This window comes from Pseudomonas sp. P1_F7 (assembly GCF_056405655.1).
This window is the reverse complement of record NZ_JBFUBR010000001.1, coordinates 345,102-400,296: the sequence shown is the minus strand read 5'-3', so window position 1 is coordinate 400,296 and position 55,195 is coordinate 345,102. Positions and strand designations below refer to the sequence as shown.

At 58.7% G+C, this 55,195-nt stretch carries 49 protein-coding genes, 1 tRNA gene, 1 rRNA gene and 3 pseudogenes (1 of these 54 running past the window's edge); 35 read left to right on the top strand and 19 right to left on the bottom strand.

Annotated elements, in window-relative coordinates; translation table 11 throughout:
* Positions 1–9 precede the first annotated feature (9 nt).
* Positions 10–125: ribosomal RNA gene (gene rrf, locus AC1D1M_RS01680) — 5S ribosomal RNA — on the top strand.
* 335 nt (positions 126–460) lie between these two features.
* On the opposite strand, the gene mhpT is transcribed toward rrf, so the two are convergent.
* The gene (gene mhpT, locus AC1D1M_RS01675) at positions 461–1,678 is read right to left on the bottom strand and encodes a 3-(3-hydroxy-phenyl)propionate transporter MhpT (protein WP_477774226.1); all 1,218 of its coding nucleotides are present in this window, start codon (positions 1,676–1,678) and stop codon (positions 461–463) included.
* 344 nt (positions 1,679–2,022) lie between these two features.
* Between mhpT and AC1D1M_RS01670 the strand changes: the two genes are divergently transcribed.
* The gene (locus AC1D1M_RS01670; RefSeq protein WP_477774229.1) at positions 2,023–3,330 is read left to right on the top strand and encodes an OprD family porin; all 1,308 of its coding nucleotides are present in this window, start codon (positions 2,023–2,025) and stop codon (positions 3,328–3,330) included.
* 61 nt (positions 3,331–3,391) lie between these two features.
* On the opposite strand, the gene AC1D1M_RS01665 is transcribed toward AC1D1M_RS01670, so the two are convergent.
* Positions 3,392–3,880, bottom strand: a complete 489-nt coding sequence (locus AC1D1M_RS01665; RefSeq protein WP_477774225.1) for a MarR family winged helix-turn-helix transcriptional regulator — start codon at positions 3,878–3,880, stop codon at positions 3,392–3,394.
* Positions 3,881–4,094: 214 nt separating this feature from the next.
* Here AC1D1M_RS01665 and AC1D1M_RS01660 point away from each other — a divergent pair, with 214 nt between their 5' ends.
* The 4 genes from AC1D1M_RS01660 (at position 4,095) to AC1D1M_RS01645 (ending at position 9,668) form a co-directional block, all read left to right on the top strand.
* The gene (locus AC1D1M_RS01660; RefSeq protein ID WP_046038330.1) at positions 4,095–4,925 is read left to right on the top strand and encodes a p-hydroxycinnamoyl CoA hydratase/lyase; all 831 of its coding nucleotides are present in this window, start codon (positions 4,095–4,097) and stop codon (positions 4,923–4,925) included.
* 83 nt (positions 4,926–5,008) lie between these two features.
* A complete protein-coding gene (locus AC1D1M_RS01655; RefSeq protein ID WP_477774224.1) occupies positions 5,009–6,457 on the top strand; it encodes an aldehyde dehydrogenase in 1,449 nt (482 codons plus the stop codon).
* A gap of 89 nt (positions 6,458–6,546) precedes the next feature.
* The gene (locus AC1D1M_RS01650; protein WP_477774223.1) at positions 6,547–8,430 is read left to right on the top strand and encodes a feruloyl-CoA synthase; all 1,884 of its coding nucleotides are present in this window, start codon (positions 6,547–6,549) and stop codon (positions 8,428–8,430) included.
* Positions 8,427–9,668 (top strand): thiolase family protein, encoded by a 1,242-nt coding sequence (locus AC1D1M_RS01645; protein WP_477774222.1) that lies wholly within the window; start codon positions 8,427–8,429, stop codon positions 9,666–9,668. Before AC1D1M_RS01650 ends, AC1D1M_RS01645 begins: the two co-directional genes overlap by 4 nt.
* A 160-nt stretch (positions 9,669–9,828) precedes the next feature.
* On the opposite strand, the gene AC1D1M_RS01640 is transcribed toward AC1D1M_RS01645, so the two are convergent.
* Positions 9,829–10,752: a LysR family transcriptional regulator gene (locus AC1D1M_RS01640; protein ID WP_477774221.1), complete on the bottom strand. Its 924-nt coding sequence runs from the start codon at positions 10,750–10,752 to the stop codon at positions 9,829–9,831.
* 136 nt (positions 10,753–10,888) lie between these two features.
* Between AC1D1M_RS01640 and AC1D1M_RS01635 the strand changes: the two genes are divergently transcribed.
* The 7 genes and pseudogenes from AC1D1M_RS01635 to AC1D1M_RS01605 all read left to right on the top strand — a co-directional run bounded on the left by AC1D1M_RS01635 (position 10,889) and on the right by AC1D1M_RS01605 (position 19,128).
* A complete protein-coding gene (locus tag AC1D1M_RS01635; RefSeq protein ID WP_477774220.1) occupies positions 10,889–11,944 on the top strand; it encodes a tartrate dehydrogenase in 1,056 nt (351 codons plus the stop codon).
* 107 nt (positions 11,945–12,051) lie between these two features.
* The gene (locus AC1D1M_RS01630) at positions 12,052–13,407 is read left to right on the top strand and encodes a dicarboxylate/amino acid:cation symporter (RefSeq protein WP_477774219.1); all 1,356 of its coding nucleotides are present in this window, start codon (positions 12,052–12,054) and stop codon (positions 13,405–13,407) included.
* Between the two features lie 130 nt (positions 13,408–13,537).
* Positions 13,538–13,915: pseudogene (locus AC1D1M_RS01625) on the top strand (TonB-dependent receptor domain-containing protein); the annotation flags it as partial.
* A gap of 1,009 nt (positions 13,916–14,924) precedes the next feature.
* Positions 14,925–16,352: an APC family permease gene (locus AC1D1M_RS01620; RefSeq protein ID WP_477774218.1), complete on the top strand. Its 1,428-nt coding sequence runs from the start codon at positions 14,925–14,927 to the stop codon at positions 16,350–16,352.
* Positions 16,353–16,439: 87 nt separating this feature from the next.
* Positions 16,440–17,174, top strand: coding sequence for an SDR family NAD(P)-dependent oxidoreductase (locus AC1D1M_RS01615; RefSeq protein WP_477774217.1), 735 nt, complete (start codon positions 16,440–16,442; stop codon positions 17,172–17,174).
* 90 nt (positions 17,175–17,264) lie between these two features.
* Positions 17,265–18,173, top strand: a complete 909-nt coding sequence (locus tag AC1D1M_RS01610) for an NAD-dependent epimerase/dehydratase family protein (protein WP_477774216.1) — start codon at positions 17,265–17,267, stop codon at positions 18,171–18,173.
* 61 nt (positions 18,174–18,234) lie between these two features.
* On the top strand, positions 18,235–19,128 hold the full coding sequence (locus tag AC1D1M_RS01605) for a polysaccharide deacetylase family protein (RefSeq protein WP_477774215.1): 894 nt from the start codon (positions 18,235–18,237) through the stop codon (positions 19,126–19,128).
* A gap of 254 nt (positions 19,129–19,382) precedes the next feature.
* On the opposite strand, the gene AC1D1M_RS01600 is transcribed toward AC1D1M_RS01605, so the two are convergent.
* The gene (locus AC1D1M_RS01600) at positions 19,383–20,234 is read right to left on the bottom strand and encodes a LysR substrate-binding domain-containing protein (RefSeq protein ID WP_477774214.1); all 852 of its coding nucleotides are present in this window, start codon (positions 20,232–20,234) and stop codon (positions 19,383–19,385) included.
* A 255-nt stretch (positions 20,235–20,489) separates the two neighbouring features.
* Between AC1D1M_RS01600 and AC1D1M_RS01595 the strand changes: the two genes are divergently transcribed.
* Genes AC1D1M_RS01595 through metC form a run of 7 tightly spaced genes read left to right on the top strand, consistent with a single transcriptional unit; the run spans position 20,490 to position 27,268 of the window.
* Entirely contained in the window at positions 20,490–21,332 is an 843-nt protein-coding gene (locus tag AC1D1M_RS01595) for a transporter substrate-binding domain-containing protein (RefSeq protein WP_477774213.1), read from the top strand.
* A 41-nt stretch (positions 21,333–21,373) separates the two neighbouring features.
* Positions 21,374–21,514: a hypothetical protein gene (locus AC1D1M_RS01590; RefSeq protein ID WP_477774231.1), complete on the top strand. Its 141-nt coding sequence runs from the start codon at positions 21,374–21,376 to the stop codon at positions 21,512–21,514.
* Positions 21,511–22,245: an amino acid ABC transporter permease gene (locus tag AC1D1M_RS01585; RefSeq protein WP_477774212.1), complete on the top strand. Its 735-nt coding sequence runs from the start codon at positions 21,511–21,513 to the stop codon at positions 22,243–22,245. Before AC1D1M_RS01590 ends, AC1D1M_RS01585 begins: the two co-directional genes overlap by 4 nt.
* On the top strand, positions 22,235–23,023 hold the full coding sequence (locus tag AC1D1M_RS01580; protein WP_477774211.1) for an amino acid ABC transporter permease: 789 nt from the start codon (positions 22,235–22,237) through the stop codon (positions 23,021–23,023). Before AC1D1M_RS01585 ends, AC1D1M_RS01580 begins: the two co-directional genes overlap by 11 nt.
* Positions 23,010–23,846 carry an amino acid ABC transporter ATP-binding protein gene (locus AC1D1M_RS01575; protein ID WP_477774210.1) on the top strand — a complete coding sequence of 279 codons (837 nt, stop codon included), beginning with the start codon at positions 23,010–23,012 and terminating at the stop codon, positions 23,844–23,846. Before AC1D1M_RS01580 ends, AC1D1M_RS01575 begins: the two co-directional genes overlap by 14 nt.
* Positions 23,847–23,862: 16 nt before the next feature.
* Positions 23,863–24,459, top strand: coding sequence for a cysteine dioxygenase family protein (locus AC1D1M_RS01570; protein WP_477774209.1), 597 nt, complete (start codon positions 23,863–23,865; stop codon positions 24,457–24,459).
* Positions 24,460–24,517: 58 nt separating this feature from the next.
* Positions 24,518–27,268, top strand: coding sequence for a cystathionine beta-lyase (metC, locus tag AC1D1M_RS01565; protein ID WP_477774208.1), 2,751 nt, complete (start codon positions 24,518–24,520; stop codon positions 27,266–27,268).
* A gap of 205 nt (positions 27,269–27,473) precedes the next feature.
* Here the strand turns inward: metC and AC1D1M_RS01560 are convergent, their stop codons facing one another.
* The 3 genes from AC1D1M_RS01560 to AC1D1M_RS01550 form a co-directional block, all read right to left on the bottom strand.
* Positions 27,474–27,887 (bottom strand): hypothetical protein, encoded by a 414-nt coding sequence (locus AC1D1M_RS01560; protein ID WP_477774207.1) that lies wholly within the window; start codon positions 27,885–27,887, stop codon positions 27,474–27,476.
* Between the two features lie 545 nt (positions 27,888–28,432).
* A complete protein-coding gene (locus AC1D1M_RS01555; RefSeq protein ID WP_477774206.1) occupies positions 28,433–30,172 on the bottom strand; it encodes a dipeptidase in 1,740 nt (579 codons plus the stop codon).
* Positions 30,173–30,332: 160 nt separating this feature from the next.
* Positions 30,333–30,632 carry a hypothetical protein gene (locus tag AC1D1M_RS01550; RefSeq protein ID WP_477774205.1) on the bottom strand — a complete coding sequence of 100 codons (300 nt, stop codon included), beginning with the start codon at positions 30,630–30,632 and terminating at the stop codon, positions 30,333–30,335.
* Between the two features lie 207 nt (positions 30,633–30,839).
* Between AC1D1M_RS01550 and AC1D1M_RS01545 the strand changes: the two genes are divergently transcribed.
* The 3 genes from AC1D1M_RS01545 to AC1D1M_RS01535 all read left to right on the top strand — a co-directional run bounded on the left by AC1D1M_RS01545 (position 30,840) and on the right by AC1D1M_RS01535 (position 34,242).
* Positions 30,840–31,934 carry an alpha/beta hydrolase gene (locus AC1D1M_RS01545; RefSeq protein WP_477774204.1) on the top strand — a complete coding sequence of 365 codons (1,095 nt, stop codon included), beginning with the start codon at positions 30,840–30,842 and terminating at the stop codon, positions 31,932–31,934.
* Positions 31,935–31,995: 61 nt separating this feature from the next.
* Positions 31,996–33,051: an alpha/beta hydrolase gene (locus tag AC1D1M_RS01540; protein ID WP_477774203.1), complete on the top strand. Its 1,056-nt coding sequence runs from the start codon at positions 31,996–31,998 to the stop codon at positions 33,049–33,051.
* Positions 33,052–33,069: 18 nt separating this feature from the next.
* Positions 33,070–34,242, top strand: coding sequence for a (R)-mandelonitrile lyase (locus AC1D1M_RS01535; protein ID WP_477774202.1), 1,173 nt, complete (start codon positions 33,070–33,072; stop codon positions 34,240–34,242).
* On the opposite strand, the gene AC1D1M_RS01530 is transcribed toward AC1D1M_RS01535, so the two are convergent.
* From AC1D1M_RS01530 to AC1D1M_RS01515, 4 genes are all read right to left on the bottom strand, one after another.
* Positions 34,230–35,123 carry a LysR family transcriptional regulator gene (locus tag AC1D1M_RS01530; protein WP_477774201.1) on the bottom strand — a complete coding sequence of 298 codons (894 nt, stop codon included), beginning with the start codon at positions 35,121–35,123 and terminating at the stop codon, positions 34,230–34,232. The two genes, AC1D1M_RS01535 and AC1D1M_RS01530, sit on opposite strands and share 13 nt — an antisense overlap.
* 59 nt (positions 35,124–35,182) lie before the next feature.
* On the bottom strand, positions 35,183–36,397 hold the full coding sequence (gene gltS / locus AC1D1M_RS01525; RefSeq protein WP_477774200.1) for a sodium/glutamate symporter: 1,215 nt from the start codon (positions 36,395–36,397) through the stop codon (positions 35,183–35,185).
* A 235-nt stretch (positions 36,398–36,632) separates the two neighbouring features.
* A complete protein-coding gene (locus AC1D1M_RS01520; RefSeq protein WP_477774199.1) occupies positions 36,633–37,193 on the bottom strand; it encodes a lipid-binding SYLF domain-containing protein in 561 nt (186 codons plus the stop codon).
* A gap of 920 nt (positions 37,194–38,113) precedes the next feature.
* Positions 38,114–38,344 carry a hypothetical protein gene (locus AC1D1M_RS01515; RefSeq protein ID WP_046043128.1) on the bottom strand — a complete coding sequence of 77 codons (231 nt, stop codon included), beginning with the start codon at positions 38,342–38,344 and terminating at the stop codon, positions 38,114–38,116.
* Positions 38,345–38,519: 175 nt separating this feature from the next.
* On the opposite strand from AC1D1M_RS01515, the gene AC1D1M_RS01510 reads away from it, so the two are divergent.
* The gene (locus AC1D1M_RS01510) at positions 38,520–40,181 is read left to right on the top strand and encodes a SulP family inorganic anion transporter (RefSeq protein ID WP_477774198.1); all 1,662 of its coding nucleotides are present in this window, start codon (positions 38,520–38,522) and stop codon (positions 40,179–40,181) included.
* A 21-nt stretch (positions 40,182–40,202) separates the two neighbouring features.
* Here AC1D1M_RS01510 and AC1D1M_RS01505 read toward each other — a convergent pair whose 3' ends face one another.
* Positions 40,203–40,391 carry a ribbon-helix-helix protein, CopG family gene (locus AC1D1M_RS01505; protein WP_095077032.1) on the bottom strand — a complete coding sequence of 63 codons (189 nt, stop codon included), beginning with the start codon at positions 40,389–40,391 and terminating at the stop codon, positions 40,203–40,205.
* A gap of 420 nt (positions 40,392–40,811) precedes the next feature.
* Between AC1D1M_RS01505 and AC1D1M_RS01500 the strand changes: the two genes are divergently transcribed.
* From AC1D1M_RS01500 to AC1D1M_RS01485, 4 genes and pseudogenes are all read left to right on the top strand, one after another.
* Positions 40,812–41,057, top strand: coding sequence for a CrcB family protein (locus tag AC1D1M_RS01500; RefSeq protein WP_477774197.1), 246 nt, complete (start codon positions 40,812–40,814; stop codon positions 41,055–41,057).
* Between the two features lie 14 nt (positions 41,058–41,071).
* The gene (locus AC1D1M_RS01495; RefSeq protein WP_477774196.1) at positions 41,072–41,407 is read left to right on the top strand and encodes a DUF190 domain-containing protein; all 336 of its coding nucleotides are present in this window, start codon (positions 41,072–41,074) and stop codon (positions 41,405–41,407) included.
* Positions 41,408–41,487: 80 nt separating this feature from the next.
* Positions 41,488–41,827 (top strand): annotated as a pseudogene (locus tag AC1D1M_RS01490) (phage late control D family protein); the annotation flags it as partial.
* A 420-nt stretch (positions 41,828–42,247) separates the two neighbouring features.
* A pseudogene (locus tag AC1D1M_RS01485) lies at positions 42,248–42,328 on the top strand (cell wall hydrolase); the annotation flags it as partial.
* A 62-nt stretch (positions 42,329–42,390) separates the two neighbouring features.
* On the opposite strand, the gene AC1D1M_RS01480 reads toward AC1D1M_RS01485, so the two are convergent.
* Positions 42,391–43,473, bottom strand: coding sequence for a 2OG-Fe(II) oxygenase (locus tag AC1D1M_RS01480; protein WP_477774195.1), 1,083 nt, complete (start codon positions 43,471–43,473; stop codon positions 42,391–42,393).
* Between the two features lie 381 nt (positions 43,474–43,854).
* A tRNA-Ser gene (locus tag AC1D1M_RS01475) sits at positions 43,855–43,942 on the bottom strand.
* 123 nt (positions 43,943–44,065) lie between these two features.
* On the opposite strand from AC1D1M_RS01475, the gene AC1D1M_RS01470 reads away from it, so the two are divergent.
* Positions 44,066–44,737, top strand: coding sequence for a Bax inhibitor-1/YccA family protein (locus AC1D1M_RS01470; RefSeq protein WP_007995889.1), 672 nt, complete (start codon positions 44,066–44,068; stop codon positions 44,735–44,737).
* A 60-nt stretch (positions 44,738–44,797) separates the two neighbouring features.
* Here the strand turns inward: AC1D1M_RS01470 and AC1D1M_RS01465 are convergent, their stop codons facing one another.
* Both AC1D1M_RS01465 and AC1D1M_RS01460 read right to left on the bottom strand, forming a co-directional pair.
* Positions 44,798–45,127, bottom strand: a complete 330-nt coding sequence (locus AC1D1M_RS01465; RefSeq protein ID WP_477774194.1) for a YceK/YidQ family lipoprotein — start codon at positions 45,125–45,127, stop codon at positions 44,798–44,800.
* Positions 45,128–45,183: 56 nt separating this feature from the next.
* On the bottom strand, positions 45,184–45,621 hold the full coding sequence (locus AC1D1M_RS01460; protein ID WP_007973356.1) for an Lrp/AsnC family transcriptional regulator: 438 nt from the start codon (positions 45,619–45,621) through the stop codon (positions 45,184–45,186).
* A 136-nt stretch (positions 45,622–45,757) separates the two neighbouring features.
* Here AC1D1M_RS01460 and AC1D1M_RS01455 point away from each other — a divergent pair, with 136 nt between their 5' ends.
* On the top strand, positions 45,758–46,651 hold the full coding sequence (locus AC1D1M_RS01455) for a DMT family transporter (RefSeq protein ID WP_477774193.1): 894 nt from the start codon (positions 45,758–45,760) through the stop codon (positions 46,649–46,651).
* A gap of 15 nt (positions 46,652–46,666) precedes the next feature.
* Here AC1D1M_RS01455 and AC1D1M_RS01450 read toward each other — a convergent pair whose 3' ends face one another.
* Both AC1D1M_RS01450 and AC1D1M_RS01445 read right to left on the bottom strand, forming a co-directional pair.
* The gene (locus AC1D1M_RS01450) at positions 46,667–47,707 is read right to left on the bottom strand and encodes an FUSC family protein (RefSeq protein WP_477774228.1); all 1,041 of its coding nucleotides are present in this window, start codon (positions 47,705–47,707) and stop codon (positions 46,667–46,669) included.
* Positions 47,708–47,751: 44 nt separating this feature from the next.
* Positions 47,752–49,377, bottom strand: a complete 1,626-nt coding sequence (locus AC1D1M_RS01445; protein ID WP_477774192.1) for an NADP-dependent glyceraldehyde-3-phosphate dehydrogenase — start codon at positions 49,375–49,377, stop codon at positions 47,752–47,754.
* A gap of 266 nt (positions 49,378–49,643) precedes the next feature.
* Between AC1D1M_RS01445 and AC1D1M_RS01440 the strand changes: the two genes are divergently transcribed.
* The 3 genes from AC1D1M_RS01440 (at position 49,644) to AC1D1M_RS01430 (ending at position 52,730) form a co-directional block, all read left to right on the top strand.
* Positions 49,644–50,030, top strand: coding sequence for a c-type cytochrome (locus AC1D1M_RS01440; RefSeq protein WP_477774191.1), 387 nt, complete (start codon positions 49,644–49,646; stop codon positions 50,028–50,030).
* A gap of 22 nt (positions 50,031–50,052) precedes the next feature.
* Positions 50,053–51,447 (top strand): D-arabinono-1,4-lactone oxidase, encoded by a 1,395-nt coding sequence (locus tag AC1D1M_RS01435; RefSeq protein ID WP_477774190.1) that lies wholly within the window; start codon positions 50,053–50,055, stop codon positions 51,445–51,447.
* Between the two features lie 74 nt (positions 51,448–51,521).
* Positions 51,522–52,730 (top strand): DSD1 family PLP-dependent enzyme, encoded by a 1,209-nt coding sequence (locus AC1D1M_RS01430; RefSeq protein ID WP_477774227.1) that lies wholly within the window; start codon positions 51,522–51,524, stop codon positions 52,728–52,730.
* 119 nt (positions 52,731–52,849) lie between these two features.
* Here the strand turns inward: AC1D1M_RS01430 and AC1D1M_RS01425 are convergent, their stop codons facing one another.
* Positions 52,850–53,794 (bottom strand): SphA family protein, encoded by a 945-nt coding sequence (locus tag AC1D1M_RS01425; RefSeq protein ID WP_477774189.1) that lies wholly within the window; start codon positions 53,792–53,794, stop codon positions 52,850–52,852.
* A 208-nt stretch (positions 53,795–54,002) separates the two neighbouring features.
* Between AC1D1M_RS01425 and AC1D1M_RS01420 the strand changes: the two genes are divergently transcribed.
* Entirely contained in the window at positions 54,003–55,043 is a 1,041-nt protein-coding gene (locus tag AC1D1M_RS01420; protein ID WP_477774188.1) for an AraC family transcriptional regulator, read from the top strand.
* A 104-nt stretch (positions 55,044–55,147) separates the two neighbouring features.
* On the top strand, positions 55,148–55,195 hold the 5' portion of the coding sequence (locus AC1D1M_RS01415) for a Dyp-type peroxidase (RefSeq protein ID WP_477774187.1). 840 nt of this gene lie beyond the right edge of the window; only the first 48 of its 888 coding nucleotides appear in the window; the start codon lies at positions 55,148–55,150; the stop codon falls past the right edge of the window.

The following is a 55,195-nucleotide window of genomic DNA, read 5'->3' as shown; positions in this document are numbered from 1 at the left end:
CCCGAATTTCTTGACGACCATAGAGCGTTGGAACCACCTGATCCCATCCCGAACTCAGCAGTGAAACGATGCATCGCCGATGGTAGTGTGGGGTTTCCCCATGTGAGAGTAGGTCATCGTCAAGATTAAATTCCGAAACCCCTATCTGCATCTGCAGGTAGGGGTTTTGTTTTTGTCCGCCGTGTAGGAGCGAGCTCGCTCGCGATGGTCTTTAACGATGACACTGGCTGTCTGAGGCCACCGGGTGTCCAGAAGTTTTTCGCGAGCGAGCTCGCTCCTACAAGGTCATTGTAAAAAAATCACATAAACCTGACTCCGCGCTTTTGCTAAGGTGCAGCTCATTTTTAATGGACTGAGTTTGCGCCCACGGATCGGCATTCTGCTCCAGGGAGGCTGGGTCAACAAAAATTGCCCGGCAATTTGCCGGGCACTTTCATTCCTGAAACCTTGGTAGCAGGGCTCAGTTTGCCGCTTGCGGTTGAGACTCGGTGGTCGCTCCGTTGCGGGCGATCACGGTCAGGATCGACAGCGCCGCGATCACCAGCCCTGGTGACGTTGCCAGCAGCACGCCAGTGGTGCCGGCACCGGCGGCGAGGATCTGGCCGGCGGCCAGGGGACCTGCCACCGAGCCGAGCCGGCCGATGGCTACGGCTGCACCGACGCCGGTGGCGCGCACCGAAGTCGGATAGGAAGGGGGCGCCAGTGCATACAGCACAAGCTGTGCAGCCATGACGAACAGCCCGACCGCAAACCCGGCGATTGCCATCGGCACGATACCCACTGACAGGCCGACCCCGGCCAGCGCCGCCAACACCCCTGCGTATACGAACAGGACCACTTTCAGGCCGTTGCAGCGGTCCAGCATCACCCCGCCGAGCAGCGAACCAATGGCGCCGCCCAGGTTGAACAGCATCTGCACCATGCCTGCCTGGGGCTTGGTGAAACCCTGTTCCAGCAACAGCGAGGGCAGCCAGTTGAGCAGCATGTACATCACGGTCAGGGTGAAGAAGTAGCTCAACCACAAGGCCAGCGTGCTGCGCGCGCGTCCTTCGCCGAACAGCGCCTGGGCGGTAGACGACCGTGGGCTGGTGGTCGTGACGTGTTGCTGGCGGAACGCAGTGGATTCGGGCAGTAGCAGGGCCATCAGCGGCACCACCAGCAAGGGCGTCAGACCGCCGATGATAAAGGTGGTTTGCCAATGTTCACTGGAAAACATCGCCACCACTGCCGCCAGCGCGCCGCCCAGGGGCACGCCGCAGTACATGACGCTGATGGCGGTGCCGCGATGGCGCTCGCTTACGGCCTCGGCACACAGGGCAATCAGGTTGGGCAGGGCGGCACCCAGACCCAGGCCGGTCATGAAGCGCACCAGCAGCAGGCTGGAATAGCTCTCGACATAGGCGGTGCAGAGAGAGAAGACACCGAACAGCAGCACCGCGCCGACGAGGATTTTCTTGCGGCCGATACGATCGGCAACCCAGCCGCCAAAAAACGCACCAGGCAGCAGGCCAATGATCCCGGCGCTGAACACCCAGCCCATCATCTTCGGGTCCAGGGCAAAGCTCTGGCGCAATCCTGCGGCAGCGGTGCCGGCAGCCTGCAGATCGAACCCCTCGATCAGCGCAACGATAAAGCACAAAGCGATTGTCAGCGTCGAGCGACGCGATGGACTGTCCATGGGTGAACCTCATTGTTGTTTTTGTTATGCAGTCGAGCCATCCGTGCGTGGGTGCGCCGTCAGTGACCGCTGACGATTAAGATAACAAAGATAACTAAAAAAAGAATGGCATCGTAAAAACTGTATAAACTACGAATAAATCGTTAAAAAACAGTTTGTTATGGATGCATTTTAGATTTTATTGAAAAATAGATAATAATATTAATGTTCGATTATCGGTCATCTGCGATTGACGACGACCCTAGGCTGTTTCCATTCTCTGTTCGTGAAGCCGGCAGACCCGCGCGGGTCCGGCACCCAAAAACAACAATAAAAAGTGGACATCGAACATGCCAAAACGCCCCATGAACACCGGTTCCGTAGCGTCGCTCCCCTGCGTTTGCAGTATCCATCCAGGGTGGGTCGTGGCACTGCTAGGCGTCAGCGTTCTGCCTTCTCAGCTGCGGGCCGAGGGGTTTATCGAGGACAGTCACGCAAACTTGACCCTGCGCAATTACTACATTGACCGTGAGTACCAGGACGGCGGCGCCAAGACTGCCGCGCGGGAATGGGCTCAGGGTTTCATCATGGGCATGGAGTCGGGGTTTACCGAAGGAACTGTGGGCTTTGGTCTGGATGTTCGGGGGTTGCTGGGGGTCAAGCTCGACTCCGCTCCGGATCGCAGCGGCACTGAACTGTTGCCGGTGTCGGCAAGCGACAAGCGCGCGGCGGATGACTATTCGCGGCTGGCCCCGACGGCCAAGCTGCGGCTTGCCCAGACAACGATCAAGAGCGGCGATGTCTCGATCTTCCTGCCGTTTGCCTTTGCCAGCCCGTCGCGACTGCTGCCACAGACCTTTCGCGGCACCACGCTCAGTTCCAGGGACATCGATGGCCTGACCCTGAACACCGGTTACATCGATCGCATCAACAAGCGCGATTCCACGGACTATCAGGCCATGACCATCGCCTCGCCGAACCGGCGTTTCAATGGCGCTGCCACCACCTCACACCTGGCCTATCTTGGGGGTGATTACCAGGTCAACAAGGACCTGAGCCTGCGCGCCTACCATGCCGAGGTGACCGACCTGTACCAACAGGACACCCTGGCATTACTGCACAACCTGCCGCTGGGCGAAGGTGTGTTCAGCAGCGACTTGCGCAGCTTTTTCAGTCGCGAGGATGGCAGCGCCAAGGCGGGCAGGGTGGACAACCGCAACCTCTCGGCATTGTTCGGCTACCGCTTCGGCGGGCACCGGGTGAGTCTCGGCTACATGCACGCCAGTGGCGACACGGCGACGCCTTACATCTCCGGCACCGAGCTGATGGGCATGAGCGAGCTGACCATGAGTTCGGACTTTCTCAATGCCAGGGAGCGCACCTGGCAGGCCATCTACGACTATGACTTCGTCGCATCCGGGGTGCCTGGGCTGAAGGGGCGGTTGCGTTATGTGCGCGGCGACCATATCGAATTGGCCGCTTTCAATGCCGAGGACCGCAAGGAGCGCGAGTTCCAAATGGAACTGGGTTATGTGATTCAGGGCGGGCCGTTGAAAAACGTCGGGCTGCTGGCGCGCAAGTCGATCTACCGCAATGACTTCCCGGGCGGCGCGGCATTTCGCGATGAAAACCAGACCCGCTTCCTGGTGATCTATACCTTGCCGATCTGGTAATCGCGGGTCCTTCGATGTTTCCCGCCGACCGCTCCTTCTGGAGCGTGCCGGCAGCGTGCGTTCAGTCCTGGTAAACCTTTCTCAGCAAGCGCAGCAGCTCCTCGCGCTCTTCGCCGGTCAGCGATGAAGTGGAGTCGAAATCGCTTTGCGCGGCGATCTGCTTGAGCTCCTTGAGCAAGGTTTCGCCGGTCTTGCTCAGGAAGATTCCGTATGAGCGTTTGTCCGGCTTGCAACGCACTCGCACCGCCAGCGCGCGGCTTTCCAGTTTATTGAGCAACGGCACCACCTGCGGCGGCTCGATGGCCAGGGCCCGGGCCAGGTCGGCCTGCATCAGCCCCGGGTTCTGGTCGATGATCGCCAGGGCCGAAAATTGCGCGGGGCGCAGGTCGTGGGCTGACAGGCGACCGATCAGGTTCTGAAACAGTTTGAGTTGGGCGCGCCGCATCGCGTAGCCGATCAGGTCATCCAGTGCCGAATCCAGCGGTGCCTGCAGCTCGGCGGTGGCGGACGAGGACTCGCTCTGGTCGGCGAGGGGAGAAGGCTTGGCCATTGCGGATGAATCCTGAACAGGTGGAGGTTAACAAGCGTATCTAGTTTGCCGGGGTTGGCCGCTGATAGCTATGCCCGTCGTTCATGGCGATGGGGTGGGAGGATATTTCCGGGTGGATAAAAAAATGGTTAATTAGATTAACAGTTAATTGACATAACTATATGGGTCCTTTAATTTCCAGTCATCTTCAAGCCAAGAACAAGAGAGCAACGCCATGAGCAACTACGAAGGTCGCTGGACAACCGTCAAGGTCGAGATCGAGGAAGGCATCGCCTGGGTCATTCTCAATCGCCCGGAAAAACGCAACGCCATGAGCCCGACTCTGAATCGGGAAATGATCGATGTGCTGGAAACCCTGGAGCAGGATCCGGCGGCCGGCGTGTTGGTGCTGACCGGTGCCGGCGAAGCCTGGACCGCGGGCATGGACCTCAAGGAATACTTCCGCGAAGTGGACGCGGGCCCGGAGATCCTCCAGGAAAAAATCCGCCGCGAAGCGTCGCAATGGCAATGGAAACTGCTGCGCATGTACACCAAGCCGACCATCGCCATGGTCAACGGTTGGTGTTTCGGTGGCGGCTTCAGCCCGCTGGTGGCCTGTGACCTGGCGATCTGCGCTGACGAAGCGACCTTCGGCCTCTCGGAAATCAACTGGGGCATCCCGCCGGGCAACCTGGTGAGCAAGGCCATGGCCGACACCGTGGGCCATCGTCAGTCGCTGTACTACATCATGACCGGCAAGACCTTTGGTGGGCAGAAAGCCGCCGAGATGGGCCTGGTCAACGAAAGCGTACCCCTGGCGCAACTGCGTGAAGTCACCGTGGATCTGGCGCGCAACCTGCTGGAGAAAAACCCGGTGGTGCTGCGTGCGGCCAAGCATGGCTTCAAGCGCTGCCGCGAGCTGACCTGGGAGCAGAACGAGGACTACCTGTACGCCAAGCTGGACCAGTCGCGCCTGCTCGACACCGAAGGTGGCCGCGAGCAGGGCATGAAGCAGTTCCTCGACGACAAGAGCATCAAGCCCGGTCTGCAGGCCTACAAGCGCTGAGACGGATCGCCGGGTGCATGTCCGCCCCGGCGCGCTGTATCGCTCGAATGTATTCCCGATAAAGACAATAAAGAGGAATCACCATGCTGGACGTGCCCCTGCTGATTGGCGGCCAGTCGCTGCCTGCCCGCGACGGTCGAACCTTCGAACGCCGCAACCCGGTGACCGGTGAAGTGGTATCACGGGTAGCCGCCGCCACCCTGGAGGATGCCGATGCCGCGGTGGCTGCGGCCCAGGCCGCGTTCCCCACCTGGGCCGCGCTGGCGCCCAATGAACGTCGCAGCCGTTTGCTCAATGCGGCCGAGCAGTTGCAGGCGCGCAGCGCCGAGTTCATTGCAGCGGCTGGCGAAACCGGGGCCATGGCCAATTGGTACGGATTCAACGTGCGGCTGGCAGCGAACATGCTGCGTGAAGCGGCGTCGATGACCACTCAGATCAATGGCGAAGTCATCCCCTCGGATGTGCCGGGCAGTTTTGCCATGGCCCTGCGTCAACCCTGCGGTGTGGTGCTGGGTATCGCCCCGTGGAATGCCCCGGTGATTCTCGCCACCCGCGCCATCGCCATGCCGCTGGCGTGCGGCAATACCGTGGTGCTCAAGGCCTCCGAACTGAGCCCGGCGGTGCACCGTCTGATCGGCCAGGTTTTGCAGGATGCAGGGCTGGGTGATGGCGTGGTCAACGTCATCAGCAATGCACCGGCGGATGCCGCAGCGATTGTCGAACGGCTGATCGCCAACCCGGCGGTGCGGCGGGTCAACTTCACCGGCTCGACCCATGTCGGGCGCATCGTCGGCGAACTCTCGGCGCGCCACCTCAAGCCGGCCTTGCTGGAGCTAGGCGGCAAGGCGCCGTTGCTGGTGCTCGATGATGCCGACCTGGATGCGGCGGTGGAGGCAGCCGCCTTCGGCGCGTACTTCAATCAGGGGCAGATCTGCATGTCCACCGAACGGCTGATCGTCGATGCCAAGGTCGCCGATGCCTTTGTCGCCAAGCTGGCGGCCAAGGTTTCGACCCTGCGCGCCGGTGATCCCGCGCTGGCGGATTCAGTGCTCGGTTCGCTGGTGGATGCCAGTGCCGGTACGCGCATCAAGGGGTTGATCGACGATGCTCTGGGCAAGGGCGCGCGGTTGGTGGTTGGCGGACAGTTGGACGGCAGCATTTTGCAGCCGACCCTGCTCGATGGCGTCAACGAGACCATGCGTCTGTATCGCGAAGAGTCCTTCGGCCCGGTGGCGGTGTTGTTGCGCGGTGATGGCGATGAAGCGTTGCTGCGTCTGGCCAATGACTCCGAATTCGGTTTGTCGGCGGCTATTTTCAGTCGCGATACCGGACGCGCCCTGGCGCTGGCCCAACGGGTCGAGTCGGGTATCTGCCATATCAATGGCCCGACCGTGCACGACGAAGCACAAATGCCCTTCGGCGGGGTCAAGTCCAGCGGCTACGGCAGCTTTGGCGGCAAGGCGTCCATCGAGCATTTCACCCAGTTGCGCTGGGTCACCTTGCAGCATGGACCGCGGCATTACCCGATCTGAACCGCAGAAATAACAATAAAAAGGCTGCAGCCACCACCATGCCCCTTCGTGCGGCTTGGTGGTAGCGTGCCTTGATGGAGAACAAGCACGTGAGTTCCGAATTCAGATCGCAACCCCACACCGAGGCCAGTGCGCCGCGCTACCGTCACGTGTCCATCGGTCGCGCAGCGGTCGAGGTGACAGAGCAGCAGGGCGCATTGCACATGCGTTCCCTGGAGCCATTGGCCGAGTTTCCGCCGCGGCTGCTTGACCGTCTGGTGCATTGGGCCCGGGTGCGTCCCGAGCAGACTTTTATCGCCGCCCGCCAGGCCGACGGTGACTGGCGCCGGGTCAGTTACGCCGAAATGCTCGACAGTGTCCGGGCCATCGCCCAAAGCCTGTTGAGCTACGGCCTGTCGGCAGACAAACCGCTGGTGCTGCTCTCGGGCAATGACATCGAGCATTTACAACTCGCCTTCGGCGCCCTGTATGCGGGCATTCCCTACTGCCCGGTGTCGCCGGCCTATTCGCTGCTGTCCCAGGATTTCGCCAAGCTGCGTCACGTCTGCGACCTGCTGCAGCCTGGCCTGGTGTTTGTCAGTGATGCCGCGGCCTACCAGCGCGCCATTGAGGCGGTGCTGCCGGCCCAAACGCCACTGATCACCGTGCGTGGCCAGGTCGCGGGGCGTCGCCAGGTCAGCTTTGCCAGCCTGCTTGGGCAGCCGGGCGGGGTCGAGGCCGAAGCCGCGTTTGCCGGCACGGGGCCGGACAGCATCGCCAAGTTCCTGTTCACCTCCGGCTCGACCAAATTGCCCAAGGCGGTGATCACCACCCAGCGCATGCTTTGCGCCAACCAGCAGATGCTGTTGCAGACGTTTCCGGTGTTCGGCGAAGAACCGCCGGTGCTGGTGGACTGGCTGCCGTGGAACCACACCTTCGGCGGCAGCCATAACGTTGGCATCGTGCTCTACAACGGTGGCAGCTTTTACCTGGACGACGGCAAGCCCACGGCGCAGGGTTTCGCGCAGACCCTGCGTAATCTCAAAGAAGTGTCGCCCACCGCCTACCTGACCGTGCCCAAGGGCTGGGAAGAGCTGGCCTCGGCACTGGAGCAGGACGCGGAGCTGCGCGAGGTCTTTTTCAAGCGCATCAGCCTGTTCTTTTTTGCCGCGGCCGGTCTGTCGCAAAGTGTCTGGGACCGGCTCGACCGCGTCGCCGAACAACACTGCGGTGAGCGTATCCGCATGATGGCCGGGCTCGGCATGACCGAGGCTTCGCCGTCTTGCACCTTCACCACCGGGCCGTTGTCCATGGCCGGTTATGTCGGCCTGCCGGCGCCCGGTTGCGAGGTGAGCCTGGTGCCGGTGGACGGCAAACTCGAAGGGCGCTTTCGTGGGCCGCACATCATGCCCGGCTACTGGCGGTCGCCACAGCAGACGCTCGATGCGTTCGATCCGCAGGGCTTCTACTGTTCCGGTGATGCGCTCAAGCTCGCCGACCCACGCGATCCGCAATTGGGGCTGATGTTCGACGGGCGCATCGCCGAAGATTTCAAGTTGTCATCCGGGGTGTTTGTCAGCGTCGGGCCGTTGCGCAGCCGTGCGGTGCTCGAAGGTTCGCCCTATGTCCAGGATCTGGTGGTGACCGCGCCGGATCGTGAATGCCTGGGCGCGCTGGTCTTTGCGCGGATGTTCGAATGTCGACGGCTTTCAGGGCTGGCGGCGAGTGCCAGCGACACCGAGGTGCTGGCCAGCGCGCCGGTACGCAAGTGGTTCGCCGATTGGTTGCAGCGACTCAATCGCGAGGCCACGGGCAATGCCAGTCGCCTGGAATGGATCGCCTTGCTCGACGAGCCGGCGTCCATCGACCGGGGTGAAATCACCGACAAGGGCTCGATCAATCAGCGTGCGGTATTGCAGTGGCGCGCGGAGCAGGTCGAGGCGCTGTATCGCGGACTCGATCCGGCCATCCTGCGCGCCGGGGCGAAGTCGTGAACACAGACGGGCAGTACTCGGCCTTTGCCGATGCGGCGATTTTCGATGCGCTGCGAACGCCGTGGGTGGACCTCGGTGGTGCCCTGGCCGAGGTTTCGCCGATCGACCTGGGCATCAAGGTCGGGCGCGAAGTACTGGCTCGCGCGCAAGTCGATCCGCTGGCGGTCGACAGCGTGCTGGCGGGCTCCATGGCCCAGGCCAGCTTCGATGCCTACCTGCTGCCACGGCACATCGGCCTCTACAGCGGCGTGGCGCAATCGGTTCCGGCGCTGGGGGTGCAGCGCATCTGCGCCACCGGTTTCGAACTGCTGCGCCAGGCGGCCAGGCAACTGGATGACGGCGTGCAATTGGCCCTGTGCGTGGCCAGCGAATCGATGTCGCGCAATCCGATTGCGGCCTATACCCATCGAGCTGGATTCCGCCTTGGCGCGCAAGTGCAGTTCAAGGATTTTCTCTGGGAGGCGTTGTACGACCCGGCTCCCGGAGTGGACATGATCACCACCGCCGACAATCTGGCGCGGCGTTATGGGCTGACTCGCGAAGCGGTGGACGCCTACGCCTGTGCCAGTCATCAGCGGGCGTTTGCGGCACAACAAGCGGGCTGGCTGGCACCCGAGATCGTTGCCGTGGGGCATCAGGTGTTTGAACTGCAAGGCTATCAGCCACGCGGCATCCGCCTGTCACGCGGTATTGAGACGGTGATTGAAGACAGCCACCCACGACCCGGAGACATCGCGGCGTTGGCCCGGTTGCGCAGCGTGCACGAAGGCGGGGTGCAAACCGCCGGCAACAGTTGTGCGGTGGTCGATGGCGCTGCAGCGGCCCTGGTCGGACGCGCTGCGACCTGTCGGGATACACCGTTGGCCTTGCTGCGGGCCAGCGCGGTGGTCGGCGTGGCACCGGAGTTCATGGGTATCGGTCCGGCTCCGGCGATTCGCCTGCTGTTGCAGCGCAGCGGCTTGAGCCTGGAGCAGATCGACCGCTTTGAAATCAACGAAGCCCAGGCCGCCCAGGTCCTGGCGGTGGCTCAGGAGCTGGAACTGGACCGTTCGCGTCTGAACGTCCAGGGTGGTTCGTTGGCACTCGGCCACCCCTTGGCCGCCAGTGGCTTGCGTCTGGTGTTGACCCTGGCCAGACAACTGCGTGAGCACAATCTGCGTTACGGGGTCGCCGCGGCCTGTGTTGGCGGCGGGCAGGGCATGGCGCTTCTGATCGAGAATCCCGCCTGGCGTGCCTGAGGCTTCGTCGGCTGACGGACAACCGGTGTTTTCCGGTAATGAGCGGTTCTGGCCGATAGGTGATTGTCGTGACGGACAGCAATCGGTTGTGGATTGCTGTCATTCGTACAGACTTCATCGGTGCTCGCTGTTGGCCGAAGTGGCTGCGGGCCCAAGCTGTTCAGTCGTGCAGGCCTGCCGTTTCATCCAAGTGGTCAATGTGCCTGAAACGCTCAACCAGGAAATCGATCAGGCTGCGCACTCGGGCTGACAGGTGTAACTGTTGCGGGTACACCGCATAGACATCGGCGCGTGTTGGAGTCTGGTCTTCCAGCACTAATCGCAAGCGGCCGCTGCGCACGTATCGGGCAATGTCCCATTCGGCTCGCAACAGAATGCCGTAGCCTTCCAGCGCCCAATTCAGGGCCACTTCGCCGTCATTGCAGCCCAGTGCGCCACGGACTTTGATGTTTTGCGTACGCCCCCCGTTGGTGAAACTCCACACACCGTAGGGCGTTTCGTTTTGCCTCAGAAAGATGCAGTTGTGTTGCTGTAAATCCGTGAGGCGTTGCGGCACGCCGTGTTTTTCCAGGTACAGCGGTGAAGCGCATAACAATCGGCGATTGGACGCGATCTTGCGTGCATGGAAGGCGGCGTCCGGCAGTGTACCGAAGCGTATGCCCAGGTCAAACCCGTGAGTAGTCAGGTCGAGCGGGTGATCGGTGATTTCCAGCTGTATTTCCACCTCCGGGTACTGCGCGAAGAACGCGCCGAGAGCTGGGCCGATGTAACGACGGCCAAAGCCCAACGACGCGTTGACCCGGATCAGTCCTTTAGGTGTAGCCCGACTGCTGTTGATCAACTGCTCGACCTCATCGATCTGCGTCAGGATCCGGGCGGCATGGGAAAAAAGCAGTTCACCTTCTGAGGTCAGACTCATTGAGCGCGTGGTGCGATTCACCAGGCGGATGCCCAATCGAGCCTCCAGCGCGGTGAGACGCTTGCTCACCGCCGGTGGCGTGATGCCCAGCTCTCGCGCCGTCGCGGCGAGGCTGCCTTTGTTGGCCAGAAGGTAAAAAAATGACAAATCCAAGGTTGGGTTCATTCGTAACTCAAAGTTATTTATGTAGTGATTCTGAGTAACTCACACCTATTTGTTCACTACATATACTCCGCTCACACCCTGATTGAACAGTCCGTTCGACAGGCAAAACAAGAACGTCACGAGAGTGGAGTTGACCATGAGCGCATACAAAATTGCAGCGGTTCCAGGTGATGGTATCGGTGTTGAAGTGATCGCCGCTGGCGTCGAGGTGCTGCAAGCCCTGTCGAAAAAATCTGGCTTCGACCTGGACTTAAAACATTTCGACTGGAACTCGGATAACTACCTGAAAAACGGTTACTACATTCCTGAAGGGGGTCTGGAAGAACTGAAAACCTTCGACGCGATTTTCTTCGGTGCCGTGGGAGCGCTCAACGTACCGGATCACATTTCCCTGTGGGGCCTGCGCCTGCCGATCTGCCAGGGCTTCGATCAATACGCCAACGTGCGTCCGGCACGCGTGCTGCCTGGGGTGAAAAGCCCGCTGCTCAATGGTGACCAGATCGACTGGGTGGTGGTGCGGGAAAACTCCGAAGGTGAGTACTCCGGCAACGGCGGTCGTGTGCACCGGGGACTGCCGGAAGAGGTTGCCACTGAAGTGTCGGTATTCACCCGTGCCGGGGTGGAGCGTATTCACCGCTTTGCCTTCGAACTGGCGCAAAGCCGCCCACGCAAACACCTGACCATGGTCACCAAGTCCAACGCCCAACGTCATGGCATGGTGTTGTGGGACGAAATTTTCTACGAAGTGGCCAAGGATTTCCCGGACGTCAAAATTGACAAGGAACTGGTCGACGCGGTGACTACGCGCATGGTGCTCAAACCCTCTACGTTGGATGTGATCGTCGCCACCAACCTGCACGCTGACATTCTGTCCGATCTGGCAGCCGCGTTGTCCGGCAGCCTGGGCATCGCACCGACCGCCAACCTCAACCCGTCGCGAAAATTCCCCTCGATGTTCGAACCGATCCACGGCTCGGCTTTCGACATCACCGGCAAAGGTGTGGCCAACCCGATTGCTACGTTCTGGACGGCGGCGATGATGCTCGAACACCTGGGCGAAGCCGCTGCGGCGAAACAGCTGATGTCGGCCATCGAAGCCGTGACCGAAAGCGGAGTGCATACCCCTGATTTGGGCGGTACAGCCACCACCCGCCAGATCACGGATGCGGTCATCGCGCTGATCAACCGCTGATATTTTCCAGCGATTCAAAGTAGTACTGCGGCACAACACCAAGGGGCAGATCACTGGATCTGACTCCTTGGCATTTCCTGACAACAATAAAAAATCAGGGCCCTGTCATGAAAAGAATATTAGGCAAACTCTACGTACAAGTGCTCATCGCGGTCATCCTCGGCGCCATCGTCGGCGTGTTCGTTCCCGAAACCGGTGCTGCGCTCAAACCCTTGGGCGATGCCTTCATCAAATTGATCAAGATGCTCCTCGCTCCGGTGATCTTCCTGACCGTGGTCACGGGGATTGCTCGCATGGAAAACATGAAGGAACTGGGGCGTGTCGGATTCCGGGCCTTGCTCTATTTTGAAGTGGTCTCGACGCTGGCGCTGGTGGTCGGCCTGGTAGTGGTTGATGTGTTCAAACCCGGTGCCGGCATGAACATTGATGTCGCTACCCTCGACACCTCCAGCCTGGCCACCTACACCTCGGCCGTGAAACATGCATCGTTCATGGACTTCGTCATGAACATTATCCCTGACACCATCGTGGATGCCTTCGCCAAGGGCAATGTGCTGCAGATCCTGCTGTTTTCCATTCTGTTGGGAATCGCCCTGGCGCATGTAGGTCCACGCGGCAAAGCGTTCGTCGATACGCTGGATAGCCTGATGCAGGGTATGTTCCGCATCGTCAACATGGTCATGCGCCTGGCGCCGATCGGCGCATTCGGTGCCATCGCCTTCACCATCGGCAAGTACGGCTTCGGCTCGCTGTTCTCTCTGGGCAAGTTGATGGCTTGCGTTTATCTCACCTGTGCCGTGTTCGTGATCTTCGTGCTCGGCCCTATCTGCCGCTACAGCGGTTTCAGCCTGTGGAAGTTTTTGAAGTTCATCAAGGAAGAATTGTTCACCGTGCTGGGTACCAGTTCTTCGGAATCGGTGCTGCCACAGATGATTTCTAAAATGGAGAAGGCCGGGGTGTCCAAACCCGTCGCCGGGATGATCATTCCCTCTGGCCTGACCTTCAACCCGGACGGGCAAGCGATCTACTACACCATTGCCGCGATATTCATTGCCCAGGCTACCAACACGCCGCTGACCCTGAGCGATCAACTGATCGTGCTGGCGGTACTGATGTTCACCTCCAAAGGCTCGGCAGGTGTCACCGGTTCCGGGTTCATCATTCTGGCCGCCACCCTGTCTTCCCTGGGCACCATACCGGTGGCAGGCATGGTGTTGTTGCTGGGCGTCGACCGGTTCATGTCGGAAGCGCGGGCAATCACCAATACCATCGGCAATGGTGTGGGCACCATGGCGATTGCCAAATGGGTCGGGGCGCTGGACACAGTCAAAATGCACAAGGCACTCAATGGTGAGATCGAAGAGCAAGAGCCTGAGGCGGTGCGGGCGGAGGTTGTTCATACCCCTTCATCGGTAACGAGCAGTCCCTTGCTGCCCAGCCTTAACAAAGCCTCACGAGTGTAAGTATCTGGCGCTGACGTCCTGGCTGACCCAGTGGATTTGGTTTGAGAACAAAGGGCCCTTCGGGGCCCTTTTTGGTTACGCCAGTGGCTTCAAAAGGGGGGGCTTGAACCATCGGCGCTTTGAAACAAGCTACGCCTATGTCGATGCCGAAGTGACCAAGGACAACATCATCAAGTCCGGCACCCGGCTGATGAACATTCCGCAGTACAGCTTCAGCCTGCTCAATGTCTATGAGTTCCCGAATGGCGCGTTCAAGGGACTGGGGCTTGGCACCGGGCTCAAGTACGTCGATGAGCGTGCAGGGCAGATGGCCAACACGGCGTTTTCGATGGGCAGCTAGACTGATGTCGATCTACTGAGCTACTACAAGGTAAACGACAGAATCAGGCTCAACCCGGACATGAAGAACCTGGCGGACGAAGATTATGAGGAGGGCGCATTCGGCAACGTTTACGCTTATCCAGGGGCGCTGAGAACGGTGCAGGTCGGTGTTTCTTACACGTTGTAGCTCGGCTGAATGTCGCACTCCACCGCGTCGTCCAGCATGGCGTGCATTGTGCAAAATTGAGGCTGAGCAGTAATTGTTGCTCAGCCGAAATCTCTTACACCTCCACGACAGAACCCACGGGCGCCGATGACAGCCTGGCGCTTGGAAGTACCGTTCTGGATGGCCTCTGAATGCGCAAGGCCATTCGCACCCGTCAAAACTTTCCCCTTTAGGCGGTTAGGCAATCTCGGGCGCGCTGCAAGCGCTCTTCATACAGGTGGTGTCGGCGTTCAATACGTGAGCGTGGATCAACCGCCACCTTCGGCACCGGAAACACCCGGAACCATCGCCCTGCAAGCCGCTTGGCAGCGCTTTTCGCCGTTTCTATCGGACCCGCTGTTCCAGTTTATTTCGTCGGTTACCTGCGCGTCATGTTCACCGTGGAGGACATCGACGACACGCTCGCCAGGCTCCACAAACGCGGCGCGGAGCTCGTCGGCAAAGGGGGCCAGTACGAAGACACGTATAGGCTCTGCTACATTCGGGGTCCCGAAGGAATTCTGATCGGGCTTGCCCAAGAGCTCGGGCAGCACGCTTCTCGATGAGCACTTGCGACAGGTACAGAGCTGATAGGGGCGATGGCTGGTTGCCGTTGAGGGCGTCTAAGAATTTACTTCGCTAATTCAGATTTAAACATCGGAAATTTCTGATAGTAGGTATTTTTTTGCTGTTCCTATACTGACCCCCCCCATTAAAAGGTTTAGGCGTCACAACTGTTAACGCACGTAGCTATGCAGTTGAAGTGACTGCTGGCGGCTGAAAAAAAACAATCTCGAACTGAGGGTTTTCCTGGGCGGAGATAAAAAACAAAAAAGCTGTAAATCAAGTCTGAATAAGCTGCTGGTGTCTGGCTTGTTCGGGTTTTGAGTATCTGCATTTTGCTTAGTTGAATAATAAGAGCGGCGTTCAAATCAACTCGGATGGTTTGACGCTACAACATCTTCTATAGCTATTAATCAGAGCCTGAAAAATGAACTTCTATGAAATCATCGGCTATGACCGTGACGGAACTGTTCGTGATCTGGATACGGCGTTAAACAAGGGAACTTTAACCACCAGGGATGTGACTTTTTCGGCGCTGGGTTTCAATGCGCCTGGCTGGATCGCAGCCTCTTCCATGTCGATTCTTTACTCGATATCGGGCCACCACGCTCCACTGGCCATTTTGATTGCGTACTTCTTTCCGATGTTGGTCATGGCTTTCTGCATGATCTCACTCACTCGCCAGGCACCGTCGGCGGGTGGCATCTTCACCTTCACGTCGCGATTTCTGCATACCCGTGTAGGGACCATTCTCGGTTGGGCGTACTCCGTTGCCTGCATGGCAGTGATGGCAATGTGCGCAATCATCGGAACCGAATATATACAGGCGTTGTTTCCGGTGTTGGCGGGTCCGCTTAACGCAAAACTGATCGGGACGGGTATGGTTCTGATCTTCCTGGCCATTTCCTGCAACGGCGTCAATGCCACAGCCAAAGTAGCCAGCGTATTTCTGATTTTCGAGATCAGCGTTGTAGCCGGGCTAGGGCTGATGGGCATCATCAATCCTCAGGTTCCGGACTTGTCAGTGATTTCCATGTACACCCTGGAAGGGTCTGGTGGCTGGTCCGCGATCGGGCCGGGGGTGCTGTTCGGTGTCTGGATGCTGGCGAACTTCGATTCGGCGATCAACTACATCGAGGAATCGCGTATTCCGGTTCGGACTGTACAACGCTCCATGCTGCTTGTTCTGACTTCGGCATTTGTCATTTACAGTCTCGCGGCGATTGGCTGGCAGTACGCGGTGCCTGTAGAGAAGCTGGCGGCCATTATCGAAGACGGCAACGGTGGGCCGATCGCCGCCGTGGCGAATGTCTACTTGCCCCCGGCCATGGCCTGGATCGCCCTGTTCGTCGTAATCACTTCGGCATGCGCCGGCTTGCAGATTTCTTCGAGTGCGGCTGCGCGTACGCTCTATCGAATGAGTGAGGAGGGGCATCTGCCAACGGCGCTTCGCTCAGTCAATAAATCGAGATCGCCATGGCTGGCCAGCGTTATCGTCTCGACCCTCGCCATTGCACTGCTCTGGTGGAAGCCACTGGACAAGATCTCGTGGTACTACGATGTCGTGACCATCACGCTGGTGATGTCCTACATGGCCGCTATCGCTGCATTCATTGTCATGAGCTTCCGCCGTCAACGTTTCGCTATGGCGCTGACACTGTCGATCCCGGCTGCGCTGGCAATCCTTGTACTGGGATACATCGGTTATACCGCCGGGGCCAATCCGGTATCGCCCGAGGACCAATACACCGCCTGGTACCTTGGTGCGCTGACCATACTTTCTGGCGCGATGATTGTGTTTTGGCAGTCGCGAGTTTCCAAACAAGCCGTACTGACTCCAATGCAAGAGTCCTGAATCCGAAGTTAACGCATGCGGCCCAGCCTGCGTTAGTTGGATGTTGGCGCCTGCGTGTGGTGTTCATTTAAAACCATGGGTGAACTTATGAAGCGTGTTGTCGTAATTACGGGAGCAGCAAGGGGCATTGGGCTGGCAATTGCCAAGCGTTTTGCTGCAAGTGGGGATCATTTGGTCCTCAACTACTTCGACGTCAAGGATCAACTGGACGCAGTAATACGTATTGCCCAAGACAACGGTGGCGATGGGATCACTGTTCAAGCCGATGTCAGTCATCCCGAAGCGGCAGCCGGAATCATCAGGGAGGCGGAGAACCGCTATGGGCGGGTCGATATTCTTGTCAACAATGCCGGGAGGCTGGTTTCGGCGACAGTCGCGCAGACGACATGGGCACAGTGGGAACAGATGATCAGTACCAATCTCGGAGGGACCTGGGCCTGCATGCAGGCCGTGTTGCCGGGCATGCTGGCACGCGGTCAGGGGCGGATTATCAATATCAGTTCCGAACTGGGCTTGATTGGCTTTCCCACCTACGCCGCGTACTGCGCCTCCAAGGGCGGGGTGATCGCACTGACAAAAGCGGTTGCGAAGGAAGTTGCCCCACAAGGTGTATTGGTGAATTCGGTGGCACCGGGGCCGATCGAAACAGACATGTTGATCAACGACACCATTGAATACAACGACGAGACGCGCGCGACCATTCCATTGAAGCGCTTCGGAAAGCCGGACGAGATTGCTGCCATGGTCGAAGCCCTGGCCGGGCCCGCGGGAGATTATATGGTTGGACAGGTCGTCAGCCCCAATGGCGGGGCCGCGATCTAGTTGGGTGTCGTGCAATTAAACTTCGCTGAGTCATGAATTTCCCAGTCAAATAAGTGGCTCTGATTTTTCTAATAACAAGAAGGATACAAAATGAGCGCTGTGATGATTACCGGTGGTTTGGGTTATGTTGGCAGGTACCTGACGAAAAAGCTCAGCGAGCAGGGCGTCAAGGTGATTAGTTACAATCGTGACTACTCAGAGGCCAGGTCGGAGTTCATGACCCCTGTACAGGGTGAGTTGTACGATATTCCCAGGATCGTCAGAACCATCCAGGACTTTGGGGTTGATCGTGTTATTCATACGGCAGCGATGTCGCATCCCGACTTGTCTATAGATCTGCCGATTACGACAGTGGCAGCGAATATCGATGGCACCATTCATTTGCTTGAGGCAATGCGCCTGGCGGGCATTAAAAAGCTCGTGAATTTTTCTTCTGAAACGGTGTACGGGCATTTCGAGGGTGTGATCAATGAAAAAACACCGACTAATCCAACGACACCCTATGGTGTAACCAAAGTTGCCACCGAGCATTTTGGCCGGGTTTACAATGATCTTTATGGTATGGAAGTCATCTCGCTGCGGATTGCTGAAGTGTATGGCCCTGAAAATAAAATGCCGCAGGTTCTCAGGGACATACTTAAAACGGTTCATCGGGGTGAAGCATTCAACTTGCCTACCGGCGGCGATCATCGCTTCCATTACATTCATGTGGAAGATGTCGTGCGCGCTGTGCTCATGGCAGCTGAAACCAGAGACTTGAAGGGCGGTGTATTCAACATTGCCGGTGATCGTTCCTGGACGCTGCATGAGGCCGTTGAATTGATCAGGAAAATGATGCCTGAAGCCCGAATCGAAATCGGCAATGGCTACTGGCATCTGGATCGGCATGGGGAATGGGATCTGAGTGCTGCGCAGCAGGCGTTGGGGTACTCAGCGCAATGGTCGCTGGAAAAAGGACTGACCCATTACTCCGACTGGTTGCGCGATCACGAGTATTGATATCGGTATTGCTCAGGTTCCTGGCGAATCAATGATATTCAGCAGCCATTGGAGATTAAGCATGATTGAAAACCCTATTGTCTGGCCAAATGGCGCACGCTGTGCCGTCTCCTTTACCTTTGATATGGATGCCGACAGCATTCTGCATGTGGCGCACCCCAAGGATTCAGCAACGCGAGTTGCCAGTATTTCAATGCTGCACTACGGACCGAAGGTGGCGATTCCAAGGATCCTGGAAACCTATCGACGTTTCGAGATTAAACAAACCTTCTTCATACCGGCCTGGTGCATTGAGCAATACCCGAAGGCCATTGAAGCGATCGTCGAACATGGCCACGAAATTGCTCACCATGGCTACATACACGAACATCCAAACGAGCTGACTCGAGAAGAAGAAGCTTATTGGCTCGATCGCGGTTGCGACACCATCAAGCGCTTCACGGGCCAGGCACCGCGAGGCTGGCGGGCTCCCCTCTACAATATGTCGGAGCACTCGGCAGACTTGCTGATCGAGCGAGGCTTCAGTTATGACGCCTCATTGATGGGGGATGATGTTCCTTATTTGTTGCGCACAAATGCAGGGGAACTGGTAGAGCTGCCCTCCAGTTGGGCGCTGGATGACTGGCCCCAGTACATGCACAGTATCGACCTTGATTTTCAGATGCCGATTCAGTCGCCGCAACGCGCCGTTGAGGTTTTCAAGGCCGAGTTTGATGCAGCATGGGAATATGGCGGTCTTTTCATACCCGTCTGGCATCCTTTCCTTTCCGGTCGTCTGGCACGATGGCATGAAGTTTCGAAGTTGATCGAATACATGATGCTAAAAGGCGATGTCTGGTTTGCAACTATGGATGAGATCGCGGCGCATGTTCAGCGTAGTGTCCGCACTGGGGTCTATACACCACGGATCGACAGCTTGCCTTACTATCAGGGACCGGTTAAAGCAAACAAATAACCGTTCTGATGGTGAATGTATCGTGCGTATTGGGTTCTTGTAGTTATTGATGTTGGGGCGGCGACCATCGATGGATGGTCGCTACTCTGCCTGAATGATGCTGTTTGATTGGCCCACGCCCGGCATCTGCTGGCCGAGAGTGACACCCAGGCGCTGGAGTTGCTTGAAAACCTGTCCTGATCCGCTCCTGAATGAGTAGACACTCGCGAAAGAGTGCTTTATCTGCGACGCAGGGTGGAGCGCCCCTTCGGCATTCAATGCCCGCGACTATTGCGGATCAATTCATAGGCCCGACGTACCAGGGGATTGACGGTGTTGGGCCGAATCCACAGGTGGTAGGTGACGTCGGGCAGGCGCGGCAACCCGTCGTTTTCACCCAGCACCCGCATGTCCGGGCCGAGCATTTCCATGCTTCTGGGGGTGACGCCGAGACCTGCACGTGTCGCCGCCTTGATGCCGATCAGGTTCGATGCGAGGTAAGCCTGGCGCCAGGCAATGTTCGCACGCTCCAGGGCTTCCAGGGCGTAGCGGCGGTAGATGCTTGGCTCATCCACCAGAATCAGTGGCAGGGGTTCGCCGGGGGTGTGGATGTAATCCGCCGAACAGATCCACCACACCGGTGAAGTGCGCAGGGCGAAGCCTTCGAGGTTCGGGTCTTCACGGGTAGAGATCACCATGTCGACCTTGCCGCGGTGCAGATCGTCCATCAGGAAAGGGCTTCGGCCGACGTCGATTTCCAGACGCAAACGCGGCGCCGAGCGCGCGATGTGACTGAGGATCGGTGGCAGGATGGTGTCGGCGATGTCATGGGGCGAGCCGATGCGCAGTACCCCGCTCAAGCTGCTTTCACGCAGGGAGGTCAAGGCATCGTCGTTGAGCGAGAGCATTTGCCGGGCGTGTCGCAGCAATTGCAAGCCGGGTTCAGTGAGGTGCTTTTGCCGTCCACGCTTCTCGAACAGGCTGACCCCGACCTGTTGCTCCAGGCGTTGCATGTGTTGCGTGACGGATGATTGCGTGCGGGCCAGTTGCACACCGGCCTCGGCGAAACTGTGGTGATCCACGACGGCAATGAAGGTGCGCAGCAGTTCGAGATCAAGCGTCGACATGGCGTTTTCCCGGGGGGCGTTTTACATCAGCAGTGCAAACATTAATATCAGATATCGTTATGTGTTTGTAAGGCTTTAGCGACCTCGATTAGCGAGTTAGCCAGTAAATACTGGGGATAATGACCAGTTGCATAGGCTGATATACGGCAAGTTATAACGATATTAGATATTTGAATTTCCGTTACCTCAACGCGATACCTACGATGCCATCACACCGGATCGGGGAACGCCGATCATCCATTGGGGGGGAAATCCATGTTGCTCAAGCACGCGCCTTTAAAACGATTATTGCCCGTGATGTTAGGTTCCTTGATCTCGCTGGCCATCAGTGCCGGCGTCCAGGCTGATGCAACCCTGGACAAGATCGAGCAACGGCATGTGCTGGTGGTCGGTGTTCTGTTGTCGGGAGGCCCATTTGGCGGGATTGATCCGGCCACACAGAAGCCGCGTGGATTGAACGTCGAACTCGCTAAGGAACTGGGGCGGCGATTGGGCGCTGAGGTGGAGCTGGTGCCGGTTTTGCCTGCCAATCGCGTGCAGTTTTTGCAGCAGGGCAAAGTCGATCTGCTGATTGCCAATATGGAATGGACCGCCGAACGCGGCGAGATTCTCGGGTTTGTGCCGACGCCGTTTTACCGCGTAGGTGGCACCGCTGCGGTACTCAAGGACAGCAAGATCAGTCGCTGGGAAGATCTCAAGGGCCAGCCGGTCTGCACCTCCCAGGGCAGCAGTTACGTGAAGCCGCTCACCGGGTTGGGCGCTGAAATCAAGGCCTTCAAGAGCTCGTCCGAATCCTTGCTGGCGTTGCGCGGCAACAACTGCGTCGCGGCGGTGCATGACGCCACGCTGGTCAATCCGTTGATCGCTGACAGTGCCGAATGGCAGGGCTATCGGACCATCACACCGGAACTGAACCCGGCGCCTTCGGTGATCTGGACCCGCCGTGGTGAAAGCGACACCCAGGCCAGGCTCGACCCCATCGTCAAGGACCTGCACCGCAGCGGCTGGTTAATTGAAGCCCAGACCCGCAACCACATCACACCCGCATCACCGGCACTGGTCGAGTTGCAAAAGCAGTTCCAGGCCAACGGCGCCTGACTCCGGTTCTTCACTTCATCGTATCCAACAGGCCGTCGTGCATGAATCGTCATTTTTCCGCCAAAGTCCTGACCTCGCTGTGCCTGGCCGGCGCTGTTGCCATCGCGACCGCGACCGACAACGTCGCTGAAGCCGGACGCCGCATCGCTCGGGCCTGCGCGCAATTGCGGGGCACAGCATGAGTCACTGGCTGGAGCTTTTCGTCCACTGGACCGCCGGATTCGGCCTGAACTACAGCTTTCTGCTGGACGCCTATCAGCGAGGATCCCTGGAGCAGGGTGCACTGACCACGGTGTTGTTGTGCCAGTTCACCATCGTCGGCAGTTTGCTCGCCGGTGTCGGCCTGGCGGCGATGCTGACGTCGGGCAAACCGTGGCTGGCGAAACCGGCACGGGTGTTCATTGAGGTCACCCGCAACACCCCGACGCTGGTGCAGCTGTATTGCGCGTTCCTGGTGTTGAACATGTTGCTGACCCAGGCTGTCGGCGCGGCGAATCCGCTGACGCCCTTCGCCTGGGTGGTGATCGTGATCTCGCTGCACAAGGGTGCCTTCCACGCCGAGGCCTTGCGCGCCGGCATCGAGGCCGTACCGGTGGTGACGCTGGAGGCGGCCAGTTCGCTGGCATTGAGCAGTCGTCAGTTGTTGTGGAACGTGCAACTGCCGCTGGCCCTGCGCTTCGCGTTGCCGTCGCTGATCAACAACCTGATCGACCTGGTGAAGATGACTGCCGTTGCCTCGGCCATTGCGGTCGGCGACATCACCTACGCGTCGATCATGATCTGGACCCAGAGCGATAACGTGCTCGAACTGATGATTCTGATCCTGAGCTTTTTCGGCCTGCTGAGTTTTATCGTCAATTGTGTGGGGCGCTACCTTGAAGCGCGCCTGAGGATGCCCGGTTATGGCCATTGAATCGTCCGCCATCGCACCGGTGACCTGGCCGCGTCGGCATGTCGGCAAGCTGTTGCTGTTGGTCTGCGCCGTGCTCTGGTTGGTATGGTTTGCCCCGCAAAGCCCGGTGTTGAAGGCGCTACAGCAATGGTCGCCGGCCCTGGCCGCAGGCTTTGGCCAGAACATCCTGATCAGTCTGGTCGCGATCGCATTGGGTTCGCTGCTGGGGTTGCTGGTGGGTGCGCTGGCGTTGTCGCCGCTGCGTCTGCTGCGCTTGCCGGCACGGATCTGGGTCCAGGTTTTCCGTAATGCGCCTTGGCTGGTGCTGATCTATTTCACCACCTATGTGTTCCCGTTCGAGATCAGGATCGGCAGCGCCTATGTCTCGTTCCCCGACTGGGTCAAGGTCACCCTGGGATTGGCGTTGCCGGCGAGTGCCAATGTCGCGGAAATCTTCCGTGGCGCCATTGCTTCGATCCCGAGCACGCAGTGGGAGGCGGCGCGTTCGCTGGCGTTCACCCGCGGACAGATTTTTCGTTCGATCATCCTGCCGCAGTGCTTCAAACGCATGTTGCCGCCGTGGATGAACCTGTATGCGGTGATCACCATGGGCACGGCGCTGGCCTCGCTGGTGGGCGTACATGACGTGATCGATACCGCGCAGATCGCCAGCAACACCGTGAACATGACCGGCTTCACCGTGGTGATCTACCTGAGCCTGCTGGTGCTGTTCTTCGCTTATTGCTACCCGATTTCCCGTCTCACTCAACGCCTGGAGCGACGTTATGCCTTCTATTGAAACTGTCGCCGAGCCGCTGGTGAGCTTGCGCGATCTGCACCTGTCGTTCGCCAGCAACCCGGTGCTCAAAGGCATCGACCTCGACGTTCACCGTGGTCAGGCGGTGTCGATCATCGGCCCGTCCGGTTCCGGCAAGTCGACCATCCTGCGCTGCATCACCGGGCTGTTGCAGCCGCAGCGCGGCAGCATCCGCGTCGGTACCACCGAGGTTCACACCCTGGTCCAGGAAGCCCAGCGCATCGAGTTGCGCAAGCGTGTGGGGTTTGTGTTTCAGCAGTACAACCTGTTCCCGCATCTGTCGGTGTTGGAGAACCTGGTGATTGCACCGCGCAAGGTGTTGGGGCGCAACCGGGCCGATGCCGAAAAAGAGGCGCGTGCCTTGCTGGCCAAAGTGCGTATGGAGCACAAGGCCGATGCCTACCCGGGACAACTGTCCGGCGGCCAGCAACAGCGAGTGGCGATTGCCCGGGCGCTGGCGATGCGCCCGGAACTGATTCTGTTCGATGAAGTGACGTCCGCCCTTGATCCGGAAACCGTCGGCGAGGTGCTGACGGTGATCCGCGAGTTGACCGAGGAGGGCATGACCTGCGTGCTGGTCACCCACGAGATGCGTTTCGCCGAAGAGATCAGCGACATCGTCTACTTCACCGAAAACGGCGTGATTGTCGAGCACGGTAGCGCCGCACAGATTTTTCAGCGTCCGACCAGCGAGCGCACTCAGGAATTTCTACGCCATGCCGTGGGTGATCCGGGCCGTCGTCCTGCCGTCGCCAACGATCCTTATCTGCTGACCAACCTGGGTCGCTACAGCCTGTCCGTCTAAACCGAGGAGCCTGTTCATGAGTACCGAAAACCGTGCCGCCGTCATCGAGGATTTCCTGAAGAAAATCCGCGTCATCAACCAACGGGGCGTTGACCGTGCCGCGCTGGTGGAAATCGTCGCCCTGCTCGAAGCACTGGCCGAGCGTCGTGACCTGTTCAATTTCGACGCGTTTCCCGCGCCGGTGCCGGGGCAGGGCAGCACCGCATTTCGCTACCGTCTCAATGACGACGGCGATACGCCAACGCTGTACCTGAACTCGCTGTTGCCGGGCAAAAGCACCATCCCTCACAACCACGAAACCTGGGCGATCATCAGTGCCGTCGAAGGTCAGGAGATCAACTACGTTTACCGCCGTGATGACGAAGGTCGCGAGCCGGGCTTCACCACCCTGCATCTGGAAAAGGAAGTCATCGTGCAACCCGGCACGTCGATCTCGTTTCTCGGTGAAGACCTGCATGGCATTCGCGTTGAAGGTGAGCAGGCGACCTTGCATTTCCATCTCTACGGTCTGCCGCTGGAGTCCCTCAACGGTCGCTACGGCGTTGAGGCCGACGGGCGCATTCTCAATTACAACGCCTCGCAAATGGCGCCGTCGATCAAGGCCTACGCATAAGTGGCGGCCAACGAGCGCTCTCTGGCGCTTCAATAATTCTCTTTCGAACAGGACTCCCATGAGCCAGACCGTAACCCCAGGGCAATTGCAGCAGTGGCTGTTCGACGGGCAGGAAATCGCCCTGTTTGATGTGCGCGAACACGGCCAGTATGGCGAAGCCCATCTGTTTTTCGCGGTCAACCTGCCCTACAGCCGACTGGAGCTGGAGGTGCGGCGTCTGGCGCCGAGTCCTCAGGTGCGGCTGGTGATCCATGACCAGAATGGCGGCGATGTAGCCATACGTTCTGCCCAGCGTCTGCATGTGTTGGGGTATGACCGCGTGCACGTTCTCGAGGGCGGTGCCGATGGCTGGCAGGCTGCCGGTTACCAGCTGTTTGCCGGCGTGCATGTACCGTCCAAGGCTTTTGGCGAGTTGGTGGAAGAGGTCAGTCACACGCCGCATGTCACCGCACAACAACTGGCCGAATGGCAAACCCGGGGCGAGCCCCTGGTGGTGCTCGACGGCCGACCGTTCGATGAATATCGCAAGATGACCATTCCCGGTTCTGTGTGCTGCCCGAATGGCGAACTGGGGTATCGCATCCATGATCTGGTGCCGGACGATAGAACACCGGTCGTGGTCAACTGCGCCGGGCGGACACGCAGCATCATCGGCGCCCAGACGCTGATCAATCTGGGTTTGAAAAACCCGATCTACGCGTTGGAAAACGGAACCCAGGGCTGGTACCTGGAAGACTTTCCGCTGGAGCACGGCAGCTCTCGTCGTTATGCCGATGCCGTGTCCGATGCGCCCTTGGCCACGCAACGACTGGCGGCCGCCAGACTGGGAGAGCGTTGCGGTGTGAAAACGGTTGAAGCTGCCCAGGTCGAGCAGTGGGCCAAAGACACCGGGCGCAGCCTGTTTCTGTGCGACGTGCGCACCGCTGAAGAGTTCGCTGCCGGCAGCCTGCCCGGTGCACAACACGCGCCGGGCGGGCAGTTGATTCAATCCACCGATCTGTATATTGGCGTGCGCCGGGCGCGGCTGGTGCTGATCGATAGCGATGGCGTGCGTGCGCCAATTGTCGCCAGTTGGCTGCGCCAGTTGGGGCACGAGGCGTATGTGCTGGCAGGTGGCGTCAGCAGCGGTCTGGCGTTGTCCGCAGGTGAAGTGATCGCCCACGACCTGTTGCCATCGATCACGGCGCGGGCGCTGGCCGATGCGTTGAAGGATAACGCTGTTGTGCTGGTCGACTTGCGCCCGAGCATGGCCTATCGCAAGGGCCACATCAGCGGCTCGCGTTGGTCGATCCGTTCGCTGTTGGCGACGCATGTCGCGGATGAGCAGCGGCCTCTGGTGCTGATGGCCGACGATCCACTGCTGGCCGCGTTGGCTGCCCAGGAATTGCCTGAAGCCCAGCGTGCACAAGTGCGGCTGCTGGACGGCGGGCTTGATGCCTGGCGTGCAGCGGGTTTCGCCGTGCAGGAAACCCCGGACACCCCATCCAATGATCAATGCATCGATTTTCTGTTCTTCACCCACGATCGCCACTCCGGCAACAAGGACGCGGCGCGTCAATACCTGGCCTGGGAAATCGGCTTGCTGGCGCAGATGAGTGACGACGAACTCGCCAGTCTCAAGCCGCTGCAACCTCAGATTCGTGAGAGCACACGTGTACGCACTCGTCTGGTTCATGCGGCGCGCACCAAGCCAGGTGTCGGCGGTCGGTCAGTCAACGTGCCAGTCACCCGTTTAAGCACCGTGCTGTTCGACAACCTGGCGCAAATGCGTGACGCTCGAGCCCGCCGTGATCACGAGCGTGTGCTGAGTTACGGTGCCCGTGGCAACCCGACGGCGTTCGCCCTCGAAGACTTGGTCACTGAACTGGAGGGGGGGTATCGCACGCGGTTGTTCGGTACCGGTCTGGCGGCGGTCGCGCAGGCGTTTCTGGCTTACCTGCGTCCCGGCGATCATGTGCTGATCACCGATGCGGTGTACGCACCGGTACGACGTCTGGCCCGGGAGTTTCTCGAGCCCTTTGGCATCCAGGTCAGCTACTTCACCCCGGACGGCAGCGATTTGCAGGCCCGACTGCAAGCCAACAGCAAAATGGTCTACACCGAAGTGCCAGGTTCCTTGCTGTACGAACTCTGCGACCTGCCGGCCATCGCCGCCCTGTGCAAACCGCGAGGCATCCTGCTGGCCGTCGACAACACCTGGGGCTCGGGTTACCTGTACCGACCGCTGGCACTGGGCGCGGATATCTCGATCATGGCGCTGACGAAGTACCTGTGCGGCCACAGCGATGTGGTCATGGGCAGCGTTTGCACCCGGGAAGAAGTGTGGCCGGCACTCGCATCCATGAGCGACAACTTTGGAGCAACCGTCAGCCCCGACGACGCCTATCTGGTGCTGCGCGGCGTGCGAACCCTGGCGCCACGCCTGGACGTGCATGAGCGCCAGGCTCTGCAAGTCGCCCATTGGCTGCAAGCGCACCCCCAGGTAAAACGGGTGTTCCATCCGGCCTTGCCCGATCATCCCGGCCACGCTTTGTGGCAGCGGGACTTCACGGGCAGCAACGGCCTGCTGTCCTTTGAGCTGAAAGAGGCGGACGCTGGATATGTCGAGCGCTTCATCGATGCGTTGCAGTTGTTTGGATTGGGCGCGTCCTGGGGCGGTTATGAAAGTCTGATCACCGTTGCCGATACCAGGGATCGCAACAGTGCGGCGCATCGCTCATTGAATCCGGTGTTGCGATTGCACGTTGGGTTGGAGGATGTTGAGGCGTTAATCGAGGATTTGGGGCGCGGGTTTGGGGCTTTGGGGTAGGGCTGCAATCGACCCATTGCGCACGCTCAGCGCTTCTCTTGGGAAGCGCTGAGCAAATATCCGATTCGTACCTCGTCGACGTTTTCAGCCAGATTTCTACAACCTGGTAGGCAAGCACTGCCATTTCGGGCCGGTTTGAGTCCTGGTTTCGCAGGTTGGCGGTGCATCGCCCGCGTTGCAGGCGAATTGATCCCGTGGCTTGGCACTAGCGACGATAGTAGCGGCGATCGTCCTCGTAGCGGTGGCGCATGGCCCGATCCTGGTGGTACTCCCAATCACGATGGCGTTGCGCTTCTCGGCGGTCTTGCTCTCTGCGCCACTGATCTCTTCGCCACTGATCTCTACGCCAGTCGTCTCGGCGCCAATCGTCTCTACGATCGTGCCAACGGCCGTCATGCCAGTATCGGTCGTCATGGGCAAGCAACGGCCCTGGCTGCTTGCCGGCCATACTGGCCAAGGTCGGCCAAGGGTTGCCGGCAGCCTGGGCCGGAGCCTGAATGGCTGCGACTTCAGTTGTGAAAACAGGGGTTGAGGTCTTCATCTGTGTTGCTGATGCCGAGCCCACTGCCGCGAACGCGAACAGGCCGAAGAGCACCATCCGTGGGTCATGGAATTTCATGAGCGAAGACAACCTCTGATTGACAATGGGACGTGTGGCCATCTGGCTGCGGGAAACCTGCGGGTTCGCGCTCAGCGAGTGGATGTGCCTATCCACATAGACCGATAAATAGGGAAAAGTTCTAGGCAGCCGCTGTTTAAATAGCCAACGGCCTTAGTGTTCGGCCCCTTTGAGGTTTGCTGTCTCGAAGTCCGCCCCTGGCCGATAGCGCCCTGGCTTGAAGGGCTGCAATCGACTGTGGATTCAACCGGTCGATGTAACACAACTAAATTCTGTGTAAGCAGAAGGCGTGTTGCAGATGAAGCAGAGACCTCGGATCTATTACACCGAAACTCAGAAAAAATTGACGTGGGATCACTGGCAGAAATCCTGGCACAAGAGTATGGCTGCGGTTTTGAGCCCGATAGCCGCTGCGCAATGTCCTGGCGGGTGCCCGAAGACCCATAGCTTGCTTCAGATGCCTCCCCGGTTTTATCCGACGGGAGCAAGCCCCTTCGCCACAGGTTTGGAATTGGACCCGCCAGAAGGGCGGGTCCGAAGGGGGATCAAAGTTTTGGCAATTGTCCGATGCGGCCCATCATTTCGGTCACGATCTGCAAGTCCAGCAGGAATTGCTCGGTGGTCTTGAACTCGTTGTCGTTGTGGCCGGTGTATTTGAGGTTCGGCATGGCCAGGCCAAATTGCACGCCGTTGGGCAGTTCATGCACCGACGTGGCGCCGGCGGAGGTGCCGAACTTGTGTTCCATGCCGAGGTTTTCGCTGGCCACCGCGAGCAGGGCCTTGACCCATTCACCCTCGGGGTTGCGGTACATCGGTTCGGCAATCGACAGGTCGAAGGCCGGTGCTATCTGGGTCTTCTTGCTCCAGGCGTCCAGCTTTCCGGCGATTTCGGATTTGAGCGCTTCAGGTGATTTGCCCTTCGGCACGCGCAGGTTGACCGCGAGTTTGAAGGCTTTGTCATCCATCCCGACATAGGTCAGGGAAGCGGTCAGCGGGCCCATGAACTCATCGGCAAAACCGACCCCCAACTTGCCACCCAGATAGTCCAGTCCCCAGTTGTCGGCGGCGTAGCGGGCGGCGTCAGTGATCTGGTTGTGCTTGAGCGCGACCTTGCCGTCGAGGCTATTGATAAAGTCGAGCATCCTGGCCACCGGGTTGACACCGGACTCAGGCTCGGAGGAGTGGGCGGAAACACCGGTGACCGTCAGCTTGACGTCCTTACCGTCGACCCTGGCGGCCACCTCGAAGTTGCCACCGTTGCGCTTGGCATACTCGGTGCCGGCCTTTTGCAGGCTGGCGGCCAGTTCGGCGGGCTTGTCGGTCACCAGGGTCGCCACCGATGTCGACGGAATCTGGTTGGTGGCCAGGCCGCCGGTCATCGAGGTGATTTCCGCGCCTTTGCCTTGAGCGTTACGTTTGGCGAAGCTGGCCATGACCGTGCCGTAGCCTTTCTCGGCGATCACCACCGGGTAGCCGCCATCCATCGCCAGGTTGTAGTTGGGGGTCGGGTTGCGTTCGAAGTAGTAGGGGATAGCGTCGCCTGTGGTCTCTTCGGTGGTGTCGACCAGTAGCTTGAAATTTCTGGCCAGCGGCAGCTGCTCTTCCTTGATGATCTTCATGGCGTAGAGCGCCACCACGATGCCGTTCTTGTCATCCTCGGTGCCGCGGCCATACATGCGATCGCCGACCAGGGTGACCTTGAACGGATCGAGGCGGGTGCCATCCTGCAGCACCCAGTTCTCCGGCGTCACCGGCACCACATCGGCATGGGCGTGAATGCCCACGACTTCATCGCCGGAGCCTTCCAGGGAGATCTCATAGATGCGGTTGTCGATGTTGCGAAAGTTCAGGTTGAACGCCTGGGCGAGGCCCTTGATCTTCTCGGCAATCTTGAGGAATTCAGGATTGTCGTGCTGGTTAACACCGTCCACGCGCACGGTCGGAATGGCCACCAGCTCCTTCAAGGTTTCGGTGGCCGCGCTGCCGTATTTCACCCGGGCATAGAGGCCAAGCAGGCGATGGATTTCATTTTGCTGCCCGGCGGTAAGCGTCTTGTTTTCGAGAAACGCACGGATGGCCGGGCCGAGGTCGTTGGTTTTGGCGACATCGCTCTTGGCCAGACTTCCCAGGAACTGCCTGAAATCCTTGACCGATGCATCACTGAAGGTCTTGAGGATGATCGCGTTCTGTTGCGGGGTGATGTTGGCGTGGGCAGCGGTGGTGAACGATGAAAGGCTGGCGAGCATGAGGGTGGTCGCAGCCAGGTGCTTGAGTGAAAAATCCATTGCTGGGGGCATTCCTTTGCAGGCGGTTTGTAAGAAATATCTGATCGCTTGATCAGAAACATTTGCAAACTACCACCACGAGCGTGTGAAACGGGAGCCCCTGAAGTGGGATCTGTCGCACAAAAATGCAAAAGCGGCGCAGAAACGAAAAACCGCTCTATCAATGTTTACATTCCGCCATCACCACTTGGCAGGTATTCGGTGTGCCGCCGGATCGGCCCGCATAACGGATGCAATTATCCAGGGATTTCTGGCGAGCCATGTCCAGGGTATCGGCCCAGGCGAGGCCACCTTCGCCGACAGTGGGGAGGGCTTTTGCATAGCAGGTTGAACCAGTGTTTGGGGCTGAATATCGAGCCGTGGCGGCTTTGCCTGAACATCCCGCTGTCAGTGCCAGGTCGATGGCGAGCAGGGAAAGCAGGATCCATGGCGAGCATTGGCGCGCAGTTTTTCCCGTCATCCCGGTTCCCCTGTATCAAGAGGTGTATTCAAGGTCGTGCCTATTCAGATTAGGCCCCAATCAGGACCTCATCCACCTTCGGCCGGGTTTTGCCTCTACCAATAGAGTTATGTGTTTTTGGTATTAGTGCTATCCGATTGCATCTATTCATAAATTAATACCTGAGCGGTAAGTTGCATCCCTGCGATTACAAGTCGAGAGCAACTCATGACCCAGGATTCCATCCGCAAGTACGCGCACGCAGCAATCAAGGCGGGTACGCTCTGTTTCACACTGACTACCGGTGCACTCGTGGACGCTGAGGAGCGCAGCCCGCTGATCATCAAGGAACAGGGAAGCCTGATGGCCGGCGGGGGGCTGATCACCCAACCAGGTCGCTTTGATCCCTACAAGCCGATGATGCCTGATGGCCAGACCTACCATGGGGACCATGTGTATGCGTTCTATCAGGTGCCGGTCGACGCTCACCCGTTGCCCATCGTCATGTGGCATGGCGCGGGGCAATCCGCGAAGTCCTGGGAAACCACGGCCGATGGCCGGGAAGGGTTCCAGAACATCTTCCTGCGCCGTGGTTTCTCCACTTACCTGATCGACCAGCCGCGCCGTGGCGATGCGGGGCGTAGCCTGGCGGAAGCGACGATCAAGCCGGTGCCGGACGAGCAACTGTGGTTCAACCAGTTCCGCATTGGCCTGTGGCCCGAGACCTTCGAGGGCAGCCAATTTCCCCGTGGGCCGCAGGCACTGGAGCAATTCTTCCGTTCGATGACGCCCAACACCGGTCCTTACGACATTGAAGTCGCCTCCGATGGCGTGTCCGCGCTGCTGGAAAAGACCGGGCCGGCCATCCTGTTCACCCATTCGCAGGGCGGTGGACCGGGTTGGATGACGGCGATCAAGAGCCACAATGTGCGGGCCATCGTGGCGTTCGAACCGGGAAGCAGCTTCGTGTTTCCAGAAGGCGAGGTTCCGGCGCCGATTCCCAGTGCGTTCGACACACTCTCAGCACAGGTCGTATCGAAGACGCAGTTCGACGCGCTGACCCACATCCCCATTCTGATCGTCTACGGCGACAACATCCCGGACAAACCGGTTCGTTTGCCGGCACAGGACAGCTGGCGTGCCCGGCTTGAAATGGCTCGACTGTGGCGAGACGCCGTGAACCGCCATGGCGGCGACGTGCGGCTCATTCACTTGCCCGAGATCGGTATCAGGGGCAACAGCCACTTTCCGTTTTCCGACCTGAACAACGTCGAGATCGCAGACCTGGTTTCGCAGTTTCTCGCCGAGAAAAACCTGGATTGATAACGAGCATGGCAATCGCTGCCGCACACCCTTGGAAGCAGGAATTGTCAGGAGTATTCACATGATGCGAACCACGATAAAGGCCACTCTCATGGCCGCCATGATCGGCATGTCGGGCGTTGAAGCCGAGGCGGCGGACTACAAACAGAATCCCTACACCTTGACCTACGCTGGCGCGCTGGTGAAGAACGAGCCGGGCAAGGTCAACATCCACCCGGTCACCTACAAACTCAACGGCCTGGACATTGCCGCCAACGTCTACACCCCGGTCAATTATGACGCGGCGAAGAAATATCCGGCCGTCGTCGTGGCGCATCCCAATGGCGGCGTGAAAGAGCAGGTCGCCGGCCTGTACGCCCAGCGCCTGGCTGACCAGGGCTACATCACCATCACGGCGGATGCGGCGTATCAGGGGGCCAGCGGTGGCGAGCCGCGCAACATCGACAAGCCCGCGTACCGCATCGAGGACATCCATGGCATGGCGGACTTCATCGCCAGCTATCCCGGCGTCGATAGCACGCGACTGGGCTTGCTCGGTATCTGCGGCGGCGGGGGTTATTCGTTGAGGGCGGCGCAAACCGACAAGCGCTTCCAGTCGATCGCGACCGTGAGCATGTTCAACTCCGGGCTGGTACGCCGCAATGGTTACCGGGACTCGCAACTGTCGACGATCCAGGAGCGCTTGCAACAGGCTTCGGCTGCCCGCGCGCAGGAAGCGGCGGGAGGGGAGTTGCTCTATGTCGGCGACGCGAAGCTGACCGATGAGCAGATCGCCAAGCTGCCGTTCGATCTGTATCGGCAGGGTTACGAGTATTACGGCAAGACCCACGCCCACCCGAATTCGACCTTCAGGTACACCCAGAGCAGCCTGCTGGACCTGATGAGTTTCGATGCCACGGATCAGATCGAACTGATCGACAAGCCGTTGCTGATGATCGCCGGCAGCAAGGCCGACAGCCTGTACATGTCGGAGCAAGCGTTCGCCAAGGCCACCGGAACCCGGGACAAGAAGCTGTTCACCATCGACGGCGCGACCCATATCGAAACCTATTGGGTGCCTGAGTATGTGGACGTCGCCATTGGCCAGTTGAACGCGTTCTACGCCAGAACGCTCTGACCTTAAGGATCCTTCATCATGAAAAACACGCTTTTTGGCATCGCGGTGTGTGCCGCGGCTCCCTTCGCCGGTGCTGCGGATGCAGACAGTATCAGTGAACCCAGGGCCGCCCAGCAGATCAGCCGAGCAGGCAGCCAGGCTCCGGTCGCGGGACCTGAGGATTACTTCACCGGGCGGGTGCGCGTCGATCCGTTGTTTCCCGCCACGGGCGAGAACAATGCGTCTGGCGCTTACGTCACCTTCGAGCCGGGCGCGCGTTCGGCCTGGCACACCCATCCTGCCGGCCAGCGATTGGTGGTGGTGTCCGGTGTGGGCCTGACGCAGGAGTGGGGCAAGCCCGTGCAGGAAATCCATCCGGGCGATGTGATTGTCTGCCCGCCGGGTGTCAAGCACTGGCACGGGGCTGCTCCGGCGAGCGTCATGACGCACCTGGCCGTGACCGGTACGGTAGAGGGCAAAAGCGTGCAGTGGCTGGAGAAAGTCACCGATGACCAATACGGCGCCCGGGGTCCTGTTGAGCCGCAGACCTTGCCTGCGGCTCAACCCGCCTCAGAGACGTTGTCCGCCAGACAGCAGGCCATCCCGTTGATTGCCGCCGCCATGGCCACGAGCAATATTCCCCGACTCAATACGGCTTTGAACCAGGGGCTGGATGCCGGGCTGACGGTCAGCGAGGCCAAGGAAATACTGGTGCAGCTCTACGCCTACAGCGGCTTTCCGCGCAGCCTCAATGCACTGGGCGAGTTGATGAAAGTGGTTGACGCGCGCAAACAGCACGGCGTTCAGGACGATCCGGGGCGCGAGCCCGGTCGCGTCATTCCCGTCGGCGATGAGTTGCTGTCGGTCGGCAAGGCCAACCAGACGCGCATTGCCGGAGCACCGGTGCAGGGGCCGTTGTTCGACTTCGTCCCCGTCATCAACCAGTACCTGCAAGCGCATTTGTTCGGCGACATTTTCGAGCGCGACAACCTTGACTGGCAAAGTCGCGAGCTGGCGACCGTCGCAGCGCTGGCTGCCACCCCCGGCGTAGAGTCACAACTGCGCTCGCACATGGTCGCCAGCCTGCGGGTCGGTCTGACCGTCGCGCAATTGCGTCAGCTGACCCGGCTACTGGCCGATCAGGGCGATGCCGATGCGGCGAAGCGGGCCGACAAGGCTCTCGACGCCACCCAGGCCAATCAGCCCGGATAGCGAAGGGTTTCGCGCAGCAAGGTAAAGGCCGGCGAGCTCTGGCGCCGGCTCGGGTAATAGAGGTGGTAGCCAGAGAACGGCTCGCACCAGTCCGCGAGCACGCGGATCAACCGGCCCTGCGCGACATGCTCCTGCACCAGGTCTTCCGGCATATAGGCCAGGCCCAACCCTTGAAGGGCGGCCTCCAGGCGCATGGCAATGTTGTTGAACACCAGTTGGCCTTCGACGCGGACGTTCAATTCCTGGCCATTCTTCTCGAACTCCCACAGATACAGCCCACCGTAAGTCGGCATGCGCAGGGTGATGCAGTTGTGCTGCATCAGATCAATCGGGACGTTTGGCTTCGAATATCGGGCGAAATACGCCGGGGAGCCGACCACCGACATGCGCATATCGGGGCCGATGCGCATGGCGATCATGTCCTTGGCGACCTGCTCACCTAACCGGACGCCGGCGTCGAAACCTTCCGCGACGATGTCGGTCAAGCCGTAGTCGACGATGATTTCGATGTTGAGGTCGGGATTGTCCGGCAGCAATTTTGCGAGCACAGGGTGCAGAATCGTGATCGCTGAATGCTCGCCGGCCGTGATCCGCAATTTGCCCGCCGGCTTGTCTCGAAATTCGTTGAGCAACGCGAGCTCGTTATCGATCTCTTCGAACCTGGGGGTGATCACTCGTAGCAGATGCTCACCGGCTTGCGTCGGCGAAACGCTGCGCGTAGTGCGAGACAGCAACCTGACACCCAGTCGATCCTCCAGCTGGCGCATGGCGCGGCTCAAGGCCGGCTGCGACATACCCAGCTTGGCGGCGGCACGGGTGAAACTGCGCTCTTGTGCCACGGCCGAGAAGATCGCCAGTTGGTCGTAGCTTTCGACGGTCATTGATACGCACCTGTTATGAACCGGTTGCGATTATGCCATTCACGGGACCAATCGTAGAGCTATAGACCACTGAACATACTGATGATCACGGCATTGACCAAGTCAATGAAAAAGCCACACACCAGCGGCACGATCAGGAAGGCCTGGTGCGCCGCACCGTACTTTTGCGTCACGGTCGACATGTTGACGATGGCCGTCGCCGTGGAACCGAGAGCAATCCCGCCGAATCCGGAAGCAATCACGCTGGCTTCGTAATCGCGCCCCATGAAGCGGAAGACCACAAAATACGTATAGGCGACCGTCAGCAGAATTTGCAGGGTCAATGCGCACAGAATGAACATCAGGGCGCCGTTGAGTTGCCATAGCTGAAGCCCCATCAGGGCCATGGTCAAAAACATGCCCAGACAGATATCGGAGATCAGCGACAGGCCCAGGCTGGCACCGCTCCAGGTTTTCAGTCGTTGATCACCCACAAAGGCCAGAACGAGGTGGTGAAGGACGATACCCGCGAACAGGCAGCTGACAAATTTGGGCAGGGTGATGCCGGCATCGACCAGCAGCAGATTGAGTCCATAGCCGAGCATCAGGGTCAGGTTGAGCCACATCCAGGCCCAGAGCACATCGTAGTAGTCCAGTGGCCTGCTCGGTTGTTGCTCGAGAATGCCGACTTCCAGCTCCGCATCCCTGGACGGCGTCAGTCGATAGCGACGTATCAGTTGGTTGGCGATAGGGCCGCCGATGACGCAAGCGGCAATCAGGCCGACGGTGTTGCTGGCGATGCCCAGTTCGTGCGCGTTACCGATTCCCAGTTTTTCGACGAACAGCGGTGCCCAGGCCAGGGTGGTGCCCACCCCACCCGTGAGGGAAATGGAGCCCACCATCAAGCCCGCCTTGGGATCAAGTCCAAAAACTTCGGCCACAGCCATGCCCAGCGAGTTCTGCAGAAGAATGAACACAGCGGCGAGTAACAGCAGGATCAGCAGCGGGCGCCCACCCTTGAGCAGTTGGCGCATGTCCGATTTCAAGCCAATGCCGGCAAAGAAATAGAGCAGCAGGGTGTCGCGAACTTGCAGATCGAATTCGATCTGGATATTCAGACCGAAGTAAAGCAAGGACGTCACCGCCGCACAGATGAAGCCGCCGACGACCGATTCGGGAATACAGTACTGACGGAGAAAAGCGTTGTGCTGGACGAGGGTTTTGCCGAGGAAAAGCAGGAGGATGGCGAGTGTAAAACTCACGAGGCCGTGAACCTGGAAGAGCTGTGAAGTCATTTAAGGCCTACCTAAATACTGAAAAATCATTATCAGGATTCGGTCATTCAATGTTTAGACCCGTATCAATGAACGGTCGATACAGCCAATGCCAGCCTTGCTCGTTCAGGTAGCCCCCCAATCATCAGCTACGTCTGTGCGCCAGGAGTGAGGACAGCCTAGCCTAAACGGGAAAGCCCATCCGGGTTGGCATAGGCCGCCATCACGCTCCCGATGGTCAATCAAACGGCTGACGTTAGCGCTTGATCAGAGAGATTTTCGTTCCCTCGATGCTGACCCCCGCCATCAGCCCTTGCTGGTCGAAGATGAACGCGTAGGCGTCGTCTTTCAGCGTCGAGCTGGACAGGTTCTTCGCAGCCCCCTCATCAACTACAACAACCGTAGGCCCTACACCGATTTCCCAGCCTTTGGTTTCGGCTACATATTTCACGGCTTTATCGGTCATCAGGAAAACCACATAGCCGTATGACTGGGCACCGGCCTGCAGCCCCCATGAACCGCTGACGGAGTTGTAGTAATTCTCTACTTTCGAGCCTTTCATCAGTACGCCTTCGCCATAGCTGCCGCCGAACACAAGACCCGCCTTGATGATGTTCGGGAAAACCAGCACCGCCTTGGCTTTGTGCGAGATGGTTTCGGAGAATGGATGGGTCTTGTAGAGCGTTTGCAACGCCTGTCGAGCGTCGGCATTCAGATCCTCGGCGCTGGCCGCTGCGGCATTGTTCAGGAAACTGGCCGATGCCAATGTTGCAATCGCGAGGAAGAACGAGAGGAAGAACCGCATTGATTGAGTCATTTGCGTACTCCGCTGAGGGAGCAATGGATGAGAGCAGCGGTCAGCGCCTGCGTCAGGCAGGAACCGAGTCCGCTGAGGTTATCCGGCGCACCCTGAAATGTGTGAATTGCAAACTTCGCTCGTGAAGGAAGCTGGCTTGGGGCCACTGATCACTTGCGATGCCATCAGATATTATGACCACTGCGTCATGGCCGGGTTCGCTGCCGGATTTGCCGGGCCCAGTCGAAGAACAAGTCAAGCTCCGGGATTTCGAGTGGTGGCCGGTGGCGTCGATTGAATCCGAGGATGTGCGGAAAGGGTCGAAAAGATGCGCAAACGATACGACCAGAGGCGGCAGGTAAAGCCAAACCCCAGAAACGACAAAGCCCTGAGTAATCAGCTTCGTTTGTTTCCGCAAACGAGCGTTCATCGATCCTCTGTATGCCGCTAAAATCAATGGTTGGAATCTTACTTGCGGAAACGAATTCTGGCGTGTTTTCGGGAGCGTTGAAAGACACCAATCGACCCAATATAGCTGCCTGTCATATCAGGCATCAACCGGCCAAAAACAGTCACTCCCTTGTAGTAACACGCCTGTCTGTTACAGATATCAAGACTGGCGATTGGGCTGCTCGGCCTTTTTACCGAAGGTCCCGAGTTCAACCGGATCCTTTGTAGAACAAGCAGATAGACATGCTAGGTGGGGTTCGACCTCGCCTGTCCCTATAAACTATGAATTTTCGCTGGCTGACCACATCGAGGGTAAACATGCGGAGCCTCGATTCTCTCCTTGAGCTTGGCAGCATAGTCCTGAGCACTTTTTTCATGCCGAAACTGAACTCGTCTGATGCCAAAACATACAGACCAAAGAGCTTCGCTTTGACTGGATAGGTACTCGATTTTCACTGACATGATCATGTCTCCAGGGCGCAATCCAAGGGTTAAAAGTGGATTTCAGCGGTCTTGAGGCCCAAGTCTCGAAGCTCGGCGATCAGGTCATCCAGATGCCCGAAAGACTCGACTTCCTCGTTGTCATCAACCAAGAAATAACTTCTCCCGGCATCCTTCTTGAAAAACACGATCCACTCCTTGGGGTTGGTCGGGTTTGCGATCACATGGGTGTCAAAGGTCACGCCTTCGGCGTGTTTGCTTTTCACAGTTTTACGATTCATGTCAGTCACCACGCTACACGCGCTCTCAAGATTCTCTATTTGCAGTGCATGCCCGCCCAGCTCCATCTGAACTTTCTCTATAAACATCTCCAACCGCACGAAGCAGTGGATCAAGGGCATTTCAATTATCACTGTATGTTAATATTATGCACATGCATCCACTGAGGAGCTAGCCATGATTGCGATAGGTGAGGCATGGAAGGCGGGGTTGTTGGGGCGAGAGCATTGGCTCCGCAATTTGGTGTCTGGCGTGATCGTCGGGGTCGTGGCGCTCCCCCTTGCAATGGCGTTTGCCATTGCATCTGGCGTCAAACCTGAGCAAGGCATCTACACCGCAATCATCGGTGGTCTGCTGGTTTCACTCTTTGGCGGAAGCCGCTTGCAGATTGCCGGACCGACAGGTGCGTTCATCGTGATTCTGGCGGGAGTCACGGCCAAGCATGGTGTTGACGGTCTGCAAATCGCCACGATGATGGCGGGGGCCATGTTGTTATTGCTGGGGATGGCCCGCCTCGGTGCAATCATCAAGTTTATCCCCGACCCGGTGATCGTCGGATTCACTGCGGGCATCGGCGTGATCATCTGGGTCGGACAGTGGAAAGACTTTTTCGGTTTACCGACGATCAGTGGAGAGCACTTCCATGAAAAGCTCTGGCATTTGCTACAGGCGCTCCCGGATCTTCATATGGCCACCACCCTGCTGGCTGCACTCAGTCTTTTCCTGGTAATCACCGCTTCCAAAATTCCCGGTCTCAAACGGGTGCCTGGCCCGCTAGTCGCAATGGCGGTAGCTACAGCGATACAGTCAACCTTTCATTTCGATGGGGTAGCCACGATTGGCAGCGCATTTGGTGGCATACCTCAAGGTCTTCCAGCGTTTAGCCTGCCTGAAATCACGCTGTCTCGCGTCATCGATTTGATTGGTCCGGCTTTCACTATCGCCATGCTTGGAGCGATCGAATCGCTGTTGTCCGCAATGGTGGCCGATGGCATGGCGGGCACCAAGCATGATTCCAATCAGGAACTGATCGGTCAGGGGGTGGCTAATTTGGTCACGCCATTGTTTGGCGGCTTCGCAGCTACCGGCGCCATTGCCCGTACTGCAACCAATATCCGTAACGGCGGCACAAGCCCGCTGGCCGGCATTATGCACGCGGTCACCTTGGTGCTTATTATTCTGTTTCTGGCACCTCTAGCCTCAAATATCCCACTGTGCGCCTTGGCCGCCATTCTTTTCGTGGTCGCGTACAACATGAGCGAGTTGAAACACTTCAAGCGCATGGTCCAGCGAGCCCCACGCGCAGACGTGTCTATCCTGCTCATAACCTTCAGCCTTACAGTGTTCAGTGACTTGGTGATCGCCGTGAATATCGGCGTCATTCTCGCGATGCTGCACTTCATGCGCCGCATGGCCTCATCTGTGGAGGTGCAGCAGATAGTCGAGCACGAACTTGAAGAAGAGTTGAGGGCCAATGGCCATGTTCACTTGCCGCCAGGGATACTGATTTATACGATTGAAGGGCCACTGTTCTTTGGTGCGGCTGAGACCTTCGAGCGTGTGTTAGCACAGACCCATACCGACCCACGTCTGTTGATTATCCGTCTGAAGCGCGTACCGTTTATGGATATCACAGGCCTGCAAGTGTTGGAGGAGGTCATTCAGCAGCTGCACAAGCGCAATATCGTGGTGAAACTCTGCGAAGCGAACACGAAGGTGCTCAACAAGCTTGATAGGGTGGGTATCCTGCAAGAAATTGGCCCGGAGCATTACCACGTAGACTTCAACACCGCGCTGGCTAAAGCTGTCAGTCACGTAGAGGGTACGTCGACCCTCTAGAGACTAACTGCCAGTATTGGGTTATGACTTGGTACTGGCGGCATGCTTGCTCTTGGTCGAATAGCTGGCGCCGTGAGTGTCCAGGTAGTCACGAATCAGTTGGCGGACAACCTGCGAAGACGTCAGGTCTTGTGCTGCACACAGTTCCTCGAAAGCTTTTTTCTTGACGGGATCAATGAGCACAGTGAGGCGCGCAGTCTTGCTTTCCATAGGGTATTCAATCGCTCAAGTCGCTGGATGTTAATCAAATTGTAATTGCCTTGTTCTGTGCTGTCACTGTACAGGCGGCTTGCTGCTCGCCACCTCGACTTTACTCACAAGTAAAGATTTGGTTCTCACGGTGGGTGATGAGCCGGATCTGCTTCGACTCAGCATGGATAATCCCCATCCGGTAGGAAGGGAACAGATTCATTCCAAGCTGGCCGCCTGCCTGCAACGGGTCGACTGTGATCAGTCACGAGCGACCGGAAATGGCCGATTGCTGCCTGTGGGGAAGGGCAGTGGTGTGTCTCCCTGTCCCCCTACTTATTGGGACAGGATCGTGATTTCAAGCCCCCCGTTAATCCCCCATCTGCTCATCCAGTTGTCAGAGACCTCTCGCCTGTTCACGCCGCGAGGAGACGTTAAGCTATGCTGAGATCACTGCTCGTAATCGCTATTGGCGGATCACTCGGGGCCTGGTTGCGCTGGCTACTGATCATCACCGGCTTCTGCGGAGGTCTGACAACCTTCTCTACGTTCTCAGCTGAAACTGTCACCTTGATTCAAGAAGGCAGGCTTCTTTGGGCAATTTGCGCCATTTCGCTGCACGTCGCAGGCTCGCTGGCGATGACCGCCGCAGGGCTTCTCTCGTTTCAATTGATTGGCACGCGCTAGAGAGGTGAGCAGTCATGAAGGGCTTTTTGGTGATTTTCTTTACCCAGCAGAACCGCCGTCATCACGGAAAAATGCTGGGTGACTGGCTCGTCGATTTGGCCAAAGAAATGGGGCTGCGTGGGGCTACCTTGGCAACCGGTATCGAAGGGTTTGGGCATTCAGGGAAACTGCATTCCTCGCATTTTTTTGAGCTGGCCGATCAACCAACCGAGATCCGCTTGGCAATTACCGAAGAAGAGTTTGTTCGCCTGTTCGAACGACTTGAGGCCGAAGATATTTCCTTGTTTTACATAAAGACCCCGGTTGAGTTCGGAGACGTGGGTAGACAGGCCAACCAGTCCAATCACTAGACTAGACATCTGAAGCAGATGGGCGAGCAGCCTCTACGATCAGTCGTGAGATCAGACGCAACGGTGGCCACCAAAGTGCCCAGGACGGCCTGCCGGCGGTGCATACCGACCGGCATCCACCCTAACAAATCCGCCGCCGAGACGGCCGCCAAGGCGCGCCTGGCCGCGTTCAATCGATCCACTGCCGGGGTACGCCTGGAAATGGTCGGGCGCATCGACTTGTTTGCAGAAATGACGATCAACGTTCAGGGCTTCAAGGTCGGGCTCGATGGCGAGTATCTGGTGGATTCGACCGAGCAGGTGTTTACCCAGTCCGGCTGGACCACTACCGTCGAGTGCAACGGCGGCAAGAAGGGCAAGGCGAAAGCCAAGGCCAAGAAGAAAGCGGCAAAACCGGTCAAGGTCGTCAGCCTTGCCTAGGCTACAGAACAACCATCACGGCCCTGCGCAGCTTTTTATGCCTGGCGCAAAGCATGGGAGAGCGACGCACTTAGCGTCGAAGACGTATTTTCTGCCAGTTGTCTTCACTGGTAAACGTTCCTGTATCGCCCCAAAAAATAAAGCGGGTCGCTCGATACAGGGCTGTTGAGCGCGAACAGTGCAGCCCGCGTAGCTTGTGATAAGCCCATTTCCATCCATGTTTGTTCGCGCTGCTCATGGTATCCCCGATGTTAAAGATCATCCGTTCCCTGATGGTAGCGAGGATAAAATGAATAGCCAGCGAACGATTACATTTTTCTGAAAAACGAATGTTAAGTACGCCGGCAGCATTAGTCGTAGCTGCTGCTGATCCTTCCTTAAGCCCGCCAAGAGCGGGCTTTTTTACGCCTGGAGAAAACCATGACCGAAACAGAAAAAGCTCGCGACATTCTTGCACGCACCCTGTGGGGTGAGGCACGCGGCGAGTCGTTGAGTGGCCAGTCTGACAACGAGCTAGCATTCAAGGCCGTCTGTAATGACCGCTAAATTGTGTTGAGCACGTGTCAGCTGTCAAGAAATGGAAGATTCTCTTTTCGAACGACGCGAGCAGCATCATCGTATAGAAACGGGAGAAACATATAACGGCGACCTTTGGTTACAGGAGTGGCTTCGTGCAACAGTGAACACGAAAACACCACAGCTCCTCCTGTTGGAGCGCTGTAAAGCATTTTTCCAAACTCTGGAAAATGCAGTAAACCGCCTTCGTACTCTCCCGTATTAAGAAACAAGGAAACGGCAAAACGGCGATGCGCTGTACCCTTCGTGGTGTTATCCCTATGGGGCCGGAAATGCCCGCCTTCATCGCTGTTGTAGCAGGCCACCAGATAGCGCTCCATTCGAGTGGCATTGAACTGAAACGCTTTATGTAGCTCTGGAAGCAGACGGTTGGCTATACGCAACGAACATGCTTTGGATAGAACCTCGTCTTCAATAATGCAGTCACGACGTTGCTTGTGGCCATGGTCGGTGATGTGGACGGTTTTGCCCGACTGCTCCACCATAAACCCGGACTCCTCTCCGCCACGTTCGTCGTAGTAACTTATTAGTGCTTTACACAGCTTGGGCTCAAATATACGGGGAATCACCAAGACTGGTGCATGTGGAGTGGCGGCATGTGGCGGCGCCAGTGCGGGCAATCTATCCAGAAAGCGCATTAACGAGGGTACATGGTTATCAACCGGCGTCTCTATCGGGACGATGGCCAGGACACGTAACGCAGGATCCAGCACGTAGGTCATTTGCCTGATGCTGCCGTCTATCTGCAATGTACCGTAGAGCTTACTAACTGACCGATCGAAGTCCCAGATGAAGCGCATGCCAGGTATCGAACTTTCTACCCGCTTCAGCTTTTCATCCTCTGGATCTACGGAAACACCAAAGAAGCAGACATGATCGTCATTGAACCGCTGGCGATGGGCTCGAACACCTTCCAGAACTTTAATTGATGCGGGATCAGCCGCAGAACCAAAAAAAGAAAGCACTACATACCGACCGGCAATAGTGTCGAAACAAAAACTCTCTCTTTGTTGAGTGCGGCAATGGAACCAAGGGGCAGGTCCACCGACTGAAAACGCTGTGGCGCGCATCACAACTCCTTGCCGGTAGGCAGTGGATCGCTATTAGGAACAAAGCCAGGAGACTCATGCTGAGCACTGCCTCTTCCCCAAAGGTGCCGCGTACAAATTGGCCTACGGTGCCGTTCACTGCGATGCCAAAGCAGAAAGAACTCCAAGCACTCGTAAAGCTAGTTCAGTCTTTATGAAGCTGCCCAGAACGCTGATGAAGGGAGTTTTAAGCGATCGACAGGACGTCGAAGAAGAGGCGGTTCAGAAAGGATTTGCCGTAGTTTTATGAGGGGGGCGGAAATAGGCAAAAAGATGCGGAAACGATCGCGTCACCGACGCATCCAGCCACCAAACCCCAGAAACGACAAAGCCCTGAATAATCAGGGCCTTGTCGTATAAAGATGGCGGAGGCGATGGGATTCGAACTCATGGACCTGTTACAGTCGACGGTTTTCAAGACCGTTGCCTTAAACCACTCGGCCACACCTCCGTTTGCGTTGCGGGCGCCATAATACCTGAATGAAACACACTGTCAAACTCTCTGCATAGCTTGTTACAGAGCGTCTGTTATGATCTTTGCGACTGAACGTTTCAAACCAACAGGAGTGTCGCCATGCGCGAACAGGATTACGCAGTTAATAACAGCGTGCAGGCTGAGCAGCTAGAGGTTAGCCGCGTCCTGCGCAACACATACGGCTTGCTCGCCCTGACCCTGGCATTCAGCGGTGTGACAGCTTACGTTGCCCAGCAGATGCGTGTTGGCTACCCGAACATTTTCGTGGTGCTGATCGGCTTCTACGGTCTTTTCTTCCTCACCAACAAACTCCGTGATTCGGCCTGGGGCCTGGTGTCGGCATTTGCCCTGACCGGTTTCATGGGTTTCCTGCTGGGCCCGATCCTCAACCGTTACCTGGGTATGCAGGGCGGCGCTGAAGTGGTCAGCTCGGCTTTCGCGATGACGGCGCTGGTGTTCGGCGGTCTGTCGGCGTATGTGCTGATTACCCGCAAGGACATGAGCTTCCTCGGCGGTTTCATCACGGCAGGCTTCTTCGTGCTGCTGGGTGCGACGCTGGCGGGCATGTTCTTCCAGATCAGCGGTCTGCAACTGGCGATCAGCGCAGGTTTCGTGCTGTTCTCCTCTGTCTGCATCCTGTTCCAGACCAGCGCCATCATTCATGGCGGCGAGCGTAACTACATCATGGCCACCATCAGCCTGTATGTATCGATCTACAACCTGTTCGTCAGCCTGTTGCAGCTGTTCGGCATCATGGGTCGTGACGATTGATCGTAGGCCTTGAACTAAAAAACCCGCTAAGGCGGGTTTTTTATTACCTGGAACTCAGGACTATTCGACAATAACGATGCTGCCGTCGGCTTGCTGGCGGTAGATGGTGTAGGGCAACAACAAGGTGTCGAGCGCGCCAGAGATGACCACATCGATCAGTACAATAGCGGGGGCAGGGCCATGTACCTGCGCATCCCGACCCTCTTCGAGGGGCGCGTTCAGGTAGCAGAAGTCGTAGGTCACGCCGCTGTAGATTCGCGGTACCGCGCCGCAATAACTCTTTTTGTCCTTGAGGCTTTTTGCGGCTACTTCGTCACTGCGTACAACCGTTTGAATCGTGCCGCAACCCGCAAGCATCATTGCTACGAGCAGCATTGCCTGAATTTTCATGCCGTCAATCCTTCGCCGGAAACCGTCAATCTACTTCAGGCTGAAACAAATATCACTCACGCCATAGGCGGCAACCGGCGCTTGACCGGAGTCTTCTTGACGATTGCCGTATTGGTTTCAGCGTGGGTATTGAGGCGGTCGAGCAGGGTGTCCAGTTGTTCCATCGAGCGCACATGCAGGCGCGCGATGAAGCAGTCGTCGCCGGTGACCTTGTCGCACTCGGTGAATTCGGGAATGGCCATGATTTGCCGTTCCACTTCCTGCAGTTGGCCCGGCAGCGGGCGAATGCGCACGATGGCCTGGAGTTGATAGCCAAAGCTTTTCGGGTCGATTTCTACGGTGTAGCCCTTGAGCACGCCGCGCTCTTCCAGGCGGCGCAGACGCTCGGCGACGCTGGGGGAGGACAGGCCGCTGATTTGCGCCAGGGCCTTGAGCGAACGTCGCGAGTCTTCCATCAGGGCCGTGATCAGCACCTGGTCGATGTCATCGGTCATGGCGAAATCCTCTGTTAGGCATTTTTTCAAAACTGCCTTGATAAAAAAGGTAGATCCCGAGTTTAGCCTGCTTTTTGCTCTGGAGTAGCGCCTGGGTGCATTGGCATACTTTGGCCACAAATACAGGAGTCTGATGATGGACAAAACCCTACGCCGCGGTTCGTTCGAAATGACGGCCGCCATGCTGATCTCCGGCACCATCGGCTGGTTCGTGCTGGTGTCCGGGCAACCGGTGCTGGATGTGGTGTTCTGGCGCTGCCTGTTCGGTGCCGGCACCTTGCTGCTGATTTGCGCGGCGTTCGGCTTTCTGCGCCCCGGTATTCTGACCCGCACGACCTTCCTGCTGGCGGTGCTCAGCGGTGTGGCGATTGTCGGCAACTGGGTGCTGTTGTTCGCGTCCTATTCCCGGGCGTCGATTGCCATCGGCACCGCCGTCTATAACGTCCAGCCGTTCATGCTGGTAGGGTTGGCGGCTTTGTTCCTCAACGAAAAGATCACCGCGCAGAAACTGACCTGGCTGGGCGTTTCGTTTCTCGGGATGCTGGCGATTGTCAGCGCCCATGGCAGCGAGGGCGAGAGCGGCGGCGATTACCTGATGGGCATTGCCCTGGCCTTGGGTGCAGCGTTTCTCTATGCGATTGCCGCATTGATCATCAAGCGTTTGACGGGAACCCCGCCGCATTTGATCGCGCTGATCCAGGTCAGTACTGGCGTGTTGTTGCTCGCGCCATTCGCGAATCTTTCGGTATTGCCGCAGGCGCCGAGCGCGTGGGCCAGCCTGGTGACGCTGGGCATGGTGCACACCGGCGTGATGTACGTGTTGCTGTACGGCGCGATTCAAAAACTGCCGACTGCCCTGACAGGCGCGCTGTCCTTCATCTACCCGATTGCGGCGATTTTCGTCGACTGGTTTGCCTTCGGCCATCGCCTGGAGCCACTGCAATGGATCGGAGTCGCGGCGATTCTGCTGGCCGCTGCCGGCATGCAACAAGGCTGGTCGCTGAAGTTTCGGCGCACGGTGACGCCGTAACCCGCGACCCAGGCGTCAGATGTTCCAGCGCGACGCGTTACTGGCCAGTCGCTGGCGCATCTCACTGACGTTGGCGGCCAGTTGTTGAGTCAGTAGGCGATACCCGTCCAGCGTGCTGTAGACCGGCGTATCAAGGCTGACCAGCGGCAAATCCATGGGCCGATTGAGGCGCTGGGCGGCGCCTGATTTCAACGCCCGGGCCATGCCGATCAATTGCACGCGAATCTGTCGATGCTCGGCTTTCAATGCCGTTTGCAGGAGCGTCATCGCCTCGGGGTCGTTGACATCCGGTCGGGTATTGCCGAGGATTTCCAGGGTACTGACGCACATGCGCAGATTGCGCTGGATGGCATCCAGTTCAGTCATGGAAATCTTCACTTCCTTGGACACCGACGGCATCAGTGAGCGAAGTTGCACCATCACCGCATTCAGGCGAGTCATGAGCTTGAGGTGTTCGTCGGCAGTGATGGCTTGGCCGTCAATGATGCGCCCGTAGATTTTCGCGCAATCACGCAACGCATCGGCCAGGTTGTAGCGCCAGGAGTAAACCGCATACAGCGGCAGGGCGAAGGAAAACGCCAGGGCCAGCGCAATGCCGATCAGGATATCCACCCCGCGCCACAAGCCATCGGTGACCGGGTTGTCGCCGTGCCCCGCGACGATAAACACGGTAATCGCCGACAGCAGCGCGGTGTATCCGCCCTTGCCGATGGCGTGATACGAGAAAAACCCACAGACCACCGACATCGCAAAATAAGTCAGCCACGGCATCCCGAGCCAGGCCTGTTGTGCCACCAACGCCAGGCCGACACCGGCGCCGATCAAGGTGCCGATGGCGCGCTCGGCGGCTTTCTTGCCGATGTTGCCATGGTGCTGCAAGCCGCCGATCACCACCAGCATCGTCACTGACGCCCACTCACCGTGGGGCAGATGGATGCCGGTGGTCAGCAGGATCGTCGCCAGCAACCCGAGCGACACTCGCACCGCATGGATCACCCGGGCATGACGGTAGCGCCGGTACGGGTCCAGCAACGGACGCAGCAACCGGCGCAGCAACGGTGGCAATCGATGGGCTCTGGATGTACTCAGGCTGGCTCTCCTCAGAAGATGTAGTCGGTGGTCAGGAAGCTCGAACTGCGGCCGCTGATGATCTCGCTGATCAGGTCCTTGTTGGTTTCCTGGAACTTGGTGGCCACCAGGGTGCGGATCGAAAACACCCGCAGGGCGTCATGGACCGACAAGGTGCCTTCGGCCGAGTTCTTGCGACCATTGAAGGGATAGGTGTCCGGGCCGCGCTGGCACTGGGCATTGAGGTTGATGCGCCCGACCTGATTGGCGAAGGTGTCCACCAGCCGGCCGACCGCCACCGGGTTGGTGCCGAAGATGCTCAATTGCTGGCCGAAGTCCGACTCCAGCACGTAGTCGATCACGGTATCCAGATGACGGTATGGCACGATGGGGATGACCGGGCCGAACTGTTCTTCCTGATAAACGCGCATCTGCGGCGTGACCGGGTACAGCACCGCCGGGTAGAAAAACGACGCACGAGCCTCCCCACCGTTGGGGTTGACCACCTTGGCGCCTTTGCTCTCGGCGTCCGCCACCAGTGCATGCAGATAGTCGACCTTGCCCGACTCCGGCAGGGGCGTCAGGGCTACTCCAGTTTCCCAGGGCATGCCGGGTTTGAGGTTGGCAAGTCTGGCATTGAATTTGTCGATGAAGGACTCGACCACGTCTTCGTGGACAAACAGGATCTTCAACGCCGTGCAGCGCTGGCCATTGAATGACAGCGAGCCGGTCACCGCTTCACTGACCGCATTGTCCAGATCCACTTCCGGCAGGACGATACCCGGGTTTTTCGCATCCAGGCCCAGTGCTGCGCGCAAGCGGTGTGGTTTCGGATGGAGTTTTTTCAGGTCGCTGGCGGCCTTGTTGGTGCCGATGAAGGCAAAGATGTCGATCTTGCCGCTGGCCATCAGCGCACTGACCGTCTCGCGGCCGCTGCCATAGATGACGTTGATTACCCCGGCCGGGAAGCTGTCGCGGAAGGCTTCCAGCAGCGGGCGAATCAGCAGCACGCCGAGCTTGGCCGGCTTGAACACCACGGTGTTGCCCATGATCAGCGCCGGGATCAGCGTGGTGAAGGTTTCGTTCAACGGATAGTTGTAAGGCCCCATGCACAGGGCCACGCCCATCGGCACGCGACGGATCTGGCCTAGGGTGTCCTGTTCCAGTTCGAAACGGCTGGAGCGACGGTCGAGTTCTTTGAGCGCGTTGATGGTGTCGACGATGTAGTCGCAGGTGCGGTCGAACTCCTTTTCCGAATCCTTGAGGTTCTTGCCGATTTCCCACATCAGCAACTTGACCACGGCGTCGCGCTGCTCGCGCATGCGCCTGAGGAAGGTTTCGACGTGCTGGATGCGCTCGGCCACGCGCATGGTCGGCCACAATCCCTGGCCGCGGTCGTAGGCGCGCACGGCAGCGTCGAGGGCGGTCAATGCGGTCTCGGCATCGAGCAACGGTGTGCTGCCGAGGATCACTTGCTCGTCGCCATTCGGGCCGGTCAGGTACACCGGGCTGCGGACCTGAGCCAGTGGCCCGTTCCAGGTTTTCAGCACGCCATCGACCAGGTACTCACGCTGCTCGGTCTGGCCGTCAAGGCGGTACTTTTCCGGGATATCGGCGGGGCTTGGGAACAGGTTCTGGAGAATATTGGCTATGGTCATGTCGCTACCCCTCTGGATTGGGTGATGCATTGATGAATCGTTTTAGCAGACCTCAGCAGCCCTTGTCATGACTCGTTTCAGCGTTTTGCCGCACAGCGTGAAGGATCGCGGTTTTATCGAACCCATCAGTCATGGCCTCAGAAGCTCCCCTTGTTGGCCCCCAATGCCCTCAACCCGCCCACGCCGGGTGCCTTAGTGTTGACCTCGTCTTGATCACAACAAAAAAGGTGCACCCGGCTGACCGGGCAGCCAATGAGAGGACAGCCATGCGGGCCAGCCGATTAACTGAAAAGCCTAGCCTTTGTTTGGCCTTGGCGGGGTGCGTCTTTGCGGCGTTGCTGGCGGGGTGCGGCGAAGAGCCGAAAAACCCGCCGACCCGCAGCGAAGCAGGTGCCGCGAGGCCCGCCGACACCGAGTTGGCGCAGGTCTACGACAACAGCTGCAAGCTTTGCCACGCCAACCCGGCGGCCGGAGCGCCGCTGACCGGCGACATCAAGGCCTGGCAACCACGGGTATTGCAGGGCGCCGACACGCTGCTCGACCACGCGATCAACGGTTACAACGGCATGCCGCCGATGGGCATGTGCATGCAGTGTTCGCAAGAACAGTTCCTGGCGCTGATTGCCTTTATGTCCGGCCAGCAAATCCAATAACAAGAACGGCAGGGTGCGATTCATGACGATGGACCTGACACGGCGTCAGTTATTGCAACGGGCGAGCGTCATTGGCGCCTTTACCGCGCTTGGCTCGACCCCGGCACTGGCCGAGCTGCTGCGCGCGCCACGCCTGATTCCCTGGCGCAACTGGTCGGGCGGCCAGAGTTGCCTGCCGGCGGCGCGGCTGGCGCCCAAGAACCTGGATGAGTTGACGCAAGTGGTGCGCCAGTCCCCCGGCAAGATTCGTCCGGTGGGTTCGGCGCATTCCTTCAGCGCGCTGGTTCCCACCGACGGCACCTTGCTGTCGCTGAGCTATTTCACCGGTTTGCTCGATCACGATGCGAAAACGCTGCAGGCCGAGTTCGCCGCCGGCACGCCGATGTCACGCATGGGCACGCCGCTCAAGGACATCGGCCAGGCCCTGCAAAACATGGCTGACATCGACTATCAGACCCTGGCCGGCGCGATCTCGACCTCGACCCACGGTACCGGCAAGCACTATCAATCGTATTCGGCGCATGTCTGCGGCTTGCAGTTGGTGACCGCCAGCGGCGACGTGCTGGACTGCGACGCCAGCCGCCATCCTGAAGTGTTCAGTGCAGCCCGGGTGTCTCTGGGGGCGTTGGGCGTGGCCAGCAAGGTGCGCCTGCAAAACCGCCCGGCGTATCGCTTGCGGGAGCGGCAGTGGATCGCCAAAACCGAAGAGTTGCTGGAGGACCTGGACAAGAACACCCGGGAAAACCAGCACTGGGAAATGCTCGTGGTGACCCATTCCGACTACGCCTTGTCGATCGCCCTGAACGAAACCACCGACCCGGCCACACCGCCGGTGCCGGCGGACGAGGAGGGTGGCAACGAGTTTGTCACGCTGATCGAGAAGATCGACAAATACGCCAGCGACTTCCCGGACCTGCGCCGCACCCTGCTCAATAGCCTGCGCCACCTGGCCAGTTTCGATGACCGGGTGGGTGAGTCGTTCGACATCTACGCCAACGTGCGCACGGTGCGTTTCAACGAAATGGAATATTCCGTGCCGGCCGAATACGGCCCGGCCTGTTTGCGCGAGATCCTCAAACTGATCCAGGACAAGGACCTGCGCACCTGGTTCCCGATTGAATACCGGTACGTCAAGGCCGACGACATTCCCCTGAGCATGTTCGAAGGCCGCGACAGCTGTTCGATCTCGGTCCACCAGCATTACCAGATGGATCATCACAACTTCTTCGCCGCCGTCGAGCCGATTTTCTGGAAGTACAACGGCCGGCCGCACTGGGGCAAGTTGCACACGCTGAACGCGAAAAGCCTGCAGCCGCTGTACCCGCGCTGGCAGGAGTTCATCCAGGTGCGGCAGGCGCTCGACCCCAGCGGCAAATTTCTCAATGCGCATCTGTCTTCCATTCTGGGGGTGAGCTGATGGCCGTCAATCGCCGCAATTTCTTGCTTGGCGCCGCGGGTGTCGGCGCCTTGTTGGTGGGTGCAGGTGCGTGGCTGCGGCCGGGTGACCGAGGCGCGCCGTACAGCGATTACTTCCGTACGCTGAACTGCGAACTCAAGGACCACGGGCCGATGCGACCGGTGATGCTGATCGACCTTGATCGGCTGGATCACAACATCGATGTGGTGATGCAATCGGTCAAGCGCGCCGGCAAGCACCTGCGCCTGGTGGAAAAATCACTGCCGGCGCCGGGGCTCCTGGCCTACATCGCCCGGCGCGCCGGCACCCAACGCCTGATGTCGTTTCACCAGCCGTTTCTCAACCATGACGCGGTGCAGTTTGCCGAGGCCGACATTCTGCTGGGCAAGCCGCTGCCGGTGCGTTCGGCCGAGCTGTTCTATCAATCCCACAAGGGGCCTTTCGACCCTTCGACGCAATTACAATGGTTGCTCGATACGCCGGAGCGCCTGCAGCAATACCTCGCCCTGGCTCAAGGGCTGGGCACGCGAATGCGGGTCAACATCGAACTGGATGTCGGACTGCATCGCGGTGGCGTCAGCGACCTTGGCGTACTCGGGCAGATGCTGACGCTGATCAGCCAGCACCCGCAGCACCTGGAATTCGCCGGGTTCATGGGCTACGACCCGTTCGTGGGCATGGGCGTGCCGGGGATTCTGGGGTCGCCCGAGGAGCTGTTCGCCAAGGTGATGGTGATCTACAACCGCTGTGTCGATTTCACCCGTCAGCAATACCCCGGTTTGTGGCGCGAAGGGCTGACCCTCAACACGGCCGGCAGCCCGAGCTATCGCATGCATGAACACGAACAGCTCAGCAGCGAAGTGTCGGTGGGGACGGCGATGCTCAAGCCCACTCACTATGATTTGCCGTCTCTGGTGGAGCATGTGCCGGCCGCTTATATCGCTACGCCGGTGTTGAAAAGCACCGGGGCGGTGAACATTCCGGCGCTGGATGACAAGTCCAGGCTGTTTTCCTGGTGGGATACCAATCAGCGCGAGACGTATTTCATCTATGGCGGTAACTGGATGGCAGAGTTCGAATCGCCAGCGGGGTTGCAGAGCAATGGCGTGTATGGCCGCAGCTCGAACCAGGAAATGGTCAATGGTTCGGCGGCGGTGGGGTTGGCGGTTGAGGACCAGGTGTTCTTGCGCCCGACCCAGACGGAGTCGGTGTTGTTGCAGTTCGGGGATTTGCTGGCGGTTCGGGGTGGGAAGATTGTGGATAGCTGGCCGGTGTATTCCTGAGGAAGATTCTGAGTCTGTTAAACCGCTATCGCGAGCAAGCTCACTTCCACATTTGGAATGCATTCCAATGTAGGAGTGAGCTTGCTCCGGGCGGCGTTCCGACGATAGCGTCAACTCAGTCAAAACGCATAGGGAATGCTGACCTTCGCCCAAAGCATTTCCCCTTCAGGTCGGTTTTCCACGTCGAACTCCTTGGCCCAGCGAATCTCCGCGCTGGCGTATTTGAGAAAGGTCCAGTGCAGCGCCGGACCAATGGCAAACACCTGCCCGCGCACCCCGTCGTTCACGTCTTGGCCATTGAACTGCACGGTATGGCCGAACTGTTTGTCGTCGGTGGTTTGCTTGAGGTAGTAGCCGTTCAACCCGAGCATCAGGTCGTCGGTGATCTTGAAACTGGCCGAATAGTCGAAGTGGAAAATCTGCCCCGACTTGTAATCGGTGTCCTTGTTTTTCTCGTTGAAACTGTAGGTGGTCTTCATCGACACCTCGGTTCTGTCCGTCGGCAGCCAGGTGAAGGAGAACAGCGGTTTGTAGGTGTAGAAGTTGTTGCTGGTGTTGGCCAGGCGATCAACGCTGTATTCGCCGGTCGGCACGGTGATTTCGATGGCGGCGCCGAGGGTCAGGTTTGGACCCATGTCCCAGAGAATGATCGGCGCAACCGTTGTGTCGCCCATGCCTTCGCGGGTGTCCTGCAAGCCGAACACCGAGACCTCCTGCTTGAGCCAGGGCTGCGCGATGTAGCCCGCCAGCCGGCCGCCAAACACTCGCAACGGGCTGAGGTAGTCCAGGCGCGGAATGACCGCCGTGGATTCGATCTCGACGTTCGGCACCTTGCCGCCGAGCGAGCTGATGTTCAGCTTCGTGGCTTTGTAGTGGTTGTAGTAGAGGTTGAACGCAACCATGTTGTCCGGAAGGCTGTCGGGTGAAAGCGGCAACATGAAAAAGCCGTCGGTGCCGGTGCCGATGTTGTCCACGCCAGCCTCGGTGGCCAGTGCCGGTTGCAGGGCGCAGACGCCGGCCAGGCCAATGACCAGTAGGGGAAGTGTCGTGCGGGTCGGGATCATGGGTGTACTCATTATTATTGTTAGCGGGCTGTCCGGCATCCATACGAGGGCCGCAACATAGAAATAAGCTGTCTGCGCCCTGCAAGGCAGGGTATTGGCGGCCATTTAGGGGGACTTCTGCGGACAGCCTTTGAACCCTGTGCTAACTTCCTTCGACATAACCGGTTACAAAAATAAGAATGCAGCTCGACCCGGAATGTATGGCCCCATGCAAATGAAAGTGATCGATCCCACCTTTGAACTGGCGCTGGTGTCGCCGTTTCTCCTGCAGACCCTGGCCGAAGTCGCCGAGCAAAAAGGCATCCACCCCGAGAGCCTGTGTCGAGGCTTGGGTTTTACCTTTGAAGACCTGCAGGACCCGGCGCAGCGCATTTCCTATCGCCAGGCCGTGGCCATGATTCAGCGCGCGCTAAAAGCCTTGCCCAATCAGGGGTTGGGCTTGTGGGTCGGCGCGCAGAATGTGCTCGGTACGCTGGGGTTGCTGGGGCATGTGTTATCGCTGTGCAAGACCCTGCGCGATGCCTTTGAGCTGGGCATTCGCCATCAGCACACCTCTGGCGGCATTGTCGTGTCGAGTGTGGAGGAGGCGGGGGATCGGGTGTATGTCGACGCTGAATGCCGCTTGCCGTTCGCCGACGTGCAGTTGTTCGCGGTCGAGGAGTTCTTCGCCAGCCTGCTGGTGTACGGTCGGGCGCTGGTCGGGGCGAATTTCAAGCCGATGGCCGTGGAGTTCATGCATGCCGCGCCGGATTATCTCGGCGAATATTCGCGCCTGCTGGGGCCGGACGTGCGTTTCGGCTGCCTGCAAAACCGCATGGTGATCGATGTGCACTGGCTGGACGTTAATCTGCCCAATCACCATTCCCTGGCCCTGCGTCAGGCAGTGAAACTGCTCGAACTGGAAGCCGCGCAGGTGCACCAGAAAATGGATCTGATCCAGGCGGTGGAACGGGCGATTGCCCGGGACCTGACCGAGGGCAGCCACATCGAGAAAATCGCCGGCGACCTGAACATGAGCAGCCGCACCTTGCGCCGGCGCCTGACCGAACACGCGCTGACGTTCGAAACGCTGCTGGAACAAGTGCGCCAGGCCCGCACCATGAGCCTGCTGGCCAACCCGGACATGTCCATCGAACGCATCACCGAAGAAGTCGGCTACAGCGACGTGCGCAGCTTTCGCCGGGCTTTCAAGCGCTGGACCGGCATGAGCCCGAGTGCGTTCCGCAACGAAAGCCCCAGCGTGGTCTGATCTTTTTGTGATGAGCAGCTTCTGTGGCATAGGTTCCTGGGCCCGGATGGCACACAAACCCTCGTACTCCGGTTAAACTCCGTGCTCTTTTTCAAGGAGTTCATATGAGCCATTACCAGCCGGGCATTCTCGCCACCCCCGTTCCGCCTCAA

Bases quoted from the DNA above. Each gene is read 5' to 3' on its own strand.
- AC1D1M_RS01655 (WP_477774224.1), top strand. From the start codon at position 5,009: ATGCTGGACGTGCCCCTGCTGATTGGCGGCCAGTCGCTGCCTGCCCGC.
- AC1D1M_RS01600 (WP_477774214.1), bottom strand. From the start codon at position 20,234: ATGTCGACGCTTGATCTCGAACTGCTGCGCACCTTCATTGCCGTCGTG.
- AC1D1M_RS01435 (WP_477774190.1), top strand. From the start codon at position 50,053: ATGACGATGGACCTGACACGGCGTCAGTTATTGCAACGGGCGAGCGTC.
- AC1D1M_RS01460 (WP_007973356.1), bottom strand. From the start codon at position 45,621: ATGACCGATGACATCGACCAGGTGCTGATCACGGCCCTGATGGAAGAC.
- AC1D1M_RS01635 (WP_477774220.1), top strand. From the start codon at position 10,889: ATGAGCGCATACAAAATTGCAGCGGTTCCAGGTGATGGTATCGGTGTT.
- AC1D1M_RS01605 (WP_477774215.1), top strand. From the start codon at position 18,235: ATGATTGAAAACCCTATTGTCTGGCCAAATGGCGCACGCTGTGCCGTC.
- AC1D1M_RS01425 (WP_477774189.1), bottom strand. From the start codon at position 53,794: ATGATCCCGACCCGCACGACACTTCCCCTACTGGTCATTGGCCTGGCC.
- AC1D1M_RS01530 (WP_477774201.1), bottom strand. From the start codon at position 35,123: ATGACCGTCGAAAGCTACGACCAACTGGCGATCTTCTCGGCCGTGGCA.
- AC1D1M_RS01445 (WP_477774192.1), bottom strand. From the start codon at position 49,377: ATGACCATAGCCAATATTCTCCAGAACCTGTTCCCAAGCCCCGCCGAT.
- AC1D1M_RS01540 (WP_477774203.1), top strand. From the start codon at position 31,996: ATGATGCGAACCACGATAAAGGCCACTCTCATGGCCGCCATGATCGGC.
- gltS (WP_477774200.1), bottom strand. From the start codon at position 36,397: ATGACTTCACAGCTCTTCCAGGTTCACGGCCTCGTGAGTTTTACACTC.
- AC1D1M_RS01570 (WP_477774209.1), top strand. From the start codon at position 23,863: ATGAGTACCGAAAACCGTGCCGCCGTCATCGAGGATTTCCTGAAGAAA.
- AC1D1M_RS01560 (WP_477774207.1), bottom strand. From the start codon at position 27,887: ATGAAATTCCATGACCCACGGATGGTGCTCTTCGGCCTGTTCGCGTTC.
- AC1D1M_RS01575 (WP_477774210.1), top strand. From the start codon at position 23,010: ATGCCTTCTATTGAAACTGTCGCCGAGCCGCTGGTGAGCTTGCGCGAT.
- AC1D1M_RS01515 (WP_046043128.1), bottom strand. From the start codon at position 38,344: ATGAATCGTAAAACTGTGAAAAGCAAACACGCCGAAGGCGTGACCTTT.
- AC1D1M_RS01455 (WP_477774193.1), top strand. From the start codon at position 45,758: ATGGACAAAACCCTACGCCGCGGTTCGTTCGAAATGACGGCCGCCATG.
- AC1D1M_RS01520 (WP_477774199.1), bottom strand. From the start codon at position 37,193: ATGACTCAATCAATGCGGTTCTTCCTCTCGTTCTTCCTCGCGATTGCA.
- AC1D1M_RS01440 (WP_477774191.1), top strand. From the start codon at position 49,644: ATGCGGGCCAGCCGATTAACTGAAAAGCCTAGCCTTTGTTTGGCCTTG.
- AC1D1M_RS01640 (WP_477774221.1), bottom strand. From the start codon at position 10,752: ATGAACCCAACCTTGGATTTGTCATTTTTTTACCTTCTGGCCAACAAA.
- AC1D1M_RS01550 (WP_477774205.1), bottom strand. From the start codon at position 30,632: ATGACGGGAAAAACTGCGCGCCAATGCTCGCCATGGATCCTGCTTTCC.
- AC1D1M_RS01480 (WP_477774195.1), bottom strand. From the start codon at position 43,473: ATGCGCGCCACAGCGTTTTCAGTCGGTGGACCTGCCCCTTGGTTCCAT.
- AC1D1M_RS01555 (WP_477774206.1), bottom strand. From the start codon at position 30,172: ATGGATTTTTCACTCAAGCACCTGGCTGCGACCACCCTCATGCTCGCC.
- AC1D1M_RS01670 (WP_477774229.1), top strand. From the start codon at position 2,023: ATGAACACCGGTTCCGTAGCGTCGCTCCCCTGCGTTTGCAGTATCCAT.
- AC1D1M_RS01500 (WP_477774197.1), top strand. From the start codon at position 40,812: ATGCTGAGATCACTGCTCGTAATCGCTATTGGCGGATCACTCGGGGCC.
- metC (WP_477774208.1), top strand. From the start codon at position 24,518: ATGAGCCAGACCGTAACCCCAGGGCAATTGCAGCAGTGGCTGTTCGAC.
- AC1D1M_RS01465 (WP_477774194.1), bottom strand. From the start codon at position 45,127: ATGAAAATTCAGGCAATGCTGCTCGTAGCAATGATGCTTGCGGGTTGC.
- AC1D1M_RS01580 (WP_477774211.1), top strand. From the start codon at position 22,235: ATGGCCATTGAATCGTCCGCCATCGCACCGGTGACCTGGCCGCGTCGG.
- AC1D1M_RS01545 (WP_477774204.1), top strand. From the start codon at position 30,840: ATGACCCAGGATTCCATCCGCAAGTACGCGCACGCAGCAATCAAGGCG.
- AC1D1M_RS01535 (WP_477774202.1), top strand. From the start codon at position 33,070: ATGAAAAACACGCTTTTTGGCATCGCGGTGTGTGCCGCGGCTCCCTTC.
- AC1D1M_RS01665 (WP_477774225.1), bottom strand. From the start codon at position 3,880: ATGGCCAAGCCTTCTCCCCTCGCCGACCAGAGCGAGTCCTCGTCCGCC.
- AC1D1M_RS01590 (WP_477774231.1), top strand. From the start codon at position 21,374: ATGAATCGTCATTTTTCCGCCAAAGTCCTGACCTCGCTGTGCCTGGCC.
- AC1D1M_RS01420 (WP_477774188.1), top strand. From the start codon at position 54,003: ATGCAAATGAAAGTGATCGATCCCACCTTTGAACTGGCGCTGGTGTCG.
- AC1D1M_RS01610 (WP_477774216.1), top strand. From the start codon at position 17,265: ATGAGCGCTGTGATGATTACCGGTGGTTTGGGTTATGTTGGCAGGTAC.
- AC1D1M_RS01630 (WP_477774219.1), top strand. From the start codon at position 12,052: ATGAAAAGAATATTAGGCAAACTCTACGTACAAGTGCTCATCGCGGTC.
- AC1D1M_RS01595 (WP_477774213.1), top strand. From the start codon at position 20,490: ATGTTGCTCAAGCACGCGCCTTTAAAACGATTATTGCCCGTGATGTTA.
- AC1D1M_RS01495 (WP_477774196.1), top strand. From the start codon at position 41,072: ATGAAGGGCTTTTTGGTGATTTTCTTTACCCAGCAGAACCGCCGTCAT.
- AC1D1M_RS01585 (WP_477774212.1), top strand. From the start codon at position 21,511: ATGAGTCACTGGCTGGAGCTTTTCGTCCACTGGACCGCCGGATTCGGC.
- AC1D1M_RS01470 (WP_007995889.1), top strand. From the start codon at position 44,066: ATGCGCGAACAGGATTACGCAGTTAATAACAGCGTGCAGGCTGAGCAG.
- AC1D1M_RS01660 (WP_046038330.1), top strand. From the start codon at position 4,095: ATGAGCAACTACGAAGGTCGCTGGACAACCGTCAAGGTCGAGATCGAG.
- AC1D1M_RS01620 (WP_477774218.1), top strand. From the start codon at position 14,925: ATGAACTTCTATGAAATCATCGGCTATGACCGTGACGGAACTGTTCGT.
- mhpT (WP_477774226.1), bottom strand. From the start codon at position 1,678: ATGGACAGTCCATCGCGTCGCTCGACGCTGACAATCGCTTTGTGCTTT.
- AC1D1M_RS01510 (WP_477774198.1), top strand. From the start codon at position 38,520: ATGATTGCGATAGGTGAGGCATGGAAGGCGGGGTTGTTGGGGCGAGAG.
- AC1D1M_RS01505 (WP_095077032.1), bottom strand. From the start codon at position 40,391: ATGGAAAGCAAGACTGCGCGCCTCACTGTGCTCATTGATCCCGTCAAG.
- AC1D1M_RS01615 (WP_477774217.1), top strand. From the start codon at position 16,440: ATGAAGCGTGTTGTCGTAATTACGGGAGCAGCAAGGGGCATTGGGCTG.